We start from the raw sequence: 56648 nt of genomic DNA, 5'->3' as shown, positions 1-56648 counted from the left end.
ATGCCATGTCTGGCAGTTGGCCCAGCGCGCCTTGTAGTCGCCATGCAAGGGACGAAAGTCAAAATCGCGGCCATGCGCGTGCGACCACTCGACCACGAAGTCAACCAGCAAAGCGCCGACCGAGTAAGTGCCGAATGCCTCGTCATAGGTGGTGATGAAATACTCGACCGATTTCGAGCCGACCAGATTCACCGATGCCGCAACCGGAACCCCCTCCATCTTCACAAACGCGACGAACGGCGTCGCCGCCAGGTCCACCCGTTGCGCCAGGGCGATAAAGAAATCGCGCACCTGATTGTCCATCAGGTAGGGCGTAGCGACGCCGCGACTGATGGCCCATTTGCGTTTGTTGGCGAATAGCCATGTCAGCACGGTCTCGGCGTCGCCGGTCGTCTTGCTCCAGCCGCATTCGAGTGTGCCCTTCGCTTCGAGCCGCTTGCGGCTATAGCGCAGACTGGAGCGAAGCGACTTGGGCAGCGTCGCCATGAAATCGTCGTAGCGGGGAAAGTCATGCAGGCGAATCGAGTAGCCATCCAATCCGCGCCATCGTGCCGGTAGCCGCGCCAACACCCACGACTGCGGCATGCCTTCGAGCGATTTGTACAGGAGTCCGTCCTTTTGAACCATCCCCATCTCAAGGACGTCGGCATTCACATGCATCACCGCAGCGGTTGCCACAGCGTAAAGCTCGATGCTCGCGCTTCCCTTGAGAAGCGGACCACCGTATTCTTCGTCGCTGCCGCAGGTCAACGCCTTGGCGACGCGCAGCACACCTTTGCGGACGATCGAAACGGGCCATAAGGCCAGCAGTTCCCCATTGCGCCACACGAGCGCCACATTGACCACGCCACCCGCGACGATGACATGGGTCGCAGCAAGTTCGCAATACGGGAACATCAGACCTGCCGGGCAATTTTCGGCGGTAGCGGCGAGTGCGCTCCACGGCTGACGCAAAGCGCTAAACGCAGCCAGCGTGTCGATCACGATCACTTCTTGCCGAAGCGCAGCGCCCTCACCTGATTCGGACAGATCGCTCCCCGCGCCAGGAGCCCGATCGGTATTGACCTCGTCCATTGCCGCCATATGAGCGCCCTCTTCCGACGAAACACCCTGAACCACGCACTACGACTGCGCCGGCCACCATGCCCATCCGCGAGCCGAGCGCCGTATTTCGACCACCGAGAGCGGCGCGATCTCAATGTGAGCGAACGACACCGCCGGTGCGTTCAACGCATGCAGCAAAGCAGCCCGGATGACCGGGGCATGGGTGATAGCGACCACGCTCGCCGTCTCGTCCAACGCATCGAGCCAGCCGCCTACCCGCACAAGCACCTGCGCAAACGACTCGCCACCCTGCAGCGGCGCATCGGGATTGCGGCTCCACGCTGCAAGTTCGTGCGGCACGTCTTCCGCAAGCTCGGCGAGCCGCCGGCCGCACCACTCACCATAGTTCATGTCCGCCAATTCGGGCGTTACCTGCACCGCAAAACCGAGTGCCTCTGCCGTCTCGCGTGCGCAGGCCGCAGGACTGCTGAGTGCGATCGCAGCACCGAGCGAGGGCATGCGTTCGCGGCAGGCCCTGGCTTGCGCGATGCCGCGCGCGTCCAAAGGATCGTCAGCGGGAAATCGGCCCTGACGCATCGCAGCGGTCGCGGCGTGGCTGACGAGTAAAACACGTGTATCCATTCTGCCCTTTCAGTTGAAAACCCTGCCCACGATGCGTACGGCAACTTGCATTTGCCCAACCATTGAAAGCTTAGCGCGTAGAATACGCCTTAGCGCGGAGCACGGAAGCCGGTGCAAGCCCGGCGCGGTCGCGCCACTGTAAGCGGTTCATCGCTGAACCGAAAGCCAGACCCGAGCTCCGCGCAATTTCAGCCATCCAATTATCGGGGCGCGTAACCCCTGGAGAAAACCCATCATGACTGACGTTGTACTGCATCCGGCCGCCGAGCCAACCCCCATTCCCCTGCGTGAACTGCTGCCATGGATCGTCTTTGGCGGCTTGATCATGCTGCTCGCCATTTACTTCGTCGGCGCCGAAGAGGGTGCAACCTCGCTCGTCCCCGGCATGTACGTCCATGAATTCGTTCACGACGGCCGCCATCTGCTTGGCTTCCCCTGCCACTAACGCGGAGTCCATCATGGTCGGTAAATTGTTGGTACGCGGCATGCTCGCAGGCATCGCCGCAGGACTGCTCACGTTCAGTTTCGCCAAGCTAGTCGGCGAACCCCAGGTAGATCAGGCGATTTCCTTCGAGGAAAAGGCCGACGCGGCAAAGGGCGAAGCCCCTGAGCCGGAAATCGTCAGTCGCCACACGCAGGCAGGCCTGGGTCTGCTGACCGGTGTGGTGACGTTCAGCGCAGCGGTGGGCGGTCTGTTTGCCCTGACGTTCGCCTACGCGTTCGGCCGCGTCGGCAAACTGGGGGCGCGGCCCTTGTCTGCCTGGCTCGCCCTCGCGGCGTTCATCACGCTGGTGATCGTGCCGAACATCAAGTACCCGGCCAATCCCCCCTCGGTGGGTGACCCCGAGACGATCGGCATGCGGACGGGTCTGTTCTTCCTCATGATTGCGATTTCGATCGTCACCATGGTGTTTTCGCTCAAGGTGCGCAAGTACGCCATTGCCCGTCTGGGTCAATGGAATGCGTCGATCGTGGCGGGCGTCGTCTTCGTCGCGATCATCGGCGTCGTGCAGTTGAACCTGCCCGTGATCAACGAAGTGCCGGCGGCTTTCCCGGCGGTTCTGCTGTGGAAATTCCGGGTCGCGGCAATCGGCATGCAGGTGATCCTGTGGACCACCATCGGCCTGCTGTTCGGCGCGCTCGCCGAGCGCGTCCAACGCGCGGCATCGACGGGGCGGATCACCGGCAAGTCGGCTTACCTCTAAGGGGCGGCAACCGCTCGCGCGGTTGCGCCCTTCCACCTGCATCCGCAGACGTGTGCGGCATTCCGGCGAGGCCCGTCCCGTCGCGACAGGGCGCCTCAACAGGCACGCCGGAATGCGCCGTCGAAGCGGCGCGAATGCCTTAAGCGGACGCGCGCAGCTTCTTCGCAGCGGCCACCATGTTGGTCAGCGCCGGAATGACTTCTTCCCACTGGCGCGTCTTCAGGCCGCAGTCCGGATTCACCCACAGGCGTTGCGCCGGGATGCGTTCAGCCGCTTTCTTCATCAGTTGAACGATATGTTCTTCGCTCGGGATGTTCGGCGAATGAATGTCGTACACGCCCGGGCCGATTTCGTTCGGGTAGTTGAAGTTGTCGAATGCGTCGAGCAACTCCATATCCGAGCGCGAGGTCTCGATGGTGATGACGTCGGCGTCCATATCGGCGATGGACGCGATGATGTCGTTGAACTCCGAATAGCACATATGCGTGTGGATCTGCGTTTCGTCATCCACGCCGTTGGCGGTAATGCGGAACGAAGTCACGGCCCAGTCGAGGTATTCCCCCCACTGCGACTTGCGCAGCGGCAGGCCTTCGCGCAGCGCGGCTTCGTCGATCTGGATCACGCGCACGCCGGCCTTTTCGAGGTCCAGCACTTCTTCGCGGATCGCCAGTGCGAGCTGATAGCACGATACCGAACGCGGCTGGTCGTCGCGCACGAAGGACCAGTTCAGGATCGTCACCGGGCCGGTCAGCATGCCCTTCATCGGCTTGCTCGTGAGCGACTGGGCGTACTTGATCCATTCGACCGTCATCGCTTTCGGGCGGCTGATGTCGCCGAACAGAACAGGCGGCTTCACGCACCGCGAACCATACGACTGCACCCAACCAAACTGGCTGAACGCGTAACCATCGAGCTGCTCGCCGAAGTATTCGACCATGTCGTTACGCTCGGCTTCGCCGTGCACCAGCACGTCCAGACCCAGCGCTTCCTGCTCGCACACGCTGCGTTCGATCTCGGCGCGCATCGCGGCCTGATAGCCGGCTTCATCCAGCGCACCGCTCTTGAACTGGCTGCGCGCATGACGGATCGTGCCGGTCTGCGGGAACGATCCGATGGTCGTGGTTGGATACGGCGGCAGCTTCAACAGCGCAGCCTGCTTGTCGGCACGCGCCGGGTAGGGGTTCTTGCGCTGACCAAGGGCCGGGCTGATCTCGGCGAGGGCGGCCTTGACTGCCGGGTTATTGACGCGCGGCGACGCACGACGTGCAGCGATTGCGGCGCTGTTCGCAGCCAGTTCCGCCTTGACGGCGTCGCGGCCCTCGTTCAGCGCGGCGGCTAGCACCTTCAGTTCGTCCAGTTTCTGCAGCGCGAATGCGAGCCACGAGCGGACTTCCGTATCCAGATTCTGTTCGCTTTCGAGGTCCACCGGCACGTGCAGCAGCGAGCACGACGGTGCGATCCACAGACGCTCGCCCAGTTGCTGCGCGACCGGCTCGAGCCAATCGAGTACGCTCGCCAGATCCGTCTTCCAGATGTTGCGGCCGTTGATCACGCCCAGCGACAGCACGCTATCCTTCGGCAATTGCGCAATCACCGCCTCCACTTCGGCGCGGGCGTTGATCGCATCCAGATGCAGGCCCTGCACCGGCAGTTTGCAAGCCAGTGGCAGGTTGCCGAGCAATTGGCCGAAGTACGTCGCCAGCAATAGCTTGACCTTGCCGTTCGACAACGCTTCGTACGCCGTAACATACGCCTGCTGCCATTGTGCGGACAATTCGGTGACGAGGTTCGGCTCGTCGATCTGCACCCATTCCACGCCTTGCGCCGCGAGCGTAGCCAACAGTTCCGCATAGACCGGCAGCAGACGCGGCAGCAGAGCCAGCTTGTCGGAGTCGTCCTTGGTCTTGCCGAGCGCCAGATACGTCACCGGGCCGACAATCACCGGCTTGACCTTGAGGCCTTGCGCCTTGGCCTCAGCCAGTTGTTCGAGCAGGCGCGACGGGTCGAGCTTGAATTCGGTGCCTGCGCTGAATTCGGGGACGATGTAGTGATAGTTGGTATCGAACCACTTGGTCATCTCGCCGGCCGCGACGCCGCCGCAGCATGCGCTATGGTCTTCGGCACCCTTGGCCGAGCGGCCACGGGCGACGCGGAAAGAGTTGTCGAGGGCGTCGCCATGAAAGCCCTGCACGCGCTCCGGCAGATTGCCCAGCGTGAAGCTCATGTCCAGCACCTGGTCGTAGAAGGCGAAATCGCCTACTGCAGCCAGCCCCAGGTCAGCCTGGTGCGCCCAGTGACGCTGGCGCAACTGGGCGCCCAGCGCTTTCAGTTCGCCGAGCGAGGACTCGCCTTTCCAGTAGGACTCGAGTGCGAACTTCAGTTCGCGCTTCGCGCCGATGCGGGGAAAACCCAGATTATGTGTCGTTGCCATCGTGTCGCCTTGGTTCGATCAGGTTGCAGATGCGTGGATCGTAGCGAAGGCGGCATATGAAGTAAAATGGTGATAATTCAACGAACCATTAATTTTGTTCATACATCATCATGCTTGAGAGAATTCATCTGGCCATCGTCCAGGCGGTGGACAAGCACGGCTCGCTCACCGCAGCGGCGGATATCCTGTGCGTGACGCAATCCGCCCTCAGCCACTCCATGAAGAAACTGGAGCAGCAACTGGGCACGGACATCTGGTTGCGCGAGGGGCGCAGCCTGCGCCTGACCCAGGCCGGTCAATATCTGCTGGCCGTAGCGGGCCGCGTGCTGCCGCAACTCGATCTCGCCGAGGAACGCCTGGGCCAATACGCGCAGGGCGAGCGTGGCGCGCTGCGCATCGGCATGGAATGCCATCCCTGCTACCAGTGGTTGCTCAAGGTGGTTTCGCCCTATCTCGCGCGCTGGCCGGACGTGGATGTCGACGTCAAGCAGAAATTCCAGTTCGGCGGCATTGGCGCGCTGTTCGGCTATGAGATCGACCTGCTCGTGACGCCGGATCCGCTCTACAAACCAGGCTTGCGCTTCGAACCCGTGTTCGACTACGAGCAGGTGCTGGTGGTCAACCGCGAGCACCCGCTGGCCGGGGCCGACTATGTGAAGCCCGCGCAATTGACGAGTGAGGTGCTGGTCACGTACCCGGTGGAAATCGACAGGCTCGATATCTACAATCAGTTTCTGATGCCGGCCGGTGTCACGCCCCGGCGCCACAAGGTGATCGAGACCACCGACATCATGCTGCAGATGGTGGCAAGCGGCAGAGGCGTCGCGGCGCTGCCGCGCTGGCTGGTGGAAGAGTATGCCGACAAGATGAACGTGGTGCCGGTACGCCTGGGGCGCAAGGGCATCGCCAAGCAGATCTTCCTCGGCGCCCGCGAAACCGATACTGACGTCGACTACCTCAAGGCCTTCGTCGAACTGGCGCGCATGCCGGCGGCGGCATAGGGCGCCGCGACACGGCGCTATACCGCGACGTAGCGCTCGCGCCTCCCTGTTGTTCCTTGCGGCATTCTATTTCGACGTGGCCCGATGAGCGGACAACGCGCCGCCCAGTTCTTCGTCGGTCAGTGCGGGGGCCGTGGTGAACGAAAACAGATCGCCCCATTGAAGCACCCATGCGGCCAGTCCACTGGCATCCGTTGTTTCGACAATCGCGACGCCGCTCAATTCGCCGATCGCATGCCAGCGTCCTAGCAGTTGCACATTCTCCGGCGGACGGCCACCGGTTGCCATGAAACGCTCGATTGCGGGTTGCTGCGTCGGCGGCAGGCCCTTCCATTGAACAATGAACTTCATTTCAGCCTCCAGAACGGAGATTGAGGACGCCGGCTCGTGGCGGCCCAGCATCACCGCTCACACCGCCGCCTCGTGACGCTTCGACGACTCTTTGCCAGGGGGTGTTGCTTCGTTCACGTGATCGGCATGAGGCTGCGGAGCGCATGAATCATCATAGGTGGCCTCGCGCAACGGGGACTTCCTAAATACAGCCGCGAATAGCCAAGTGTTAAAGCAACGCCGCCATCCTTATCGTCTGAACATAGCTTGGCGTCGCGGAGCGCCAGGATAGTCTGGAGACCGAACATCCTGGCGAGCCGTCGCGTGCAGACAAGTCGTGGACACTGTCCGGGGCACCGGTGCACTGCGTGTACTATTCGATTTGAACGCAGCGGATGATCGCTACCTATGCAGCAACATCCACAGTGTCATTGCAGCTCGTCGCGAAAGCGGTCCAGGGAGACGATGGAATGCGCGTACTGATCGTCGATGATCACGAGCTGTTCAGGGCCGGATTGGCGCTTTTACTAAGAGAGCTGTATCCGGGCATCGAGTTGTTGCACGCGAGTACGCTGTCGCAAGGCTTGCATCACGCGCGCGGCGAACTCCTGAACATCGTTTTTCTCGATCTCGATCTTCCCGATGGTCACGGTTGCGAGGCGCTTGCCGAACTGAAGGAGTCGCGACCGTCGTTACCGGTGATCGTGATATCGGCTGACGAGAGCATGGAAACCATTAGTCGATGCATCGAACTCCGTGCCATGGGATACGTGCCCAAGTCGTCACCTCCTGAAGCGCTTCATGCAGCGATAAGCGCGGTACTTGTCGGAGGTGTGTTCCTGCCCGCCTCCAGCATCGCGAGGTTCAGGCACGACATCGGCACAAGCGAAACGCCGGCAAATGAACCAGGGCACGAGCGGCCCGGCGGCAGTTCGGAAATAAGCAACGCAGCCGGGCTAGGACTCACGCCGAGAGAGTTCGAAACGTTGACGTGGCTGGTGCGCGGACTGCCATCCAAGGCCATTGCCTTGAAGATGGGACTCGAGGACGTCACGGTACGGAAATACGTCAGTCATCTGCTTGCGCACTTCAATCTGCGGCGCCGTACGGAACTCATCGTCATGCTGGCCGATAGAGGGATCAAACTCGGCGTCCCGCCAGTCACGGATCCCGAGCATGATCGAAGCCTGTCGGCTGTTGCGCGGCAACGAACCGACTGACTTCCGCAAGCGTACTCTCCGGCGCGGAAGACTTTCGCAACAGCACGAACGGCTCGGGAAAATCGCGAAGTGCGTGAGGCGACACCAGTTCGCCCGTGATGAACGCAACGGGAAGCACGCCTGCCCAGGCGAAATGCTGCCTGATCCGTTCGGCGACCTCGATGCCGGTCGGCCCGTCGCGCAGTCTGATATCGGTGACGATGATGTCGGGTGCGCGGCCGTCGTCGGCGAGAATCGCTTCGAATCCCGCCATCGACTCGGCGGTATCCACCAGTGCGCCAGCACTGAGGAACAACCGGCGCAGGCCCTCGAGAACGGCCGGTTCGTCGTCGCAAAGCAGGATGTACTTGTCCTTGAGGATCGACGTGAACGCGTCGTTGCTCCGATTGTCTGTCTCGACGACAGGTGTAATTTCCGATATCGGAGCGTACATGGAAAAGCGCGACCCGCGCCCTTCGACCGACCAGAAACGCATGCTGTGCTTCGGCAGAATCCCGACAACCCGATGGACGATAGACAACCCGAGTCCCAGGCCCTTCGAGCGATCGCGACCCGGGTTGCTGATCTGGTAGTACTCGGCGAATATCGCATCCCGATGCTCGGCCGAGATACCGACGCCTGTGTCCCATACGTCGATGCGAAGCCGTTCTCCGATCTCCACCCAGCCGATTACAACGCCTCCCGCAGCGGTGTTCTTGATCGCGTTCGATACAAGATTGGACAATGCCCGCTTGAACAAGGCGCGGTCGCTGTCGATGGGCGGCGGCCGCCGCTGCCGCACGCTGCTTCTGAATTCGATGCCCCGCGACCTCGCCGGTTCAAGGTATTGCTCGAAAACTTCCGTCAGCAGATCCTGCGTATCGACCGGCGCCAGGTGCGGGACGTATGAGCCTAATTCACTGTAGTCCTGGATATCCTTGAACATGTCGAGAATGTCGCGTGCCGTTTCTTCGATGACATCGAGATCATGGCTTGCGGCGTGTTCGTCTTCGAGTTTTATCCGCGCGCTACGGATGAAAAGATTTATCGCGGCGAGGGGCTGCTGGATATCGTGGTAGGCCGATGAAAAGAACCGCTCCTTCTCTTTGACGAGTTCTCTCATGCGTTCGTTTTGTTGCCTGACCACGCGGGACGCGGCGTCGACGCGCGCCTTGGCTGCGTGCAAGGTGCGCCGGAATATAAATTCGCGCCGGGCAGCGCGTTCAAACTGAATGCTGACAACCGTGCCGACGATATACATCATCGGCACCATACGTCCACGGGTAATCCAGTCGTCCCACTGCGTGGCAGCGCTGCCCCGAGGCCAGAGGTAAAGCGTCATGCGGAACGTGACAACGCATAGTCCGACTAGCCACGCCACCGTGATTGCACGGAGTCGGAACGACGTGAATATCACGAAAAGGGTCAAATATAAGAAGGGGAAGACTTCCCGAATGGCCAGGTCAATCGGGTAAGTTACGATCATCCTCATAAGGGCGAGCCAGCAGCTCAGCGTCCAGACGCACATCAATCCGACCGCCCATCGCTCGTCAAAGGCACGCGGCCCCCACGTCAACCATACCGGGATCGCCATACCCACCGCGCCGGCAAGCTGCACGAGGCCAACGTGGTTGATGCCTCCGGGATCGAGCCTGTCCAGCCGCCAATAGTCGTGGATGGAAAACGCTATCCACATCAGCGTGAAGATGGTGCCGGCCAGCCTGCGTTGGCCCGCGTAGCGACGCGCATAGTCCATACGGAAAGCACGCTCCACAGCCTCCGAGCCGAACTTGCGTACTACGAACTGTGACCATCTCATGAGGCTGCTCGATCGGAAAGCCACCGTGGCTGGATGGTGCGCGGTATCAGGCGTAGCCCCCTCGTGCGTAGCCAACGTGCGGCAAAAGCAGCATAACAGGTCGCCATCGGCGCCATCAGCCACAAATGTATCGGCACCGTGGTGTGTAACTGCCCGCGTCGTCCTGGGTCAGGAAGGTGCTCCGGCACGCGAGGTGACGACCGAGCACGTCACCCGGCACGTCACCCGGACCGGACAACAGGAGTGCCTACATCTTTCGCCGGTGGCACGCCTCCGTTGCCTACGCATGTGCGTTGCGACAGTGTCTCGTCTGACGAAGAATAAGTATGACAGCAACGCTGAAAGGGCACGCGTCCGAATGCACCCAGACCGGTTGATCGTCGCAACTAGCCGAATCTGCTTTGGCCCCTGCGAGGACTGCTGTCGATCAACGAATGATGCACGGACCCATCCATCGGACTCCGAAGGAGAATTTTCATGAAATTTTATCGATCGATCCCTATCTGTCTTGTCCTGATAGCGGGAAGCATCGCAGACGGATGTTTCGCCCAGACCGCGATCAACCCGCAAGAGTCCGTGGCGGATAGCAGCGCCCCGACGGTTCCAGCGGTCGCGCTTCCGTCTGTCGCACCGGTCGCCTCTGTTTTCCCTGGAAAGACACGCGAGCAGGTGACGCGCGAGCTGGAAGACTTTCAGCATAGTGGCCAGGCGGCGCAGATGCTGGAGCTTTACAAAGGTGGCAGCTAACGAACCGTCGGACCGTCCCGGGTCAGAAGAAGGGGTTTTCTACCAATAGCCCGCCACCGGATTCGCTCCGGCCCTCACGCCTCAGCCGCGCGATGTATCCGCAGCGGCAGCAAAGTCGCCGCCCCAAAAGCCAATAGATGAAGGCAGGAGAGCATCGCAAACGCCATCAGAAACTGCTGTGGCTGAGCGCTCATATGATCGTGCATGCTCAACGAAATGACCACGGCGAGGAGCGTGGTCACCACCGGCCCGCCTACCCTTTGCGCAATGTTCAATGCCGTATTCGCCACCGCAATCCGTGCTTTCGGAATCGACGCATACGCTGCCGATATCGACGGTATCGCGATCGTTCCTTGACCCACGCCGGCGAGGAAAAGACTGATCACAGCCCATGTCGACGAGAACTGATGCCCTGGCATCCAGAGGAACGCGATCGTGCTCAAAAAAGCCAGCAACGCCCCTCCTGCCGAGACCGCGCGGCAGCCATATCTTTCGGTCAGGAATCCCAGCAGCGGAAACGAGCACATCATGCCGACGCCCGTCGAAGCCACGAGCCAACCCGCTTGCGCCGCGGACAAGCCACAACCTGCGATCAGGTACAAAGGCACCACCAGTTGCCGGCCAAACAGAACACCGTTGGCGAAAAATTGCGTGACCGCGGCGACAGAGAAGGTTCGCTCCGCGAAAACCCGTATGTCGATTAGCGCCGAACTGCCCTTGCGGAAGGCGTGCCGCAAGAACCCCGCAAACAACACCGCGCCGGCGAACAATACCCACCGCCCCTCTGCCCGCGACGCATTTTGCAGCCCGTAAATGAGCGCGACGAGGCCAGGTGAAATCATCGCGAAGCCGAGAAAATCGAACGGACGCTTCTGTACAGATACGGTATCGCGCGCGAGCAGCCACGCAGCCAGTCCGACACCCAGAATGCCGACAGGTACGTTGAGGTAGAACAGCCAGGACCACGCCGCGTGCGCAAGGATCGTCCCCGCCAATACCGGACCGAGAATAGGGCCGAGCAGAATGGGCAGCGCGGCGTAGCCCATCACACGCGCCATGTTTTTTCCCGCTACGCGCGCAATCATCATCTGGGTCATGGGGGCCAGCACGCCGCCCACCAGCCCCTGGAATACGCGCGCACCAATCAGTTCGCCCATCGTGCGGGACGCGCCGCATAAAACCGACGCCAGGGTGAACGTCGAGAAGCAGAGAATGTAGAGCCGCTTCGCGCCGACGCGGTCCACGAGCCAGCCGTTGAGCGGCAACATCAGCGTCATGGCCAGCAGGTAGCCGCTCACGATCCACTGCGCAGTCGCAATCGGTGAGGCCAGCGTGTGACTGATAGTCGACAGCGACACATTGACCACGGTTGAATCGACCTGGGTCATAAACGGCCCAATCACCGCGACGATGGCCACCTTCCAGACAGACGGACTGATCCCGTCGGACACGCTAGCGTGCTTGTCGATATGGGTCATTGCTCGCTCACGTCTCGGCCAGCCGCTTGATGATCCCCGCAGCCCTGAATAGCGTGTCGCGCTCCTCGGCGTCGAGTTCGGCGATCACTTGCGACAACCACATCAGCTTCGCTTCGACATTCTTTTTGCGCAACTGGACACCCTTCGGTGTCAGTTCGATCAGCATCTGACGACCGTCGGTTGCGTGCGGCGTGCGCGTGACGATGCCCATGTCCTCAAGCGAGGTAATGGTCGTGCCCATCGACTGCGGCTTCATCTTTTCGGCACGCGCGAGTGCTGCAGTCGTGGCGGCCCCGTCTTTAGCCAGCCGTGACATGACGAGCGCCTCCGTCATGGAGAGTTCTCCCCCATAGGACTCGTTGCGGGTACGTCGAATCAGCAGGCCTAAGGCCTGCATGAGATCGAGAACGGACTGCTCGAAGGTACTGGTAGGCATGATCTTTCAGCGGCAAGTGAATTGAGCGTGCGGCAATAGTGAGGGTAGACAGCCAAACTTGCAAGTTAACCTTTTAAGTTTGACTGTCTAGTTCGAGTCGCTATGCGTGCTGGCGCATACCATTCATGACGGTTCAGGCGCGCTTCAAATCCTGGCGCTTACGGCGCTCAAGCGGATTGGGTGCGTCTGCATCGATTTTTCTCGCCTTCCATGTTTACATTTTATTTTCATTTGCATTACACTTACTCTCACTTACTCCGACGTAAGTGCACTTGTCAGTGTTTCTCGACCTGCCTCCTTCCCTTGGGTGTGCAGGTCTTTTTTTGTCCACTCGTCTCGGACACACACCCTCCCTCTCCTCAAACTGCGCCCTCACCGTTCGCTCAACGCCCCCGCCCACGGGCTTGACGGCGCGCTGGACGCGGCGATCGCCCGGGCCCTCAGCGCCACTGCGGGCGTGTCGTCGGAGAAAACATGTGGCCTATTCATGTTACGAAAAGCACACACTTTATTTACCTATCTCAAACAAATTTTGACGAAATATTTCTGCCCTGATATGTTTCCGTACACGAAATGAAAGACAGATGCAGCCCTGTTGTTGGGCGGCAAGAGCAGTAGGGGTCGCAAGCGGGCGCAACGCATCGTTGCCGGCATTGCAGAGACACGAGAGGCGCCCGGCAATTCCATTCATTGAGGATAACTAATTCCATACCCTGATAAACGGGGTGAGGTGGGTATTGCTCGTTTGAAAAACATCCAGGGCTTCCTTCCATGGAAGCTGACACGTCTCATGCCAGATCAGGCCTATTAATTAGTATACCTACTCAAATTATCGAGAAACCAGGCAAGGCGGTGGGGTACCGCGAACGAAGGGGCTCGCCAGGCCTCTTCGTATAACAACCGGCGTTAGTGGCAAGAGAGAGAAACATGAGACAGAAGGCTTTAGGTTCGGCCATACGAAAAATACTTTGGGCCGAAGTGGCTATAACGGCTGTGGTGGGCAGTTCCGCCTTCGCCCAGAGTCAGCCATCGGCAGCAGGGGCTGTGGCTGCATCGAGCGCGACGGTCGCGCAGGCGAGTACGCAAGACGGTGCCACGGCGCCTGCTGCTGCAACGGACGCCGCAGGTACGCCGGGTGTCAAGCAGCTCAAGAAATTTGAAGTCACGGGTTCGCTGATCCGCACGTCGGACAAGGTCGGCAATATCGAAGTTCAAACCATTACGGCGAAGGACATCCAGCAAAGCGGCTACACCACCGTCTCCGACTTCCTGCGCGGTACCGCGGCCAATTCCGCGAGTAGCTGGTCGCAGTCCACGATGAACAGCTCGGCGCCGGGCGGAGCCGGCATTGCACTGCGCGGCCTGAGCGAAAAGTACACACTGGTGCTGGTGGACGGACAACGGGTCGCCAACTACGCGCAAGCGGTGAACTTCACCGACACCTTCTTCGACGTCAACTCGATTCCGCTGAACATCGTCGATCATATCGATATCGTCAAGACGGGGGCGGTGTCGATTTACGGCTCCGATGCCATTGCCGGTGTCGTCAACATCATCACCAAGAAGAACTTCCAGGGCCTGCAGCTCGACACCCAACTGGGCAAGGCACAGCACCCGGGCAATGGCCAGGGCAGCTTTAGCGTGCTGGGCGGTTTCGGCGATCTCAACTCCGATCGCTTCAACGTCACGGCCGCGGCCAGCTACTACCGCGACAGCGGCTCGACACTTGCCGATCGCGACATGACGTCGGGTCAGGATTTCACGCAGTACGACGGCGGCCACGCAGCGCCGCTTGGCCCGAACCAGCAATCGTACTGGGCCACTCCCGGCGGCAATGTGGCGTTGAACCCCTGCCCGCCCGGCAGTACCGCGGCGAAGAACGCCGGCCAGTCATGCACGTACAACGTCGCTGCCGGCACCTCGTTGACACCCGCCGTAACGCGCCTGAACGCAAAGGTTCGCGGCACCTTCAAGCTCGACGAAGACACCGAAGCGTACGCCGGCTTCTGGGTGAGCCGCGACGAAAACGTGCAGTTGCAGGGCCCTGCTTCGATCAGCAGCACCACCAACGTGTTCAACCCATCTGCGGGTTCCGTCTCCCCGCTTCCGCGCACGGTGCCGGCCTCGAATCCGTTCAACCCGTTTGGCGTGGCGACGCCGATCAACCTGACGTTCCCGAACAACGTCGGCGTGGCGGATACCGTATCGACGTTCTGGATGGCTTCGACCGGCGTCAAGGGTTCGTTCAACACCGCGAAGCTCGGTAACTGGGACTGGTCCGCTGATTACGGCCACTCGCAAAGCACGGTCGACACGACGTACTCGAACCGCCTGAACGTGGCGGGCCTCGAGAATATGCTGATGAACGGCACGTATAACTTCGCGAATCCATCTTCCACGCCGAACGGCCTGAATGGCGTGTTCACGGACGACAATCAGCAGTCGATTTCGAAAGTGGATAGCCTGACCGCCAAGACCTCGACGGCGAACCTGTTCACGTTGCCGACGGGTAACGTCGGTCTCGGGTTCGGCACGGAATTCCGTCATGAGTCGTCGGTGATCAATCCGCAGACGCTGTCGTCGCAGGGCATCACGGCGCCGGCCAACGTGCAGTCTGTGGATAGCTCGCGCAATGTGGCCGCGGCGTTCTATCAGATCGATATTCCGCTCCTCACCAACCTGACCTTCACGCAAGCCTCGCGCTACGACCACTACAGCGACTTCGGCGGCGCCTTCTCGCCGAGCTTCGCCCTGCGCTTCCAGCCGATACGCATGCTGACCACCTACGCATCGTTCAGCCGCGGCTTCCGCGCGCCGACGGGCGTCGAAAACTCGCAGGCGGTGTATCTCGGTCACCAGAACCTGGTCGATCCGTACGATCCGAGCGGCGTGCCGACGAAGCACTTCACCACGGAGCAGACCACCGGCAATCCGGATCTGCAACCCGAACACACGAAGAACTACAACATCGGCTTCCAGTTGTCGCCCGACGCGCTGACCGATATTGGTGCGGCGTTCTACAAGGTGCACATCGACGGCGTGATCGGCACGGCAGATCCAAACGCGGAGCTTCAGGCGAACGATCCGTCGACCGTGGTGCGCAATCCGGATGGCACGATCCGCTATATCGTGCAGCCGTTCGTCAACCTCGGCTCGCTCGACACCGACGGCTTCGACATGAACTTCCGTAAAGCGCTTCGCACCACTTACGGTACGTTCACGCTGACCGGCGACTGGGCTTACGTATGGCACTACAAGCTGCGTAGCCCGGGCGCGGCGCCGCAGGACTTCGCCGGCAACAACCTCGCGTATCTGCAACCGTTCGGCGCCAGCACGCCGCGCTGGAAAGGCAATACGACGCTGGCCTGGGACTTCCACAACCTGACCACCTCGTTGACCTGGCAATACACAGGCCCTTACACGAACGCGGTGGCGGCGGAGTTCGGCGACGGCGGACCGGGTTCGGTGGCGTCGTACAGCCAGTTCAACTTGATGGCAAGCTATCGCGGCATCAAGCACTGGACGATTTACGGCGGCATCACCAACCTGTTTGACCGCAAGCCGCCGTTTGACGTCGAGTGGCAGGCGACGCCGGACATCACGGGTTACGACCAGTCGCTGTACACGGACCTTGGCCGCTTCTTCCAGGTCGGTGCGACATACCGCTTCTGACGGTCTGACTGAAGTAGTAACGACTGAGTAGTAAGCTGCAAGCTGCGCCGCTTCCTGTGCGATTTAAGCAGGAAGCGGCGCAGCGCCCCGCAGACCTGTCACGTTTGTCCATTGCTCGCCGCCTCGGGCGAGCGCTGCAATTCGCCCTCAACGACGCGCCAGGTCCCGCACCTCTACAACGTGGCCGTAACCCCGCCATCGACATACAGGATGTGACCGTTCACGAAGTTCGAAGCGCCGCTCGCCAGAAACACGGCGGCGCCGACCAGATCTTCGACATCGCCCCAACGCCGCGACGGTGTGCGGCCGATCAGCCACTTGCTGAACGTTTCATCCTTGACGAGGGCCTCGGTCAACTCCGTCTTGAAGTAGCCTGGGCCGAGACCGTTGACCTGAATGCCATGTTGCCCCCAGTCGATGGCCATGCCCTTCGTCAGCATCTTGACCGCGCCTTTGCTTGCCGTGTAAGCCGCGATATTCGGCCGGCCCAGTTCGCTCTGCACGGAGCAGATGTTGATGATCTTGCCGCGTTTGCGCTCGATCATATGCCGCGCCACCGCCTGCCCGACCAGAAACACGCTGTCGACATTGGTCTTCATGAGCTCTTGCCATTGCGCATGAGTGAACTGCTCGAGCGACGCGCGGCGCTGCATGCCGGCGTTGTTGACCAGAATATCGATCGCGCCGATCTCACCTTCGATGCGCTCGATCGCTTCCTCGACGGCGCCTGCGGACGTCACATCGAAGCGCGCCGCGTGCGCGACCGCGCCCTCGGCCTGTAACCGGCTCACCGCCTCCGTGAGCGGCGCTTCGCTGCGGGCATTCAGGATCACCTCGGCCCCTGCGGCAGCAAGCCCTCTTGCCAGCGCATAGCCAATCCCGGCACTCGAACCCGTGATCAACGCACGACGTCCCGATAGATCGAACATCTGCAGAATGTTTTCCAACTTGAATCCTCCTGATTTTCGCTGCCGGCGGCGCGCGTCAAACGTCGTTCATCGCCGTCGACACACCCCGCCTGCGGCACGTCCGCCAGTTTACGCGCAAACGTCGTCTTGCCGCAGCCGGAGACCCATTCGTCCTCAGGACACCGGCGTGAACTTGAGCTGGCCGATCGGCGTCACCTTGTCGGTGCGCACCAGACCATAGGCCGTCTTCGGGCCAAGCCACTTGTCGAAGATGGCGCTCATCTCGCCGCTCTGCTCCATCGCCTGGAGCGCCTTGTTGACCGCATCGAGCGCGGCCGGCTCGTTCTGGCGCAGACCCACGGCGATCGGCTCGATCAGCATCGGCTCCGCGGCAATCGCCACCGCGCCGTCAGTGCCGTCGACCTGCTTCGCGATCTTGGTAGCCGTCATCTGGTTCGTGACAAAGCCTCGCACCTTGTTCTGCTCGAGCGCGAGGAAGGCAGAACTGGTGTCGTGGAAGGTGACAGCCTGGCCGTCCTTGATCGAGAGCGGAATCGACTGTGCGGACGTGGAGCCGTCCGCCGCGCTAATCTTCTGCCCGGTGAAATCGGTCAGCTTTTTGCTCGCATCCGCCTTCTTGACGACCAGCACTTCCTTCGTCGAATAGTAAGCGTCGCTAAAGGCGATCTGGGTCGCACGCGTTTTGGTGTACGCGAGGTTCGCCACCACCAGATCGACCCGCCCCAACTTCAGTTGCGGAATGCGCGCTTCGACGGCGAGCGGTTCGAGCTTCGCCTTCACGCCGATGTGCTTCGCGATGGCGTTGCACAGGTCCACGTCCATGCCTTCGAGCTGACGCGTCTGCGCATTCGGATACGAAAACGGTTCGACGTTCGAATAGACCCCACAGGTCAACTCGCCGTGGCTCTTGATATCGGCCAGTTGATCCGCGTAAGCCGGGGTAAAACACGCGGCGGCGCCACCAAGTACCAGCATCCCCGCCACCATCTTCTTTACGTGCATTGTTTTGCTCCAGAGGTATATGAGTAACGCAATCAAACCGGATCAGTGCGTGCGCAAGTCCGAGAGGAATCGCTGCGCGCGTGCATGCTTCGGCGACGAAAAGAATTCGCCGGGCTCCGCTGTTTCGAGAATCTTGCCGGCGTCCATGAACCAGACCCGATCGGCGACCTCGCGTGCGAAACCCATTTCGTGGGTCACGCACATCATCGTCATGCCGTCCTGAGCGAGGCTTTTCATGACGTTCAACACTTCGCCGACCATCTCCGGGTCCAGCGCGCTGGTGGGTTCGTCGAACAGCATCGCGGGAGGATCCATCGCCAGGGCCCGGGCAATGGCAACGCGCTGCTGCTGGCCGCCGGAGAGTTGCGGCGGATACGCCTTGCCCTTGGCGGACAACCCGACGCGCGACAGCAGATCCGCGGCCTTGCGCTCCGCCTCTGCCCGCTTGAGACCGTTCACACGCATGGGCGCGAGAATGATGTTCTCCGTCACGGAGAGGTGCGGGAACAGGTTGAACTGCTGGAACACGAACCCAATGCGGCTTCGGTAAGCGTTCAGACCGAGCTTGCGGTCGTGGATGTTCTGCCCATCGAACGCAATCTGCCCGCGGTCGATTTCCTCAAGCCGGTTGACCGTCCGAATCAAAGTCGACTTACCCGAACCGGACGGACCGCACACGACGACCACTTCGCCTTTGCGGACCTCCGCGTTGACGTCCACGAGCGCGTGATATTCGCCGTACCATTTGTTGACGCTGGAAAACTTGATCATGGGGATTCCTTCGAAATGCTGAAGCGCCTAGTTCTCGGTGGGCAGCGGGTGGTTCATCGAAGCACTCGCCGTCCTGCTGTTCTTCGCCGCCTTGCCAGCCCGCTTGCGCGTGACGCGGCGCTCCAGATACTGCGCGAATTGCGTCAGCGCATAACACAGGACAAAGTAGCTCAACGCCAGAATCAGATATACGGCGAACGGTTTCGTCAGCAGGCGGTTGTTGATCTGATCCGCTGCGAAGGAGATTTCCTGAACGTTGATGATGTAGCCAAGCGAGGTCTCCTTCACCGTCGAAACGAACTGCGTGACCATGCTAGGTACCACGTTATAGAGCGCCTGCGGCAGGATCACCGCGCGCATGGTCTTCAGGTAACTCATACCCAGCGCACGCGAGGCTTCGGCCTGTCCTTTAGGCAGTGCTTCGATACCCGAACGAATGATCTCGCCCAGATACGCCGAGTCGTAGATCACGAGGGCGCACAGCATCGTCACGAAACCCGTGACGGGGTAGCCCGTCAAGACGGGCACCAGAAAATACACCCAGAAGATCACCATCAGGAGCGGGATGCCCCGCACCATGTAGACGAGTCCGGTAGCCGGCGCGCGCAGGAACGCGAACGGACTGATCCGCGCGAGCGCTACCAGAATGCCGAGCGGGAAGGCGATCACCAGCGCCGATAGCGACAGCAGAATCGTCAGCACAATCCCGCCGATCGGACCATGCGGATACTGCCCGATCAGCAGCAGCGTCCAGTTGTCGCGCAAGATAGCGAACATGATCACTTCACTCCTGGAATGCGGTAGTACGTAGCGAGCTTCGCTCCCAGCAGCATGATGACGAGCGAGATTGTTAGGTAGACCACCGTCGCCACAAAGTACGATTCGAAGGACAGGAAAGTTTCGTTCTCGATCTGCCGCGTCACGTAGGTCAGTTCCGCCGCCCCGATTGCCATGGCCAGGCTCGTGTTCTTGAAGAGCACGACCGCGTGATTGACCATCTGCGGAATTGCATTGCGCAAGGCCTGAGGCAAAATCACAAAGCGCAGACCGTCTAGAAAGTTCAGCCCCAATGCACGCGACGCCTCGTACTGGCCATAGGAAATCGCGCGCAAGCCGCTGCGGATATCTTCGGAGAGGTAAGCACCGCTGCACAAACCGATCGCGACGACGGCAAAGATAAACTGGCCGTTGTAGTCGTTCAGAATCGTCTGCAATCCGGTGGGCAGAATGTACGAGATGCCGAAGTACCAGAACAGGATCTGCACGAGCGTCGGGACGTTGCGATGGTAGGCAACGAAGGCCGCCACGAAAGCGGTCGCGACTCGATTGTGGGTCAGGCGGATCAGCGTGAGCAGAATGCCTACGAACAACGACAGCAGCCACGCTAACGCGGCCATCGCCAGCGTAAGTTCGACCCCGTGCAGAAAGAGCGCGCCGTAGTCACCTTGCAGCACGGTTGCCAGGTCAAAATGAAGTTTCATGTTGCACGCCCCAATGATTCGGATCGGACCGGTGCCGCGCGTTAGACAATCAGCGGCCACACCGTTTTCAATGCGAAGACACCGTTGACTCCTGCATTGATTTCATACTAGCTCGCGAAAATTCAAGGTTGCAGACGCCTTTCTTCTGGTCCAATAAGTTTCGCGAATGATGCGGGTGAGGCCCGTGGGACGGCCCTCTGGGCGAGGTTGTGCATGTCTTTTGTCTCCGTTGGATAGCGCGTTTTGCGCCACCCTTATTTTTAGACGCGCTTTGGCATCGAGGCCAAAGCGCGTACCGAATCGAATCGGATCAAACGCGAGCAAGCGCGCGCAACGCGCTCAGACAGCGGCCGGTGCGCCCGTCAGGACTTGCGGATTGACCGGTGTCGGCGGCTTGCCGGGCGTGGCGCCAAGACCGAGCGCCGCAAGCAGGTTGTCGACGCACAGCGAGGCCATAGCCCGCCGCGTGCTGACCGAGGCGCTGCCGATATGCGGTGTGAGCACCACGTTGCTCAGCGCCAGCAGCGCCGGGTTCACGGCCGGTTCGCCTTCGAACACGTCGAGCCCTGCCGCCGCGATGCTGCCCTCGGCCAACGCCTCCGCCAGCGCGGCATCGTCGACCACGCCGCCGCGCGCGATATTCGTAAGCGTCGCCGAAGACTTCATCTTGCGAAGTTCCTGCAGGCCGATAGCATGGTGGGAACTGGCCGAATACGGTACGACGATAACGAGGTGATCGGCTTCGAGCAGCAACGTATCCTTGTCGACATAACGCGCGCCGCAACTCGCCTCGATATCCGGCGAGAGCTGCGAGCGGTTGTGATAGATCACCCGCATGCCGAAACCGAGCGCCCCGCGCCGCGCAATCGCCTGACCGATGCGGCCCATCCCCAGGATCCCCAAGGTTGAACCGTGCACATCGCTACCGACGAACATGTCGTAGCGCCCGGTCTTCGTCCACTCTTCGCGGCGCAGAAAACGTTCGGACTCCGTGACGCGCCGCGCGGCCGCCATCATCAACGCAAAGCCGAAATCGGCCGTGGTGTCGGTCAGCACGTCCGGCGTGTTGGTGACCAGCACGCCACGGGCCGTGCAGGCTTCGACATCGACGTTGTTATAGCCCACGCCGATATTGCAGACGGCCTTGAGCTGCGGACAGGCGTCGAGCAAAGTTGCGTCGATCCGGTCGCTGCCGGCCGTCAACGCCGCGCTCTTGCCTTGCAGGCGCGCGATGAGTTCGGGCTGGGTCCAGAGGGTGTCGTCGGGATTGTCGGTAACGTCGAAATGAACCCGCAGGCGCGCCACGATATCGGGAAACGACGCGCGGGTAACGAGGACCGATGCTCGCATGAAAAGGCTCCTGGTAATGCTACTCGGATGATGTTCTCGCGGGCGAGCCGCAGCTTGCCCGACTTACTCCGCCGGCTCGCGTTTGATGGTCGTCAGTCCGCCCGGCACCTGCAGCGTGGGCAGAATTTCCATATTGCTAATATTGACAGCGAGCGGTGCGGCGATCGCGAAGGCGATGGCGTCGGCGATATCCGACGGCAGCGGCAATTCGAAACCGTCGATGAATTTCTTGCGCGCCTCTTCAATATCGCCGTGGACGTGGCCGAAGATATCGGTAGCCACGCGCCCCGGGCAGATCTCCGTGACGCGCACGCGCCTGCCGGTCGCATCCACCCGCAACTGCCGCGACAAGGCATGAATCCCGGCCTTGGTCGCGTGATAGATCGAATTGCCGTTGAAGTTGTAGATGGCCGCAATCGAGCTGATGTTGACGATATGCCCGCGATCGCGCGCCACCATGCCCGGCATCGTGAGGCGGACCAGGTGCAGGACCGCCTGCAGATTCACCTCAACCTGCACGTCGATATCTTCAACGCCCGCATCGAGAATCGAGCCCTTGCGCGACACGCCGGCATTGTTCACGACGATATCGAACGGCACGTCCTGAGTCAGCTTCGTCACGGCGTTCAGATCGCAGACGTCGATCGCATGCGGAATGCAACCCGTGCGCTTTGCCAGCTCGCCCAGACGGTCGGCGTTGCGTGCCAGCGCGTGCACCTCGAGTCCTTCGCGGCAGAAGCGCTCGACGATCGCTGCGCCCATTCCCGTCGAAGCGCCAGTCACCAGCGCGGTCTTATAGTCTGAAAACGGCATGAATTACCTCTATCTGGAGTTCTACGAAATGTCGTACCCGCGAAATAACGTCCTTCGGGGTAGACGACTGCCTTACTGATCAATGTATACGGCGGGGAAAACCGCCGCCAAGACGAGTTGGGTTTGAAGGGATAAGCCGGGCTTATGACGAACCGCCATGGCCTTGCAGAACCGAACGAAGCCCATTGAAGCCGCTCACCGCACCAGCTTCGATATCGGCACCACCCGTCCGCCCGCGGCTTCGATTCCGCCCCGCACCGTGCGTGCGAGCTCGACTGCGCCAGGCGTATCGCCGTGCAGCAGAATCGACTGCACGGTGACCTTGAGCTTGTTACCCGCAATCGTGGTGATCGTGCCGTCCTCGAGCAGCTCCTTGACGCGCGCGAGCACGGCGGCGCGGTCCTTGATCACCGCCCCTTCCAGCTTGCGCGAGACCAGCGCGCCCTGATCGTCGTAGGCGCGGTCGGCGAGGAAGGTATTGGCCGTGCGAATGCCGATGCGCTCGGCGGCCCGTTCGATTTCCGTATTGGTCGACACGCTGATGATGAGGTCGCGGTCGAACTCGGCGACCGCCCGCACGAGCGGCTCGGCCAGTTCATACGACGCCGCCGCCATATTGCCGAGCGCCCCATGGAAACTCATGTGTGTGACGCGGTGTCCCGCAGCCTTCGCAATACCGGCCAGCGCGCCCATCTGATAGAGCACGTACTTGGCCAGCTCCAGCGGGTCCGCCTGCATCTGCCGTCTGCCGAAACCCAGCAGGTCGGGAAAGCCGACATGCGCGCCAATCTCGATCTGCCGCGCCAGGGCCATGCGCACCGTCTTGTCCATGATGACCGGGTCGCCCGCGTGATAGCCGCACGCGACATTGGCCGACGAGACGATATCGAGCATCGCTTCGTCTTCGCCCATGGTGTAAGGCCCGAAGCCTTCGCCGAGGTCGGCGTTCAGATCGATTTCCATCGTCCACTCTCCGTTTGTCTGATCAATCGATGTCCGGTGAAGCACCGCCGCGCGTCATCAGCCGCAGCGGCATGCGCGTATGAAGCCGTTTCCTAGGTCGACGATGCTGACGATGCAGCAAGCTCCAGCAATGGCGTGCCATAGCCGACGTGGCCGGCGTGCGGCGCGAGCCATCGGATCACCTTGCCGTCCACGGGGGCGACGACCGGGACACACAACTCCGCGATCCGCAGCAGACCTACGACATCGCCCCGCCTGACGTGAACGCCGACGGCTGCAAGCGGAACGGAGGAGCGCGCGGGGTGTGTAGTGAGAAAGACCCCGACCGAGGATGCGTTCACCTGTGTCGTCTGCTTCCGCGAATCCTGTGCATCCTGCGCGCGAGACGCACCATGCGCAGCGGGCACCGGGCACACGCGCTCCTCGTCATCAACTTCCCGCTCCATCGACAACCGCACCACCGTCCCGGGCCGGCTGATTTCGATGAATTCGATATCCACCGCCGCCAGCCACGAAGTGATTTGCCGAAGTTCGCTGAGTTCCACTTCGATGTTCTGTGTCATGTGTCAATGTCTGGAACTGCGAAAAAGGCCAACGAGGTTGCGGACCTTGAGCAGGTAGCGCTCCACTTCTTCGAGGGCCGCCACCGCCTCCGGATAGGTCGTCTGCACGAAACGCAGCTTCGTGCCGATCCGTGCCTGCGCGAGTCGCCACAGGTCCGCTTCGATCACCGTGCCGATCTTCGGATAACCGCCGGACGGCTGCGCGTCGCGCAACTGGATGATGGGTTGGCCGCTATGCGGCACCTGAATCACGCCGGGGACGATGCCGTGCGAACGCTTTTCGATCGTGTGCGTCGCACTCAATACCGGCCCCGCCAGACGATAACCGTAACGATCGCTCTGCGGCGTCACCTTCCATCCTTCGCGCCAAAAGGCATCGAGCGATTCCGGCCGGTAGCAATCGTATTCCGCCGCCGGCAGCACGCGCACCACCGTTTCCGCCGCATCGGCCACAGGCGTAGCAAGCGGGCCCGGCAGCGAGTACTCGGGCGGCACGGCGCCAAAACCCACCTCGGGCAACGCCGCACAGCCGTCGCGGCCGAGCGCCTGCACCACGTCCCCTTTCTGAAGCTGGCGACCGTCGTAGCCGCCGAACTGCCCCCGCAACTGCGTGCTGCGCGAGCCGAGCACCACCGGCACGTCCACGCCGCCCGCGAGCGACAGATAGCAGCGCGTGCCGCTGGCCGGCACGCCGATCGTCAGCACGTCGCCCTTCTTCGCCTGCGCGGTCCACCAGGGGAGAATGGGACGGTCGCCGAGCCGCACGGAACAATCGGCTCCCGTAATGGCGAACGCCTGGTCGTCAAGGAAGCGCACGCGAAACGGGAACATCGGAATCTCGATCCCCGCCGCGTCATCAGGATTGCCAAGCAACAGGTTACCCACCGACAGCGCCAGCCGGTCCATCGCCCCGGCCGTGCCGACGCCGTAACGCAGGTAGCCCTCGCGCCCCTGGTCCTGCACGGTGGCGAGCGCCGATGAAGACAGAATCTCGATCATGGGACGATCCTCTCGACGCGAAAGCGAATCATGTCGCCGGGCGCCAGCGTGGCCGGGTTGTCGCGGGTCGGGTCGAAGAACGACATCGAGGTGTGGCCGATGGTGTTCCAGCCGCTCGGCCCCGCCGATGCCGACACGCCCGTCTGCACGCCGCCTATCGACACCGCCCCGCCCGGCAAGCCGAGTACCGGCACCTTGCGGCGCGGCGTGGCGATACGCGGATCCATGCCGCCCAGATAGCAGTAGCCGGGATGGCTGCCGAGCGCATAGACCGTATAGAGCGGCGCGCAGTGCATCCGCACGACTTCGGCGACGGACAGGCCGGTGTGCGCCACTACGTCGTGCAGATGCGGCCCGAACTCGCCGCCATAGGCCACCGGCAGCTCCACCACTTTCCCTTCGACCTGCAACTCGGCGGCCGCATCCCATGCCTCGCGCAACGCGGCGCCGAGCGCATCGGGGTCGGCAGGCGGCGTGGAAAACGTCAGCATCAGATTGGTCACGCCCGGTACTGCCTCGCGCACGCCGGGCCACGCCTCGACCTCGCGGGCAAGCGTCCAGATACGGCGTTGCACACGCAGATCGAGCGCGCCGGGCGCCTCGAACAGCATGGCCGTCGTGCCCAGCATGCTGATACACAGTTTGGCGTCCGAATCGTCCTGTTTCATTACGGTGGCGGTCCTGTTTGAATCCGGTCGCATCCATCCGGTGATGTCGGCGTGCGTGATCGACGCCTGCTCAATGGTGGGCGTCATGCCTGTTTCCTCTTTGCCAGCCAGCGTTCCAGATGATGAATGTCGACGCCGCCCGCACAGAATCCCTCGTCCTCCAGCACCGCCCGATGCAACGGCACATTGGTATGGATGCCTTCCACGCGCATTTCCGCCAGCGCGAGCCGCATACGCACGACGGCCTCGTCGCGAGTGGCCCCATGCGTGATGACCTTGGCGATCAACGAATCGTAGTACGGCGGCACCACCACCCCGCTGCTGACATGCGAATCCACCCGCACACCGTTGCCACCCGGCAATTCCCACGCCGTCACCTTGCCGGGGCAAGGCGCAAACGTAAACGGGTCTTCAGCGTTGATGCGGCATTCGAGCGAATGTCCCACTGCGCGAATCTCCGGCTGCCGCACGGTCAACGCGTGGCCTTGAGCAATGCGAATCTGTTCCCGCACGATGTCGATGCCGGAGGTCATCTCCGTCACCGGATGCTCGACCTGCAGGCGCGTGTTCATTTCGATGAAGTAGAACTCGCCGTCTTCAAACAGGAATTCAAACGTGCCGGCGCCGCGATAGTTCGTCTGCCGGCAGGCCTCCACGCAGCGCTCGCCGACCTGGCGGATGAGCGCCGGGTCGATGCCCGGCGCGGGCGCCTCTTCCAGCACCTTCTGATGACGCCGTTGCATCGAGCAGTCCCGCGAGCCGAGCCACAGCGCATTGCCGTGGGTATCGCAGAGCACCTGGATTTCGACGTGGCGCGGATGCTCGAGGAATTTCTCGACGTACAGTTCCGGCTTGCCGAATGCGCGGCGCGCTTCCTCACGGGTCACGGATACCGCTTCCAGCAGTTGCGCGACACCGTGCACGACCCGCATGCCGCGGCCTCCGCCACCGCCCGCCGCCTTGACGATGACCGGATAACCGATCTCTTCCGCGACCCGCAGGATCGCTTCAGGGTCATCGGGCAAGCTGCCATCCGGACCCGGCACGCACGGCACACCAGCGGCCCGCATGGCGCGTTTGGCCGCCACCTTGTCGCCCATGGTACGGATGGATTCGGGTCGCGGGCCGATGAAGCTCAACCCTGCGGCTTCGACCTGTGCTGCGAAATCGGCGTTCTCCGAGAGGAAACCGTAACCGGGATGCACGGCCTGCGCGCCGCTGACATGGGCCGCAAACAGGATCGCGGCGATGTTCAGATAGCTCTGGCCCGGCGCAGCGGGACCAATGCACAGCGCCTCGTCCGCGAGGCGCACGTAGCGCGCCTGCGCGTCCGCCTGCGAGTGGACCGCCACTGTCTTCAGACCGAGTTCGCGGCAGGCACGCTGGATGCGAAGCGCAATCTCACCGCGGTTAGCAATCAATACCTTGTCGAACATCGTCATTCAACCGAGAAAATAGCCACGTCGTCACATTCGAATGGCGATAGGCGATTCAGCTCACGCATCGTCTTCACGCCCCCACGCGGAACAACGGCTGGCCGAGGTCCACTTCGTCGCCCGGCTTGACGAGAATCTCGACCACCGTGCCGCCGAATTCGGCTTCGAGCGCGTTGAACATCTTCATGGCTTCGATCGTGCACAGCACCTGGCCTTCTGCGACCGTGTCGCCGATGTTCACGAACGGCGCTTCGCCCGGCGCCGGCGTCAGATGGACGATGCCCGACATGGGTGAGCCCACCAGCCGCGATTCGCTCACGGCCGCAACCGGATGAGGCATGGTTCCTTCAAGCGGAGACGGCGATACCGTGCCTGTCAGCGGCACCGCTATACCCTCATCCTCCACCGGATCTGGACCAATCGCGGCAGCCCGATCGCGACCATCGCCGGAGCGCGCCACCCTGTCGCGCCGCAGCGCTTTGACAAGCCGGATCTTTTCCTCGCCCTCGATCAGTTCGAGTTCGGCGAGCGGCGAGTCGGCCAGCAGGTCTATAAGGCCCTTAATCTTCTGAAGATCCATCTTTGAGTCCATGCCCCGTTAGACGCATGTCGCGCCCACCCATCTGGAGCCGGCGCGACTGACGATGGACTCAATGTATCCGGCGCATAAAAAATGCGCCAAGACGGTTTGGGTTTGTAGCGATAAGGCGCGCTTATGTATCGGCGCCGGACTCCGAGCGCACGTCGAGCGCGAGGTCTCCCGCCAGCTCCAGCAGGATGTCCTTGACGGCCGCGGCGGGCTCGGAAAGAGGAAGGTGGTCGGACAGGCAGACCGACAGCGGGATCTTGATCACGGGGGACACGATGCGGCACTGCACGACGTCGCCGGCCGCCGCCACCACGCGAGCGGTGGAGTCCGGCAGGATGGTCGCGCCGATGCCCGCACTCACGGCCGCCGACAGCGTCGATGCCGATTCGATCTCGGCGACCACGTTCGGGATCATCTGCACGCGGGCGAATCCCTCGTCCACATACTTGCGCAGGTAGTTGTAGGGGCGCGGCAGCAGCAAGGGCACGTCGCGCAAGTCGGTCACGTTGATCTGATCCTGCGCGATTCCCATGCTGCGCGGCGCAACGAGGAACAGTTCCTCGTTCATCAGCAACTGGAACGACAACCCATGGACCGGCTTGTCGCCGTAGAGGACCGCCATGTCCATGCGACCGTTCATGATCAGCTCGCTCAACGTGGTGCCGAAGTTCTCGTTGATGTAGAGAAGAATGTCCGGATGACGGGCACGCACCGTGCGCAACAGAGGCAGTGACAGCGCAGACGCACCCGTGCCCGGCGCCAGGCCAACCGACACCTGGCCCGATAAGGTCTGCCCCGCGCTCTTCACGTCGGCCTGCGCCTGCTCATACTGACGCAGGATCAATTGCGCGTGGCGATACAAGGTGGCACCCGCCTCCGTGGGCGTCACGCCGCGTTTCGTGCGGACCAGCAACTGCTGCTGAAACTCGTCCTCGAGCGTGATCAACTGCTGACTCAATGCGGGCTGGGCGATATGCAACACTTCGGAAGCCTGGGTCAGGCTGCCGATATCGACGATCTTCACAAAGTACTTCAAACGCCGCAGGTTCACGCTGGTCGCATCCATCACTGTGTACGGGATGCAACAATCATAAGGCAAGCGCTACGTCGCGCACAGCCCGAAAAAAACCCCTACACCGACGTTTCGCCGAGGCGAGCATGCTGCACCGCTGCGCAACGGCATCAACGACAAGGCGTGCGATCTGGGTGCACTGCGGCTAGAGCACGCACGTCATCGCGTCATAAGTGGATGTTATTACCCCAGCGGAAAGACGTCTTAGCGTCAACTTTTTCGCACGCTTACTGTTAGGGCTCGTTAAACGCCGTCGAAGGAGTCCAGTGTGAGTGCATCGCGTATCGCCGCCCGTGTCCAGCGCATCAAACCTTCGCCTAGCAGTGCCGCGGCCGACCGTGCCGCCGAACTGCGGCGCCAGGGCAAGACCATTGTGAATCTGGTGGTGGGCGAGCCCGACTTCGATACGCCCGAGCACATCCGCCGCGCCGCCTTCGAAGCCATGGAGCGCGGTGAAACACGCTATACGCAAACCGCCGGCACGCCTGCACTGCGCGCCGCGATCGCCGACAAGCTCAAGCGTGAAAACGGGCTTTCGTATGATCCGAAGCACATCATCGTGACGTGCGGCGCCAAGCACGCCATCTTCAATGCTCTGGCCATTACCGTCGAAGCCGGCGACGAAGTGCTGATTCCCGCTCCCTACTGGGTCTCCTACCCGGACATGACGCTGGCCTGCGACGGCGTGCCGGTGGTCGTGCCCTGCACCGAGAAAGACGGCTTCAAACTGACACCCGCGCTGCTCGAAGCCGCCATTACGCCGCGCACGCGCTGGCTGGTGATCAATTCGCCCACCAATCCGACCGGCGCAACCTATACGTCCGCTGAACTGCGCGCACTGGCCGACGTCCTGCTGCGCTATCCGCGCGTGCTGGTGATGATGGACGATATCTACGAGCATATTCGCTTCGATGGCGACGCCCCTCAACACCTGCTGTCCGTCGAACCTGCGCTGGCGAACCGGACCCTCGTCGTCAACGGCGTGTCGAAGACCTATGCGATGACCGGCTGGCGTATCGGCTACGCGGCCGGCCCGGCCGATCTGATCGCGGCTATGGATACGCTGCAATCGCAGTCGACCAGTAACGCCAGCTCCATCAGCCAGGCCGCGGCACTCGCCGCGCTCGCCGGCGACCAGAGCTTCGTCGCTCAATCCGTGCGGACCTATCGCGAGCGGCGCGACCACGCACTGGAAGCGCTCAACGCCATTCCGGGCATCAGTTGCCGGACGCCGGGCGGCGCGTTCTATCTGTATGTGAATTGCAGCGGCATGATCGGCCGCACCACGCCGCAAGGAAAACTTCTCGAGGGCGACGCCGACGTCGTGCTTTACCTGCTCGAACAGGTCGGCGTAGCCCTCGTCGCAGGCTCAGCCTATGGGGTATCCCCCTACTTCCGCATGTCGATTGCCACCCGCGTGGAGATCATCGACGACGGCTGCCGAAAAATCGCAGCCGCGGTGGCCGCACTGAACTGAGAGAACAAGATAGGACGCGGCAGCTCGCGTCACATCTTCGAATAAAAACACGCCGCGCCCTTCCGACGCGGCGGTTGACCTGAAATTTTCCATTCTTTCTCAAACGGCAAGGGGATCTTCTCGTGAAAAATAATACATTAGGTGTACTGACTGCATTGGGATTTGCATTGTCGGGGTCGGCCTATGCGCAGTCGAGCGTCACGCTGTACGGCATCATCGACGAGGCCGTGCGCTACGACAACCATCAGACCAAGACGGGCAGCGGCTCGCTCTTTACGATGGGCAGCGGCGGCGAAATTCAGGGCAGCCGTTGGGGCTTGCAGGGTAACGAGGATCTCGGCGGCGGCATGGCGGCGATCTTCCAGTTGGAGGGCGGCTTCACACCCAACACCGGCGCGACCCAGCAATCCATGCCGTCCGGCACGGCACGGCTGTTCGGCCGCACGGCTTTGGTTGGCCTCACCACCTCGTACGGCACGGTGACGTTGGGACGCCAATACACCCTGGTGCACGAAATGGGCTGGACGCATGACATCTATGCGTTTGCCAATTACACCGGCACGGTGGGCTTCCAGGGCGCCGGCGAAACCGGCGGTGGACGTCTCGACAATACGGTTCGCTACACCTCACCGACCCTGGCCGGCTTTACCGCCAAGACCGCCTATACGTTCGGCCAGACCGCCGGCAATTTCCACCAGTACTCGTCGCCGGCCGTCAGCCTCTCGTATGACCACGGCCCCTTGAGCGTGGGCGCGGCCTATCAGGTCATCAACGATATTGGCGGCCTGACGCCGGCCACGACCGAGTATGGCAGCACCTACTTCGGTCTGACGATTCCGGACAGCTCGCAAAAGGTCTTCACCGCGGGTGCAACCTATACGTTCGGCGCGGCAAAGGTTTACGGCTCCTATATCTTCAGCCACGTGTATCCGGCGGACTACCGCAACGACTCGTTCTCCACGGCCCTGATGTACTACATCACGCCTGCGGCCGTGCTCGATCTGCCCGTCTATGTGGACTTCGTTCATCACGCCGGACAGAGCGGCACGCGCATCACCGGCGGCCCGACGTTCGACTACTTCCTGAGCAAGACCACGGATGTCTATATCGGTGCCGATTACAACCATCTGACCGGCGCATGGATTCCGCTGGCCGCCGCCTCCGGTTCCAATCAACCGTTCTATGGCCATAACTCGCTGTTCGAAGCGGATATCGGCCTGCGTCACAAGTTCTAACGTTCATCCGAGCCACGCTCTGCTTCGCATCGCAGGAGGTGAAGCAGATCTTGCAGCGGGACTCGACCGATTTCATCGATTCACCGACAAGGCCTTTGCCATGCACGCACTCGTCATTCACGCACCGCTGGATTTGCGGATTGAAGACCTTCCGACGCCCGAGCCGGAAGCCAACCAGTTGCTCATCCGCGTGCGGGCCGGCGGGATTTGCGGCTCCGATCTGCACTACTTCAATCACGGCGGCTTCGGCACCGTGCGCATCAAGGAACCCATGGTCCTTGGGCATGAGGTATCGGGTGTCGTGGCGGGCATCGGCTCAGGGGTGACCGATATGCCGGTCGGCACCCGGATCTCGATCAGCCCGAGCCGGGCATGCGGTCTCTGCCAGTACTGCCAGCAAGGCTTGCAGAATCATTGCCTGGATATGCGCTATTACGGCAGCGCGATGCGCACGCCCCACGTTCAAGGTGCCTTTCGCCAGGAGATCGTCATCGACCGTAGCCAGGCACATGTCGTTTCGGATGCGCTCAGCGATGCCGAAGCCGCCATGGCCGAGCCGCTTTCCGTTGCCCTGCACGCGGTGCGACGCGCGGGCCCGCTGCTCGGCAAGAAAGTGCTGGTGACAGGATGTGGTCCGATTGGCGCCTTGATCGTCGCGGCCGCACGTCGTGCGGGTGCGGCGACGATCGTCGCCACCGATGTCAACGCGCTGCCGCTCGAAAGCGCGCGACGGGTCGGCGCCGATCTCGCCTTCAATGTCGCGGAACAACCCGATGCGCTCGCTCCCTTCGCCGTCGACAAGGGCACCTTCGACGTGCTGTTCGAGGCGAGCGGCAATGCTGCCGCCTTGCGTGGCGCATTCGACGTGCTGCGTCCCCGCGCGGTGATCGTTCAGGTGGGTCTTGGCGGCGACATCACGTTGCCGATCAACGTCGTGGTCGCAAAGGAGTTCGATCTGCGCGGCGCATTCCGCTTTCACGAAGAGTTCGCGGTGGCGGTCGAATTGCTGAACAAAGGCCTGATCGACGTCAAGCCGCTGATATCCCGCGTGTTTCCGTATCAGGATTCGGTGGCGGCGTTTCAAGCTGCCGGGGACCGGAGCAAGTCGATGAAGGTGGTCGTCAGTTTCGAGTAGTGCGCATCGGTCTGCCGTCGCCCGCGGGCGACGGCGGAAACGCTGGCGGAAAGCAAAAAGGCGCCGCCTTACGCCCGACCCGTACCACAAAGGTGTTGGTTTTTGAGCTAATTAACGCTGAGACCCGCGTCCCAAAGGGGATTGCGGGTCTTTTTCATGCGAACTCCGATGCCCTATAGTGAAGCAGAACAGTATTTTTTGCTTCACTATAATGAAGCAAAACTTGTCTTTTGCTAGCCTATAGGCTATCATTTATTGTGTTTTTGATAGCCTATAGGCCAGCAAAATGAACTCCAGAATGAGGCAACTCCGGCTTGAGCAGGTCCAGGCGTCGGTCGCAGCGTACTCGGATTTGACCGACCTTCGGCCCCCGCCGCGTGGATGGCTGAAGGCCATCCGAGAATCGTTAGGGCTCACCGAGCGACAGCAAGCCGACAGATTAGGCATTGCCGGTTCGACCCTGCACAAATCGGAGTTGGCGGAAGCTGAGGAGCGAATCACGCTCGGACAACTGCGCAAGCTGGCTGCCGGGCTGGACTGCGAGCTGGTCTACGCTCTGGCGCCCAGAAAGCCACTGACTCAAGTGGTCGAAGACCAGGCGCGCTCAATCGCCCTGCAGGAGGTGAGCGGAGTTGCGCACACCATGAGTCTGGAAGACCAACGTCCGGCAACCGAGCGACTTCGCAAACAGGTTGAGCAGAGAACGGCGGAACTGCTCCGGGGTCGCTGGTCCGACCTATGGCGATAGATTTAGACGAGCAGGACGGCCAGACACCGCTCGACCCTGACGAGCTTGCAGGTCTGATACCGACGCACCTGACCACCAAGGGCGACCTGAATGACTGGGAGCAGGAGAACATCCTGCAAGCCGTGCAATGGGCTCGCCGTCAACGCAAGGCCGATGTCCTCAGTGAAGTGTTCTGTCGCAACCTTCACAAGAAAATGTTCGGCCACACCTGGTCGTGGGCAGGCACGTTCCGCAAGTCCGACAAGAACATCGGATGCGACTGGACGCAGGTCAGCGTCAAACTCAGAGATCTTTTCGGTAACACGCGGTGGTGGGTCGACAACGACACATTCCCGCCCGATGAGATTGCCGCACGATTTCACCGCGAGCTGGTGTGGATTCATCCCTTTCCAAACGGCAACGGTCGACACTCGCGAATGATGGCTGATGCGCTCTTGCGCAGCATGAAACAAGAGGCGTTTTCATGGGGTGGCGGCGGAACATTGGTTAAAGCGGATAACGCCCGGTCGGATTACCTAACCGCCTTGCGTGCAGCGGATAAAGGCGACTACGATTTGCTCCTGGTCTTCGTGCGAAGCACTGCTTAGCCGTCGTCGCGCCACGCCACGCCACGCCACGCCGCGATCGCGAGCGCAGCAGCGCTCGACAACTCAGTTATTGCATCGCGCTTCGAGTGCATCGATAAAGGCGCGATTCCAGCGCCCTTCCTTCATCGCACGCATGGTTTCAGCCTCCGCCTCCAGAACGGCGCGCGCCTTTTCGATGACCTGCTCCACCTCGTCTTGCGGAATGGCAAGCAGACCATCCTGATCGCCGACGATGATGTCCCCCGGATTGACGACCATGCCGCCGACCGACACCGGCACGTTGATCTCACCCGGGCCATCCTTATACGGGCCGCGATGGGTGACGCCGCGCGCATACACCGGAAAATCGCGCTCGCGGATCTCGGCGACATCGCGAATCGCACCGTCAATCACGAGGCCCGCCATACCCGCAGTGGCCGCGTAGAACGACAGAATGCCGCCGACGACCGCGTTGTTCAGATCGCCGCCGGCATCGAGCACCAGCACGTCGCCGGCACGGCAAAACTCCAGCGCCCGCAGATAGGTGAGATTGTCGCCGCCGCGCGACCTGACCGTAACGGCGGTGCCCGCCATCGTTGCCTTGCCGGGCCGTTGATACGGCTGCAAACCGGTCGTGCCGATATTGCGGTGCATGTTGTCGCTCAGCGCCGACACCGGAATGTCGCGCAAGGCGCTCAGTATCTTCGGGTCGGCTTGAGCAGCAGAAGGATTTTTTCGAATGGCTTTGTACATGATCGGATTTCGTTTCGGGAGGAATTTTACCGTCATAACGGTATGCCCCCGACGCCGTGCGCGCAAAGATGAAATCGATCTGTGGCGATACAAAACACTTATGGGCACCCGGTCTGCGCAGCGGGTGCCCTTGTTACATCCCCTCGCTTATTCGAGTCCGCCCTGGCAGAGATACTTGATGGACAGATAATCGTCGAGGCCATACTTCGATCCCTCGCGGCCATAGCCCGATTCTTTCACGCCGCCAAACGGCGCGGCCTCACTCGCCAGCGCGCCCTCGTTGATGCCGACGATACCCGCCTCCAACTGCCTTGCGACGCGGTCGATGCGACGCACGTCCTGGCTGTAGAAATACGCGGCAAGACCGAACGGTGTGTCGTTCGCCGCGTGGATGGCCTGCGCTTCGTCGTCGAAGCGGAACAGCGGCACGACCGGGCCAAAGGTCTCCTCGCAGCTCAACTGCATCGCGCCGGTGGCATCGGCGAGGACCGTCGGCGCATAGTAGTTGGGACCGAGCGCCGTAAGCCGCTTTCCGCCGGCGAGGACACGCGCACCCTTCGACACGGCATCGTCGACGTGCCGTGCGATCTTTTCGACGGCGCGCGCGTTGATCATCGGGCCGATCTGAGCGTTGGGGTCAGTGGCCGGCGCGACCTTCAGCGCTGCGACGCGTCGGGCCAGCATGTCGCCGAATCTCTCGTACACCGACGACTGCACGTAGACGCGATTCGGGCACACGCAGGTCTGCCCGCCGTTGCGGAACTTCGACACCAGCAGACCGCTGACGGCCGCTTCGAGATCCGCGTCGTCGAACACGATGAACGGTGCGTTGCCGCCCAGTTCGAGCGAGAGCTTCTTGAGCGTATCCGCCGACTCGCGCGCCAGATACTTGCCGACCGGCGTCGAACCGGTGAAGGTGATCTTGCGCACACGGCTGTCGTGCAGCCACGCGGCCACCGCCGACACCGCACTCTCGCGCGACGCCGCAATCAGGTTCAGCACGCCGGGCGGCACACCCGCTTCATGCGCGAGCATCACGAGCGCAAGCGCCGTGAGCGGCGTATCCTCGGCGGGCTTGCCCACCACCGTACATCCTGCGGCGAGCGCCGGCGCGATCTTGCGCGCAATCATCGCCAGCGGGAAATTCCACGGCGTGATGGCCGCGACAATGCCGATAGGCTCCTTCACCGCGCTCATGCGCTTGCCACGCTGCTGCTGCGGAATCAGATCGCCATAGATGCGCGTCGCTTCATCCGCGAACCACGCGACATACGATGCGCCATACAGCACTTCGCCGCGCCCTTCCGCGAAAGGCTTGCCCTGTTCGAGCGAGATCAGGTGCCCAAGCGCGTCGGCGTTCTCGAGCATCAGCGCGTGCCAGCGGTGCAGCACGGCGGCGCGCTCCTTGGGCAGCGCATCGCGCCAGGCGGGGAAAGCGCGCGCGGCGGCATCGGTCGCGGCGCGGGCATCGGCCTCGCCGCCGTCCGCGATGGTGGCGATCACTTCACCCGTGGCCGGATTCGTCACGTCGAAGCGCTTGCCGTTTGCAGAGGCCACCCACTGACCGTCGATAAAGTGCCCGGTGCGGATCAGCTCGCTCAATTCGAATTTCGTTGCCATGGAAAACTCCTTGTTCAGGCGAGCCGCTCGGCGATCGCCTTGCCGACTTCCGTGGTGTTCGCCCGGCCGCCGAGATCGCCGGTATGCGGGCCTTCCTTCAGCACCGCCTCGATCGCGGCCAGCATGGCGTCGTGTGCCTCGCGCTCGACGCCCTGGCCGTTGCCGAGGAAGTCGAGCATCATCGCCGCCGACCAGACCATCGCAATCGGATTGGCGATGTTCTTGCCGTAGATATCCGGCGCCGAACCGTGAACCGGTTCGAACAACGAAGGAAACTTGCGATCCGGATTCATGTTCGCCGAGGGCGCAAGACCGATCGTGCCGGTGCAGGCGGGACCGAGATCGGAAAGGATGTCGCCGAACAGGTTGGTGGCCACGACCACATCGAAGCGGTCCGGATTCAGCACGAAACGTGCGCACAGGATGTCGATATGCTGCTTGTCCCACGTCACATCCGGATACTGCGCCGCGATGCCGGCCGCGCATTTGTCCCACCACGGCATGCTGATGGCGATGCCGTTGCTCTTGGTCGCAACGGTGATCTTCTTGCGCTCGCGCCGCTGCGCAAGGTCGAAGGCGAACTTCAGCACGCGCTCGCTGCCGTGCCGCGTGAACACGGATTCCTGCAGGACGAATTCGCGCTCCGTGCCTTCGAACATCACACCGCCTACCGACGAGTACTCGCCTTCGGTGTTCTCGCGCACGATCCAGAAATCGATGTCGCCTGCCTTGCGCCCTGCGAGCGGCGACGGCACGCCGGCAAAGAGACGCGCCGGGCGCAAGTTGATGTACTGGTCGAACTCGCGGCGAAACTTCAGCAGCGAACCCCACAAGGAAACATGATCGGGTACCGTGTCCGGCCAGCCGACCGCGCCGAACAGGATCGCATCCATGGGTTGCAATTGCGCTTTCCAGTCGTCCGGCATCATCTGACCGTGCTTCGCGTAGTAGTCGCAGCTTGCCCATTCGATATGCCTGAATTCCAGCGCGATGCCGAATCGCTTGCTGACGGCTTCGAGTGCGCGCAGGCCCTCGGGCATCACCTCCTTGCCGATGCCGTCCCCAGGAATGACGGCAATGCGGTACGGCTTGTTCATGTGACTCTCCTCTACAGATAACGAATGGTTCGTGCGGCGGCCCGGCGAGCTTTGCGGAGATCGGCTTCAAGGGATGGGGAAGCACCGAGAGCTATTGTCGCTCCAATACGCGCTTCGTGCCGGCCGATGCCACCTGTCGGCCCACGGCGTCGGGGGGGCGTAGTTCGCCCCTGCTTCACTGCTCGATAAACTCGCGGGCCAGCTTGCGGGCCGCGTTCGCGAACATAAGGATATCCACGCCGGTCGCAACGAACGTGCAGCCAAGCTCGAGATAGCGACGCGCCAGCGCCGGGTCCGAGGTCAAGGTGCCGGCCGCCTTGCCGGACGCAATGATGGTGCGCATCGCCGTCTCGATTGCCTGCTGCACCTCCGGATGACCCGGCTTGCGGCGATGCCCCATCGACGCAGCCAGATCCGCCGGTCCAATGAAAACACCATCGACACCGTCCACCGCGCAAATCGCCTCGAGATGGTCGAGCGCCGTGACGGTCTCCGCCTGCACGAGCAGGCAGATTTCGCTGTCCGCGATATCCAGATAGTCGGTGCGCGAGCTCCAGCGCGACGCACGTCCCACTGCGCTGCCCACACCGCGAATGCCATGCGGCGGATAGCGCACGGCGGCCACGCACGCACGGGCCTGCTCCGCGGTATCGATCATCGGCACCAGCAGATTGCGCGCGCCGATATCGAGCAGGCGCTTGAGCAACGCGGGGTCGCCGTTCACCGGCCGCACAACCGCCTCGGCGCGATACGGCGCCACCGCCTGCAGTTGCGCGAGGATACTGCGCACGTCATTGGGGGCGTGCTCTGCGTCGATCAATAGCCATTCGAAACCGGCCGTTGCACTGACTTCGGCCAGATAGGCATCGGCCATCGAAAGCCAGAAGCCAATCTGCTTTTGGCCGCTGGCAAGCGCCGCCTTGAATGGATTAAGCGCGGACGTCGACGTTGCGTTCATCACGATTTCTAGCCTCCATGGGGATGGGATTGAACTGGATGGGTTCCACCCTGCCGAGCAGGAACAGATAATTGAGCATGGCAATCACAATCAGTGCCGACGAGAACAGCAGCGCGGGAACGAACGATCCGGTTGCGCCCACAATCGCACCGGTAACGACGGGACCAACCACGCCCCCCATGTTCGAGACGGTGTTCTGGATGCCCGCGACCCGCGAGACCATATTCCGTGGTGCGACGTCGCCTGGCAATGCCCAGACCTGCGACGCGGCGACGGTGGTGCCCGACTTCGCCACGCACAGCAAGGCCACGGCCACCAGCGGCGAAGCGGCGAACGCCGCAAGGCCGATGCTTGACGCCATCAACAGGCCGACGATGAGAAACAGTTTGCGGGTCGCGGTGAGCGACAGCCGTCCGGAGGCATACACACGATCCGAGGCCCAGCCCGCCAATATCTCGACGACCATCGAAAGAATGAGCGGCAACGAAGCCATGAAACCCATCTCTATCATGCTCATGCCGCGCGCCTTGACGAGATAGGTCGGCAGCCATGTGATGAAGAAGTACGAGTTGTAGTTGATCATGAAGAAGCCGATGCACATGGCCCAGATGTTTCGGTATCCGAACAGCCTGTACCAGGGTACTTCTGCCAGCGCATTGTCGCGACGCGGCGCCTCTGCGCCGTCGCGGATATACGCGAGCTCGGCCGCGTTGACGCGCCGGTGATCGGCCGGCGAGTTTCTGAACGCCACGACCCAGACGACGCACCAGACAAGCCCCAGCGCGCCGGTGATCGCAAAAGTCACTTTCCAGTCGAAGGTGGCCAGCAACCAGGCGATCAGCGGAAGCGCCACCGCCCCACCCAGTTTCGACCCGCTATCGAAGATGCCCGCCACGGTGGCGCGCTCCTTGCGCGGAAACCATCGCGTGGCGATGCCCGCGTTGCTGGGATAGGAACCCGCCTCGCCGACACCCAGCATCACCCGCAGGGCCACGAGCGATTTGAAGCCGGTAGCAAGTCCCGTGACGGCCGTCGCGAGCGACCACCAGAACACGGCCATGCCCAGTACAAGCTTCTGCCCGAAACGGTCGGCCAGCATCCCGGCCGGCAGTTGCAGCAGCGAGTACGACCAGAAGAACGCCGACATCACGATCCCCATCTCCATGGCGCCGAGATGGAACTCGGACTGCAGATGCGGGGCCGCGGCGGACAGCACAGTACGGTCGATATAGTTGATGGCAATGGCCGACCACATCAGGCCGGCCACCAGCCAGCGCACTTTGCTGCGAGGCGCCTGTTGCAAGGCTTGATTCAATCTCTGTCTCCGGTTTTTTTGTAGTGATGGCGGCGGCTCAGCTCACGATGCCCATATGCCAGGGCACGAATTCGTGGTCGCCCAGCCCGAGCAGTTCGCTACGGGTACGCTCGCCCGAAGCGGCGCGCAGGATGTGCTCGAAGATGTCCTGCCCCATCTCTTCGACAGAGCGTTCGCCATCGAGGATCAGGCCGCAATTGATATCCATGTCGTCGCGCAGCCGCTTGAACATCGGCGTGTTGCTCGCAAGCTTAAGGGTCGGCGCAGGCTTTGAGCCGAACATCGAGCCACGGCCGGTCGTGAAGCAGATCAGGTTTGCGCCGCTGGCAATCTGTCCGGTTACCGCGACGGGGTCGTAGCCGGGCGAATCCATAAAGACGAAGCCGGCGCGGTCGATCGGTTCGGCATACTCATAGACGGCCTGCAGCGGCGTGGTCCCGCCTTTCATCGCCGAGCCGAGCGATTTTTCGAAGATGTTGGCGAGTCCGCCCTGCTGATTGCCGGGTCCCACGACACCGTTGAACTGGCCGTTGTGGCCGCGCGTGTACTGCTCCCACCACGCCAGCCGGTCGAGCAGTTTCTGGCCCACCGCCGGCGTCACCGCGCGGCGCGTCAGCATGTATTCGACGCCGTGAATCTCGGGCGTTTCGGAAAGGATCGCCGTGCCGCCATGGCGCACCAGAATGTCCATGGCCGCGCCGAGGGCAGGATTCGCGGTGATGCCCGAGAAGCCATCGGAGCCGCCGCATTCCAGACCGATCTTCAGATGACTCGCCGATACGGAACGGCGCTCGATGTCGTTGGCCGCCGGCAGCATCTGCTGGATGGCGGCGATGCCCGCCTCGATCGTCGCACGGGTGCCGCCTTCGTCCTGCATCACCAGCGCGTGAACAGCGGCGCCGGTGTGCAGACCTTGTGAATCGAGCAAGGCGCCGACCTGATTGCGTTCGCACCCCAGCCCGACAATCAGCACGCCGCCGAGATTAGGATGACGCGCATAGCCCGCGAGCGTCCGGCGCAACACATCGAAGTGCTCGCTCGGCGAGGACATGCCGCAGCCGCTGGTCTGCGCGAACGCCACCACGCCGTCGACATTCGGATAAGGCGCCAGCCGTTCCGGCGTAAACCACGCGGCAATATTCTTGATGACGGTCGATGAACAGTTGACCGAGGCGAGGATGCCGATGAAGTTGCGTGTCGCGACGCGCCCATCGGGTCGAACGATGCCCTTGAAGGTGGCGCGTTCAGCTTGCGCAACGTACTCGACCGGGCGCACATCGAGGCAGAAGCCCGGATCGCGTTCGAAGTCGATCAGTTCGACGTTATGGGTATGGACGTGGTCCCCCGCCTCGATGTCGCGCGCGGCCCGGCCAATGATGGTGTCGTATTTGCGGATCGCCGCGCCGCGCGGAATACGTTGCGCGGCCACTTTGTGCCCTGCGGCAACCTGGGCACGCATGCGGATGGTCGCATCGCCCAAGCCGAGTAACTGCCCGATAGAAAGCGCCTCGCGCGCAATCAGCACATTGTCCGCGGCGTTAAGCCGGATGAGCGGTTCGTTGACCACCGCGCTCGCCTGCGACATACCTGTCTCCTAACTTATGCACGACCTGCTCTTCGCCTGTTTGATGTTACCGGTTTATGTAACCGGTAACATAGAGCGCATGCTAATATGCTTTTGCGCTAATTACCAGCAACTTTTTTTGGGCTCGAGTGATCCACGTCGTGAGCAAACCGCCTACCTCCCTGCTTGCCCCTGTCGAACGAAGCGCCCCTCGCCGCGCCCGCAAAAACTCTGGCCGCGTCACGCTGAGCGACCTCGCGGCGCTCGTCGGCGTGACGAAGGTGACCGTTTCTCGCGCGCTGAATACGCCGGAACTGGTCTCGGTAGAAACGCTGGAACGTATCCAGGCCGCCGTGCGGCAAACCGGGTATACCCCGGACCTGATCGCAGGGTCGCTGGCGTCGACTCGCAGCGATCTGATCGTCGCCTTGATCCCCGCCATGGCCGGCAGTGTGTTTCAGGAAACCGTCGAGGCTCTGACCACCCAGCTTGCCGCGTCGGGCTATCAGTTGCTGATTGGGCAAAGCGGATACGACGAGTCGCGTGAGGACGCCCTGCTCGATGCGGTGATCGGTCGCCGGCCCGCCGGCATCGTGTTGACTGGCGTCGTCCACTCGCAGAGCGCGAGACAAAAACTGCAGGCAAGCGGCATCCCTGTGGTCGAGACATGGGACCTGACCAGTGAACCGATCGACATGCTAGTCGGCTTCTCGCATGAACAGGTTGGCAAGGCCGCGGCGAAGTTCCTGAAGAAGCGCGGCGTGCGGCGCCCCGCTGTCGTCACGCCGAGCGACCGGCGCGCGCAGGCTCGTACCAAGGCGTTCCTCGAAGCGTTCGGCGGCGCGAAAACCAGCGCTGCGATTCCCGTGGTGACGGTCGAGTCGCCCGCGAATCTGGGCGACGGTCGACGTGCGTTGAGGGGCCTGCTAGAGACGAATGCCGATATCGACGCCGTATTTTGCGGCGCGGATAGTCTGGCGCTGGGCGTGTTGATGGAAGCGGATTGCCAGGGCGTAGCGGTGCCTGGCCGCTTGCGCGTGATCGGCTACGGCGATCTGAACTTTGCGAAGGACACGACGCCGCCACTGTCCACCATGCGAATCGACGGCACCCGTATCGGCTCGCTCGCGGCGACGATGCTCGTCGAGCGCATTGAAAACCGTGCCGGCAACGAGCAAATGGTCGACGTGGGGTTCAGCCTGATCGAGCGGGACAGCGCCTGACGCACAGCACAGAGACGGGTTTGCGCACCAGCCTCAAGCAGGCGTTTTCTTCAGATCGGCCATTTCGTCGCGAATAATCGGCCGTGCGATCTTTGCGAACGCGTCGACCAGACGCGTCTGCGCCTGATACGGCGGGTACAGCAACGCCACTTCAGTGGGAATCTCCACGCTGAACGGACGCAACTCGATCCCTCCATTCAGTTGCTCGTCGCGCGCGGCCAGCATGTTCACCAGACTCACGCCGATTCCCGCCCGCACCATTGCACACACCGAAGAACCCAGGCTGGCCTCGGCCACGATCTGCCGCTTGACGTGCTCGGCGGCGAACACGTCGTCAATCGTCGAGCGCAGCAGGCTCTCGCCGGTCGGCGAGATGAAGGGCTGATTGTCGAAGTGCGACGGCTTCAGCTTGCGAAACCGGCACAGCGGATGTCCGGCCGGCAGCACGGCGACGCATTGCAGCGTGGAGATCCGTTCGACGCGAATCCCCGGCGCATCCCCCGTCAGCAATGCCAGCCCGGTGTCGCAAAAGCCGGAGCGGATCCAGTCTTTGACGTTCACTGCGTTACCCGAATGAATCGACACCAGCACGTCCGGATGGGCCGCGTGAAATTGCGCCACGATCTTGACCAGCAGATCGCCCGCAAGCCGCGGCATCGCCGCCACGCCAAGACGCGCGGCGCTGAACGAGCGGATATTCTCGGCCACTGATTCGAGCTCGGCAAGACCGGCAAAGGTCTTCTCGACTTCGCGGTAAAAGCGCAAGCCGTCCTGGGTCGGACTCAGGCGGCTGCCGTTGCGCTCGAACAGCGAGAACTGGGTGATGGCCTCCAACTGCGAGATCAACCGGCTGATCTGCGGCTGCGAGGTATGCATGGCCCGCGCCGCGACGGTCATCGAACTCGTCGACATCACAGCGCGAAACGCTTCCACATGGCGCACGCCCAGCTTCAATTTTGGCATATCAATTCTGTATTGAAGGATGCTAGACAGGTATTGGACTTTAGCATAATGGCGACTCATATTGAGGCCGTCGGCATGCAGCGATGCCACTCCATTCACGTTTGCAATGCGGCCCGCGAGGCGGGTGCGCCCTTGATCCAGGAACACCACGGATATGAAACCCCTCTCGTTGTTGACGACGGCTGCCTTGATTGCCGGGTTCGGTCTGGTAGCCGGCGCGCACGCGGACACGTCGAGCCGGCTCGACCGGATCAAACAGAGCGGCACCATCTCGCTCGGCTATCCGACGTCGTCGCTGCCGTTCGCCTACCTCGACAACGAGCAGAAACCCGTGGGTTATTCAGTCGAAATCTGCCAGCACATTGCCGACCACCTCAAAACGGCCCTCGGCATGCCGACGCTGAACATCCGCTATGTGCCGGTGACCTCGGCCACGCGCTTGCCGTTGCTGACGAACGGCACCATCGATCTGGAATGCGGCAACACAACCAATACGATCGAGCGGCACAAGTTCGTCTCCTTCTCGCCGACCACCTTCGTCGCGAAGGTGGTGTTGCTGGCGCGCAAGGACAGCGGACTGAATGCCAACGACCCGGCCGCATTCAGCGGCAAGACCATCTCGAGCCTGGCGGGCGGACTCGACTTTCAGGTGATCCAGCAGATCAGCAACCAGCAGCACCTGAATATCGCCGTGCTGCCGGTGAACGACGCCGCGTCTTCGTTCCTCTCGGTGAAGACCGGACGCGCGGCAGCGGTGTCCACCGACGACGGCATCGCCTATGGCCTCGTCGCCACCTCGGGCCAGGCGCAGGACTACGTGATCGGCACCAAGCCGATGATGGTCGCGCCGTACGGCATCGTCGAGCCGAAGGACGATCCGCGCTTCAAGCAGGCCGTGGACGGCGCGGTGCTCGACCTCATCAAGAGCAAGCAGATCTACGCGATCTACGACAAGTGGTTCAACTCGCCGGTGCCGCCGGCCAACATCAACCTCAAGTACCCGATGAGCGCGGAACTGAAGCACGCATTCGAGCATCCGTCCGACTCGGGCGACCCCACCGTCTATCAGTGACCCTCGCTGCGCCGGCACGCCCTATCCACCGATTCCGACCATGCGACGACCATGAAATACCAATGGAGCTGGGCCAGTTTCAACGATCTGTCGCCCGACGGCGTGCACACGTATCTGCAAACGCTGCTGATCGGCGCGGGATGGACGATTGCGTTGTCGTTGTGCGCCTACGCGTTCTCGCTGCTGCTGGGTTCGGTGGTCGGCGTGTTTCGTACGGTCGAGTCGAAGCCCGCCCGTCTCGCAGCCACCACCTACGTCGAACTGTTCCGCAACGTGCCGCTGCTCGTGCAGATGTTCCTGTGGTACTACGTGCTGCCTGAACTGCTGCCGAAAAGTCTCGGCACCGCCATCAAGCAGATGCAGCAACCGTGGGGGCAATTCTTCCCCGCGCTGCTGTGCCTCGGCTTCTACGGCACCGCGCGCATCGCCGAGACGCTGCGTTCCGGCATCCGTTCGCTGCGCACAGGCCAGCGGCAGGCCGCGGTCGCGCTGGGCCTCACCACGTTTCAGGCGTATCGCTTCGTGATCCTGCCGCAAGCGTTCCGGATTGTCGTGCCGCCGCTGACGTCGGAATTCATGGCGACGATCAAGTACTCGTCGGTGGCCATGACGATCGGCCTCGTCGAACTCACCGGTGCGGCCCGCTCCATGCAGGAGTTCAGTTTCCATATCTTCGAAGCGTTCAGCGCCGCCACGATCGTCTACTTCGCGATCAATACCGTCGTGGTGTATAGCCTCGCGCGGCTCGAGCGCAAATCCGCCGTGCCGATCTCCGGTTCGAGTGCGGCGCCCGGTGCGCTGGCGATCGCCGAAGCCGAACAACCCTGAGGGCCGCTACGATGACCGCTTCAGGCATCCATCAACTCGTGACGTCGTTACCGTACCTGTTCAAGGTCGGCATGACGTTCTCGCTGACGCTGACCGCACTCTCCGCCGTCCTCGGTCTTGTGCTCGGCACCCTGCTCGCGCTGTGCCGCATGTCGCCCTCGCGGCTGCTGTCGGTGCCGGCCACGCTCTACGTGAACGGCATGCGTTCGGTGCCGCTGCTGCTGGTGATCTTCTGGTTCTACTTTCTTGCGCCCTACGTCGGCGCGTGGCTGACCGGTGCGAATTCACCCATCGAAGTCGGCCCCTACCGTTCCGCCGTGATCACCTTCACGCTATTCGAGTCCGCGTATTTCTGCGAGATCATGCGGGCCGGCATCGCGTCGGTGCCCACGGGGCAGATGAACGCAGGCGCCGCGCTCGGACTCACCTACGCGCAGACCATGGTCAGCATCGTGTTGCCGCAGGCGCTACGCAACATGACACCCGCACTGCTCACCCGCGTGATCACGCTCTTCCAGGACACCTCGCTCGTCTACGTGCTCTCCATGACCGATTTCTTCGGCGCCGCCTCCGACGTCGCCAACCGCGACGGCAGCACCGTGCCGATGTACGTGTTCGCGGCCGCCGTCTACTTCGTCATCTGCTTCGGTGCATCGCGTCTCGTCAAACGCTTCGACGGCGCACTGCAGGCCCATTAACGCCCCCTCTCTCCTCTTATGATCCAGATCGACAACGTCAGCAAGTGGTATGGCGCCTTCCAGGTACTCACCGAGTGCAACACGCGGGTCGCCAAGGGCGAGGTCGTGGTGGTGTGTGGGCCATCCGGTTCCGGGAAGTCAACGCTCATCAAAACCGTGAACGGCCTCGAAGCCGTTCAGCAAGGCGAGATCCGGATCGACAACATGGACGTCACCGGCGCACGGGCCAATCTCGGCAAGATCCGCTCAAGGGCGGGCATGGTCTTTCAGGGCTTCGAACTGTTTCCGCATCTGAGCGTGCTCGACAATCTGTGCCTTGGGCAGATAAAGGTGCTCAAGCGCAATCGCGACACGGCCCAGGAACGCGCGATGCAATTGCTGCAGCGTGTCGGCCTCGCGGCGCACAAGCATAAGTTCCCGGCTGCCTTGTCCGGCGGTCAGCAACAGCGCGTCGCGATTGCGCGCGCGTTGTCGATGGATCCGATCGTGATGCTGTTCGACGAGCCCACTTCCGCGCTCGATCCCGAGATGGTCAACGAAGTGCTCGACGTCATGACCGATCTCGCGCGCGACGGCATGACGATGATGGTCGTGACGCACGAAATGGGTTTCGCGCAACGCGTCGCCGACCGGGTGATCTTCATGGACGGCGGCCGCATCCTCGAGGACTGCGACAAAGCGGACTTTTTCGGCAACACGGCCGGACGCACCGAGCGGTCCCGCCATTTCCTGTCGAAGATTCTTCACCACTAACTCTTTCAGAGCCAACATGCAGGACTTCCCCCTTTCCGAATCCAGTCACGCGCACCTGATCGATCTGCGCAGCGACACGGTGACCCGCCCTACCCGCGCGATGTACGAGCGCATGCAGAACGCGCCGATTGGCGACGACGGCCTCGACGGCGATCCCTCGGTGCGCGAGCTCGAAGAAGCCGTTGCGGCGCGGCTCGGCAAGGAAGCCGGGCTGTATGTGCCGACCTGTACGATGGCAAACCTGCTGGCCGTGCTGTCGCATGCACAACGGCATGAACAGGTGGTGCTCGAAGCCAACTCGCACATGTACACCACCGAACGCGGCGGCTCCTTGCTCGCCGGTCTCGCCTACACCCCGGTCGAAGGCCAGTCGGGAGCCATGGATCTGGACCGGCTCGCCGCCGCCATCCGTCCCGGTGCGTACCGGCTCGGTGTCGGCCTGATCGCGATGGAGACCTCGCACAACAACGCCGGCGGCGCCATCCTGCCGCCTTCGCACATGCGCGACGTGCATGCGCTCGCCATGCAGGCCGGCGTGCCGGTCCATATCGACGGCGCGCGTCTGATGAATGCCGCCGTGGCGCTCGGCGTGCCGGCCACGACACTCGCCGGACATGCGGAGTCGGTGTCGTTATGCCTGTCCAAGGGACTGAGCGCGCCGGTCGGCGCGGTCCTCGCGGCCAGTCGCAGCGTCATCGCGACGGCCCGTTCGTACCGCAAGATGCTGGGCGGCACCCAGCGTCAGGCAGGGATCGTCGCAGCAGCCGGTCTCGAAGCATTGCAGACGATGAGCGCGCGTCTTACCGAAGACCATGCCCGGGCGCGCAAGCTGAGCGAAAGTCTGAACGGCCTCGGCGCCTCGCTGCAGGCCAGCGAGCCGCAAACCAATATCGTCCAGGTGAAGATCGGCGAGACGGGGATGACGAGCCATCAGTGGGTCGATGCCCTGAGCGCGCTAGGCGTGCTGACGCGGCCGTGGGGCGAGCGGATGCTGCGCTGCGTGATGCATCGTCATATCGACGACTCGGACATCGAGCATGCGGTAGCAGCATTCGCAAGCGTACTCGAGCGCTGCGGGCGTACTTAAGCGCACGTAAGCGCACCATTGAAACCGCCTGCGCGGCGGTCCTGCGACAAGTCGAGATGCGCTGAAGCCGCGGATTCTCGCGACCCGTCCAGCCGTGCTCTACGGCTTCTGAGGCGACGGCCGCTCATTCGGCCGTCTGCCGGTTCTCCGCCGGCTCGAACAGCCAATCATCTCCATAGCGGGTCCCTATCTGCCGCCGCGGCAGAAAACGCCGTGCGCCTGGCAGTGTTGCACGGTCCCTCGTCGTTGCCCGTCAAGGGGCGTTGGCCAATACTGGTCTCTAACAACACGCGCCTGGATGGACGCCATGAAGCAGCCTGTCGACGCACGGCTGCGGCGCTCGCCCATGACTGTTTCGTCTCTTACCCTCAAGGAATATCGTATGACTACCACCATCGCCGGCATCAAGATTCCCGATAGCATCATGGCGCGTGCCGCCACTGAACTGGTACGCGACACCGAACCGGACCTGCTCTACAACCATTCGCGCCGCGTGTTCCTGTTCGGTGCGCTGGCCGGCGAGCGCAAACAGCTCAAGTTCGATCCGGAACTGCTCTATGTGGGCGCCATGTTCCATGACATGGGTCTGATCGAGGCGTACAGCAGCAAGACCGACCGCTTCGAGGTGGATGGTGCGAACGCCGCGCGCGACTTCCTCAAGCAGTACGGCGCGAACGAATACGACATCGAACAGGTCTGGGCCTCCATTGCGCTGCATACGACGCCAGGTGTGCCCGAACACATGAAGCCGGTGGTCGCACTGGTGACCGCGGGCGTCGAGATGGACGTGCTGGGCCTCACGTATCACGAGTTCAGCGAAGAACAACGGATCCAGGTCGTGGCCGCCCATCCGCGCGAGCAGACCTTCAAAAACGACATCATCGACGCCTTCGCACAGGGCACGATCCGGAAGCCCGAAACGACCTTCGGCAACGTCAAGGCCGACGTGCTCGAGCTTCGCGACCCGACGTACAAGCGCCTGAATTTCTGCCAGATCATCCTGGGTTCGGCATGGGACGACAGCAACGCCGGCCATGCGCATCACGCCGGCTGCGGTTGCGCGGACACCGGCAAGGCATAGTTGATTCGCAGCCCGGTTCCCAGTATCTGGTCACCTCAGGACCCCTAAAGTAACTTCGGTGTGCCGACCCAAAGGGCGAGCGCCTCCATGCGCTGGTTATTGTTCCATTGATGCGGCAGCGTAGCCGGGTAATGTGCACTGTCTCCGGCTTGCAAGACAAAGGTCTCGCGCTCCAACGTCAGCGACACCTCGCCGGATATCACGTACAGAAACTCTTCTGCGGCACTCGTGGGCATGTCGGTCGGCTGCCTTTGCCCGGGCGGGAACCTGACGAGAATCACCTCGAGTTGTTGGTGCGGCGATGCCCGCGTGAGTTGCGCAAACAGGTTCTCCGACTCCGCAAACCTGAAGAACTTCAACTGATCGCTGCGACATACCGGCTGCCGATCACGCGGCGTATCCACGAAGTACTGCGCGGCGACCCCGAGCGCGCGGGCGATCCCGTTCAGCGACGCGATCGACGGTTTGGCCAGCCCTCGCTCAACCTGCGAGAGAAAGGGCTTCGAAATCCCCGCGGCGGCCGCCGTGTAGTCGAGCGTGCGTTTTAACCTCTGCCGTAACGCACGAATCTTTCCGCCAAGCACGATCGCCGGCGTCGTTTCTTCAAGTTCGGAGAGCATAGAGTCAAGGCGATGAGTCGATAGTCGTACCCGAATCCGGCAAGGGTTCTCGCGCGCCGCGCACTAGCGCCAGAGGTGCCGTATCAGGCGCTGCAATCGGGCCGCCTGCTCGAGGCGCTCCTGAATCGAAGCCTTCTGTCGTGCATCATCCCGGTTTGCCGGCGATTGCCATTGACTCCGCCAGAGATGCCCTATCCGTTGCCAGAATGGGGGCGCCGGATAAGAACGCACTGTGGCCGGATGCTCCACTACGACATGACCCCGGTTTGAACATAATTGCGGCTGGTTCATGGTGAATATCCCTGGAAGGTAGCGTGGGATCATTTTGCGCATGGGCAACGCCGCGCGATAGAACCAGGCATCGCAATCTGAATCGGGACACTGCATCCGTTTTGCAATCTGTATCCCTCGGTGGATCGATACAGGGGCGATGCCCGACCTCACAGGCCCAGGGCGCACTGTTAGAATTGCTTATATTGTGGCGTTTCGAAAACAGGTGGATCGCGGATGTGGGACCGGACGACTCGTTACGGCGAACTTGCCAGCCAATTGCACGAAGAGATCTGCTCCGGTGCGTTTCGCCCCGGCGACAAGTTGCCGTCGATCCGCGCCTTGTGTTCGCGCTTCAAGGGAAGTAGCGCCACCATCACCCACGCGCTGTACCTGCTCGAAGACGCGGGGCTGATCGCGGCACGCCCGCGTTCCGGCTTCTATGTTCGAGAACGCCAGGCAAGCATCGGTCAGCCGCAGCAACCTCGGCCGGAAGCCGTCGCGCAGCCCGCGCTGCCGGCGCAACGCGCCTTGCTGCGCGAACTGGACCGGCTGGAGGTTCACGAGCAGCCCATGCTGTTTGCCGTGATCGATCCGGATCTGTATCCGGTCCTGGCCCTGCAACGCATCATGACGGCCCAGGCTCGTCGCAATCCCTCGTTTTTTACCTTGGGGGACATGTGCGCTCAATCGCCGCTCGCGGGACAGTTGGCGCGCCGGGGACGATTGATGGGCTGCAACTGGCGCGCCGAAGACGTCACCGTTACGCCGGGCGGCAAATTCACCCACCGCGCGCTACTGCGAGTGCTAACCAAACCGGGCGATACGGTTGCCATTGCGTCCCCGGCCTCGATGAGGCTGTTAAGGGACCTGGATGCAATGGGACTGAAAGCGCTCGAGATACCCGCGCACCCAGAGCACGGCCTGTCCACCGACACGCTCGATTTCGTCCTGAAGCGGGAGAGCGTGGCGGCATGTGTATTCTCGGCCAACTTCTCGCATCCGACCGGAGGGCTGATGAGCGACAACGCCAAGCGCCGTACAGTCGGCTTGCTCGCGAAGCATGGCGTGCCGCTGATTGAAGACGACCAGAACGGCGAACTGTATTTCGGCAAGAGCCGTCCGTTGCCTTTCAAGGCATTCGATCAAGCCGGACTGGTGCACTACATCACGAACCTGAGCGACCTGATCAGTCCCGGCATGTCGATAGGCTTCGCGGTGACAGACCTGCGGAAGGAACTGGATTTTTTCCCGGAGCCAGCGCCGCTGTTTCAGCACACGTTAGCCGCGTTTATGGCTAGCGGACTATTCGAGCCGCACTTGCGACGGCTGCGCCAGACGCTGGCGGGCTATGCCAAGGTGCACCGGGCAGCCGTGCAACGTCACTTCCCGCCGGAAGCCTGTAGCCATGAAGTCTCGGGCGGGCATTGGCTGTGGGTCGAACTGCCGCGCGGTTTCGATACCGTGGCTTTACTGCACAAAGCGCTCGCGCTGGGCATCGCGTTTGCGCCGGGCCAGTTGTTCTGCACCGACGGCAGCCTGAATCATTGCTTGCGGCTCAATATGGGCATGCCCCTGACCGATCGGACCGAACGCGATATTGCGGCCCTGGGTCAATTGATATCCGAAGAGCTGGTGCAACTGCGCACCGCGTCCGCCTGATCTGTACCGGACCCCACCCGCCAATCTGTACAGTTACTGTACCGGCTCCTGTCGATAAACTGCGTTAAAACGCATTGTCACCGGAGCCACCGATGTCCTTCGAATCCCTCAGCGCGCTGCCTGCCGGCATCCTGTTCGCGCTCGTCACCAGCATCACGCCGGGGCCGAACAACACCATGTTGCTCACCTCGGGCGTCAATTTCGGTTTTCGCCGCACGCTCCCGCACCTGTTCGGCATTAGCTCGGGCGTGGTGGTGCTGATGCTGGCGGTCGGCTTCGGTCTTGGCGAGGCGTTTCAGCGCTTTCCGGTGCTGTACACGGTGCTGGAAATCGCCAGCGTCGCGTATCTGCTGTATCTGGCGTGGAAGATCGGCACCTCGGGTCAGGTCAAACTGCGCAACGGTGAGCGCCGGCCCATGAAGTTTTACGAAGCGGCCGCTTTCCAGTGGGTCAATCCGAAGGCGTGGATGATGGTGCTGACCGCTGCCACGACCATTCACGTCAGCGAGAACTTCAACAGCAATGTCCTGTTGATGGCGGTGGTGTTCTACGTGGTCGGCTTTCCGTGCATCTCGCTGTGGGCCGGCTTCGGCACGGCAATGCGGCAAGTGCTCGCGGACCCCAGGCGGCTGCACATCTTCAACGTGGCAATGGCGCTGCTGCTCGTGATGACGCTGTATCCGATTGCAGCGCGGCTGTTGAGCTAAACGTCGAGCCGCGAATCGTGGTCCGTAGGGTTGCCGCGCGATTGCGCCGCTACGGACCACCTCGTTTAGTCAGCCGACACTATCAGCCAATCGCCCAGTTGAGGATGGCAACGCAGTCGTTGTAGTCGCCGTCGCCGCCGTCCTCTGATGCCAGCAGTGCAAAGTTCGCTTTACCGCCCAGGACGACCTGGGTCGATACCAGATCAGACGCACTGCCGTGCGCGCTAACGGTCACCTGAATCGCACCCTTGCCGGAATTGAAAACCTTATGACCGAGTGACACCTCATTGGCCCCGGTTCCCGAGAAGGTTCCTTTCGACACACCATCGACCAGGACGGTCAACGTCTCCGTATACTGGGAATTTGCATACGCCGTCACACCGAAACTAATATTCGCAGGAAGAGTAAAAACACCTTGCTTGGCCATAATAAATCCCTAAAAGTCGTTTTTTAAATCAATCAGATCTGATAATTGAGTGATCAACGCAACGGCCAGTTGAGCTCGATTATGCTGTCATTGAAATCTCCATCACTCCCTTCGTCTGCCGCAACCATTCCGAAATTAACGCGATTGGCTAAAATTGCACGCCCCGAAATCAGGCTGGATGGAGTCGCGCCACCAGAACCGGTACCCACGGTTACCTGAACGGCACCTTTTCCGGAATTCAATACCTGGCTTCCAATGAGGTTATTCGACATGCCATGCCCCGTAAACGTGGCCTTGACCTGCCCATCGATGAGAACTTTGACGGTCTGATCGAACGTCGAATTGGTAAATGCCGACACGCCAAAATTCGTATTTGCGGGAAGTGTGAATTTGCCTTGCTGATCCATGATTAAACCTTCAGAGAGATTTGTTTCTGCAGACCATCGAAGCCAACCAGCATTCATCCGACTTCTGGACGACACCTCGCAGGTATCGGTGCCGTCGCAGCGGACTCGAGTGGAATCGCGCCGCCGGTGAACCCAATTTAAGTCATGCGAACATGCCCATCTAGCTGTCATCGGTTACAGGGTCGGGCATCGTGATCGCTCCAGGCGTTTGCGGCCAATGCGTCGAAACGATGCCACGTTATTCATATCAATAATAAGGAAAATGACAAACCTGCCGACAACTGCTAACACCCTCACAAAGCAGGAAAATTCGCACAAAATACCATTTCACTCCTCCAAACCCCTTTCATCTGCACGTAACCACTATCTCTATAATCAACGTCTCAAAAAATAAAATTAATCCCCCATTTACTTCGCACAGCTCTCCGACCAGAATAGTTATGCCGGGATGCGTAATCAGGTATGGAGATATCGCAATGGAACCTGCCTTTCTGGATATTTACGAGACATTCTCCTCCGCAGGAGACGAATATCAGATTTTCGAGCGAATCACATCATGCGCGAAAAAACTCGGATTTGAATATTGTTGCTACGGCATACGCACGCCAATTCCCGTTTCGAATCCTTCTATCGCAATCTTCGAGACTTACCCAGAAGGCTGGATGAAGCATTATCAGGAAAGCAACTATTTAGGCATTGATCCAACGGTGAAGACCGGCGCTCGACATTCGCGCCTGATGGTTTGGTCCGAATTGATCGCGGCCGAGACGCGTCCGTTTTGGGCCGATGCGCATGACTTCGGCCTCAGGGTAGGTGTCGCCCAATCGAACTGGTCGGCCAATGGTGTGTTTGGGTTGTTGACCATGTCCCGGCACGCGGACACATTGAGCAGAACTGAAATCAATCGGCTACCGCAACCGATTAACTGGCTAGCCAATCTGTCGCACGTCACGATGAGTAATTTCCTTCTACCCAAACTGATACCCGAATCACAGGTCCAGTTGACCGCACGGGAGCGCGAGGTGTTGTGCTGGTCGGGAGAAGGAAAGACCGCCTATGAGGTCGGAAAAATTCTAGGTATCTCCGAACGTACCGTTAATTTCCATATTGGCAACCTGCTGTCAAAACTGGAAGCCACTAACAAGATTCAGGCCGCAGTCAAAGCGAGCGCGATGGGACTGATTCAGTTGGGTTGACGCATGGCCGTAGGGTTGCTGTGCGATGGCTCCGGCATGAGTGTCATCGTCCGCCGGCTTCCCCCACCCGCTCGATAAACCGCCACAACGCATCGTCAGTCGAATACGGCGCGTTGAAGCGGAACCAGGCGCTGGCCGCATCGTCGGGCCTGAAGTACGACCCCGGTGCGAGCCAGATGCCATGCGCGAGCGCCGCCGTCGCCACCTCACCGGCCCGCTCGGGCTCGATGGGCAAGCGCGCCCACAGAAACAGCCCCGCACGCGGCCGGTGAAACAGCTCCAGCCCCAACACATCGAGCCGCTCTTCCACCACCGCATGCGCGGCCTTGAGCCGCTCGTTCACATCCTCCACGTGACGCGCATAGCGCCCTTCGAGCAGCACCTTGTCGACGATCCGCTCGATCGTCTCCGACGAAGTCAGCCCCACCGCCATCTTGGTGCGCGCCAGTTCGCGCAGCACGTCACGCTCGGCCACCACATAGCCGCAGCGCAGTCCGGGTGTGACCGTCTTCGAGAAGCCGCCCACGTAAAGCACGCGCTGCAGGCCCTCCAGCGCGGCAAACAGCGGCGCGCCCGGCGGCGCGAGTTCGCGGCTCACGTCGTCCTCGATCACCCACATGCGCGCCCGTTCCGCGATCTGCAGCAGACGGAAGGCGGCGGCCATGCCGAAGGTGGCGCCGGTCGGATTCTGCAGCGTGGTGTTGACGAACATCGCCTTCGGCCGATGCGTCGCCACCAGCGTCTCCAGCACATCCGTATCGACGCCGGCCGGCGTGCGCGGCACGCCGTACACCACCAGCCCCGCCAGCTTGAGAATCTGCAGCAGGTTGCAGTAGCCGGGATCTTCGACGAGCACCACATCCCCGGCGCGCAACAGCGTGCGTACGATCAGATCGAGCCCCTGGGTCGCGCCCTGCGTGAGCAGCACGTTCGACACCTCGACCGGCAAGCCGTACCGGTCGAGCTGGCCGGCAATCCGCTCGCGCAGCGGCGCAAAACCATACGGATGACCGTAATCGCCCATGCGCGGCCCCGGCACCCGGCTCATCGCCCGCAGCGCATGCTGCAGACCGCTTTCGTTGATCCATTCGTTCGGCAGCCAGCCGCCGCCCGCCTTGATCGGCACCGAATGGTCGGCGAACACGTCGGACAGCAGCCAGGTGGCGGTCAGGCTGGGCGGCTGCCAGTCGGTGGCGCTCGCGCGCGCGGCCTGGGCGCGCGCCGCCACCCGGTATCCCGACCCGCGCCGGGCCACCACCAGCCCCATCGAAACCAGACGGTTGTAGGCCTCCGTCACGGTGAACGTGCTCAGATCCTGGCTCGACGCCAGTTGCCGGACCGACGGCAGCAGCGCGCCGGCCCGCAGCGACTGCGCCTCGATAGCGCGCGCAAAGCCCTGCACGAGCTGTTCGACGAGGGTGGGCGCGGTGCGGCGGTCGCGTTCCAGTTCAAGTTCAATCATGGCGAGGGACGCAAGGTTGCGATGGGAGCCCCATGGGGCAAGGTGCCGGACACTCAAACGACCAACACAGTTGCAGCAACTTCGCCTGCACAGTTAGCAGCGCAGTGCATCAACTGTTTATGTGCGCCATTTAACCGCGGACGCTACAGTTTCGCAACGCCCCGTCCCACAGGGACTTCCTCCGTTGGAAGGAAGTCTCCTTGGGGGATCACTTCAAGGAGAACACCATGACTTCGCGCCCTGTCATCGACGATCTGTCGTCTTTCTGGATGCCCTTCACCGCCAACCGCCAGTTCAAGGCCGCGCCGCGCCTGCTGGAATCGGCCAAGGGCATGTACTACCGCACGACGGACGGGCGCGAGGTGCTCGACGCCTGTGCCGGTCTCTGGTGCGTGAACGCGGGCCATAGCCGCGACGAGATCGTCGCCGCGATCACCCAGCAGCTTTCCACGCTCGACTTCGCGCCGACCTTCCAGATGGGCCACCCGCTCGCGTTCGAAGCGGCATCGAAGGTGGCCGAGCTGATGCCGGCCGGCCTCGACCGGATTTTCTTCACGAACTCGGGTTCGGAATCGGTGGATACGGCGCTGAAAATCGCGCTGGCTTATCACCGTGCGCGCGGCGAAGGGCAGCGTACCCGTCTGATCGGTCGCGAACGCGGCTATCACGGTGTGGGCTTCGGCGGCATCTCGGTCGGCGGCATTGCGCCGAATCGCAAGACCTTCTCCGGCGCGCTGCTGCCGGCGGTCGATCATCTGCCGCACACGCATAACCTCGAACACAACGCGTTCTCGAAGGGCCAACCCGCCTGGGGCGCGCATCTGGCCGACGAGCTCGAGCGTATTGTCACGCTGCACGACGCGTCGACGATCGCCGCGGTGATCGTCGAACCGGTCGCCGGCTCGACCGGCGTGCTGGTCCCGCCGCAGGGGTATCTGCAGAAGCTGCGCGACATCTGCACCAGGCACGGCATCCTGCTGATTTTCGACGAAGTGATTACCGGCTTTGGGCGTCTGGGCAAGGCCACGGCCAGCGAGTACTTCGGCGTCACGCCGGATCTGCTGACCATGGCGAAGGCCATCAA

Annotated in this window: 54 protein-coding genes and 1 riboswitch (2 of these 55 running past the window's edge); of the genes, 22 read left to right on the top strand and 32 right to left on the bottom strand. The window is 61.9% G+C overall.

Going from position 1 to position 56648, the window contains the following annotated elements:
* A protein-coding gene (locus tag P3T42_RS18485; protein ID WP_429306846.1) for a GNAT family N-acetyltransferase crosses the window boundary here: on the bottom strand, positions 1-1074 show its 5' portion. Its footprint begins 231 nt before the window's first position; 1074 of the gene's 1305 nt are visible here — the first part of the coding sequence; the start codon lies at positions 1072-1074; the stop codon falls past the left edge of the window.
* Positions 1075-1122: 48 nt separating this feature from the next.
* Entirely contained in the window at positions 1123-1686 is a 564-nt protein-coding gene (locus P3T42_RS18480) for a histidine phosphatase family protein (RefSeq protein ID WP_429306845.1), read from the bottom strand.
* 63 nt (positions 1687-1749) lie between these two features.
* Positions 1750-1881: riboswitch (cobalamin riboswitch) on the top strand.
* 40 nt (positions 1882-1921) lie between these two features.
* On the opposite strand from P3T42_RS18480, the gene P3T42_RS18475 reads away from it, so the two are divergent.
* On the top strand, positions 1922-2131 hold the full coding sequence (locus P3T42_RS18475; protein ID WP_074296238.1) for a CbtB domain-containing protein: 210 nt from the start codon (positions 1922-1924) through the stop codon (positions 2129-2131).
* Between the two features lie 13 nt (positions 2132-2144).
* Positions 2145-2891, top strand: coding sequence for a CbtA family protein (locus tag P3T42_RS18470; protein WP_074296239.1), 747 nt, complete (start codon positions 2145-2147; stop codon positions 2889-2891).
* 139 nt (positions 2892-3030) lie between these two features.
* Here the strand turns inward: P3T42_RS18470 and metE are convergent, their stop codons facing one another.
* Positions 3031-5322: a 5-methyltetrahydropteroyltriglutamate--homocysteine S-methyltransferase gene (gene metE, locus P3T42_RS18465; protein ID WP_429306844.1), complete on the bottom strand. Its 2292-nt coding sequence runs from the start codon at positions 5320-5322 to the stop codon at positions 3031-3033.
* Between the two features lie 110 nt (positions 5323-5432).
* Here metE and P3T42_RS18460 point away from each other — a divergent pair, with 110 nt between their 5' ends.
* The gene (locus P3T42_RS18460; RefSeq protein ID WP_074296241.1) at positions 5433-6323 is read left to right on the top strand and encodes a LysR family transcriptional regulator; all 891 of its coding nucleotides are present in this window, start codon (positions 5433-5435) and stop codon (positions 6321-6323) included.
* Positions 6324-6389: 66 nt separating this feature from the next.
* Here P3T42_RS18460 and P3T42_RS18455 read toward each other — a convergent pair whose 3' ends face one another.
* Positions 6390-6674 (bottom strand): DUF3303 domain-containing protein, encoded by a 285-nt coding sequence (locus tag P3T42_RS18455; protein ID WP_074296242.1) that lies wholly within the window; start codon positions 6672-6674, stop codon positions 6390-6392.
* Between the two features lie 449 nt (positions 6675-7123).
* Between P3T42_RS18455 and P3T42_RS18450 the strand changes: the two genes are divergently transcribed.
* On the top strand, positions 7124-7873 hold the full coding sequence (locus tag P3T42_RS18450; RefSeq protein ID WP_429306843.1) for a response regulator transcription factor: 750 nt from the start codon (positions 7124-7126) through the stop codon (positions 7871-7873).
* On the opposite strand, the gene P3T42_RS18445 is transcribed toward P3T42_RS18450, so the two are convergent.
* Positions 7815-9671 (bottom strand): hybrid sensor histidine kinase/response regulator, encoded by a 1857-nt coding sequence (locus P3T42_RS18445; protein WP_074296244.1) that lies wholly within the window; start codon positions 9669-9671, stop codon positions 7815-7817. The genes P3T42_RS18450 and P3T42_RS18445 overlap by 59 nt on opposite strands.
* A gap of 477 nt (positions 9672-10148) precedes the next feature.
* Here P3T42_RS18445 and P3T42_RS18440 point away from each other — a divergent pair, with 477 nt between their 5' ends.
* Complete coding sequence (locus P3T42_RS18440) at positions 10149-10418, top strand: hypothetical protein (RefSeq protein WP_429306842.1); 270 nt, start codon at positions 10149-10151, stop codon at positions 10416-10418.
* Positions 10419-10492: 74 nt separating this feature from the next.
* On the opposite strand, the gene P3T42_RS18435 is transcribed toward P3T42_RS18440, so the two are convergent.
* Together P3T42_RS18435 and P3T42_RS18430 are read right to left on the bottom strand one after the other, a co-directional pair.
* The gene (locus tag P3T42_RS18435; protein WP_429306841.1) at positions 10493-11896 is read right to left on the bottom strand and encodes a DHA2 family efflux MFS transporter permease subunit; all 1404 of its coding nucleotides are present in this window, start codon (positions 11894-11896) and stop codon (positions 10493-10495) included.
* Between the two features lie 7 nt (positions 11897-11903).
* Positions 11904-12332: a MarR family winged helix-turn-helix transcriptional regulator gene (locus tag P3T42_RS18430; RefSeq protein ID WP_074296247.1), complete on the bottom strand. Its 429-nt coding sequence runs from the start codon at positions 12330-12332 to the stop codon at positions 11904-11906.
* A 927-nt stretch (positions 12333-13259) separates the two neighbouring features.
* Here P3T42_RS18430 and P3T42_RS18425 point away from each other — a divergent pair.
* On the top strand, positions 13260-16004 hold the full coding sequence (locus P3T42_RS18425; RefSeq protein ID WP_429306840.1) for a TonB-dependent receptor: 2745 nt from the start codon (positions 13260-13262) through the stop codon (positions 16002-16004).
* Between the two features lie 173 nt (positions 16005-16177).
* On the opposite strand, the gene P3T42_RS18420 is transcribed toward P3T42_RS18425, so the two are convergent.
* From P3T42_RS18420 to nac, 14 genes are all read right to left on the bottom strand, one after another.
* Positions 16178-16933: a glucose 1-dehydrogenase gene (locus P3T42_RS18420; RefSeq protein WP_429306972.1), complete on the bottom strand. Its 756-nt coding sequence runs from the start codon at positions 16931-16933 to the stop codon at positions 16178-16180.
* A gap of 153 nt (positions 16934-17086) precedes the next feature.
* Positions 17087-17935 carry a transporter substrate-binding domain-containing protein gene (locus P3T42_RS18415; RefSeq protein WP_429306839.1) on the bottom strand — a complete coding sequence of 283 codons (849 nt, stop codon included), beginning with the start codon at positions 17933-17935 and terminating at the stop codon, positions 17087-17089.
* 42 nt (positions 17936-17977) lie between these two features.
* Positions 17978-18706, bottom strand: coding sequence for an amino acid ABC transporter ATP-binding protein (locus tag P3T42_RS18410; protein WP_074296250.1), 729 nt, complete (start codon positions 18704-18706; stop codon positions 17978-17980).
* Between the two features lie 27 nt (positions 18707-18733).
* Complete coding sequence (locus P3T42_RS18405; RefSeq protein ID WP_074296251.1) at positions 18734-19483, bottom strand: amino acid ABC transporter permease; 750 nt, start codon at positions 19481-19483, stop codon at positions 18734-18736.
* A gap of 2 nt (positions 19484-19485) precedes the next feature.
* Positions 19486-20187, bottom strand: a complete 702-nt coding sequence (locus tag P3T42_RS18400; protein ID WP_074297519.1) for an amino acid ABC transporter permease — start codon at positions 20185-20187, stop codon at positions 19486-19488.
* Positions 20188-20526: 339 nt separating this feature from the next.
* On the bottom strand, positions 20527-21537 hold the full coding sequence (locus tag P3T42_RS18395) for a 2-hydroxyacid dehydrogenase (protein WP_429306838.1): 1011 nt from the start codon (positions 21535-21537) through the stop codon (positions 20527-20529).
* A gap of 63 nt (positions 21538-21600) precedes the next feature.
* Positions 21601-22350 carry an SDR family oxidoreductase gene (locus P3T42_RS18390; protein WP_074296253.1) on the bottom strand — a complete coding sequence of 250 codons (750 nt, stop codon included), beginning with the start codon at positions 22348-22350 and terminating at the stop codon, positions 21601-21603.
* Between the two features lie 195 nt (positions 22351-22545).
* Positions 22546-23313, bottom strand: a complete 768-nt coding sequence (locus P3T42_RS18385) for a LamB/YcsF family protein (protein ID WP_429306837.1) — start codon at positions 23311-23313, stop codon at positions 22546-22548.
* A gap of 92 nt (positions 23314-23405) precedes the next feature.
* Positions 23406-23876 (bottom strand): acetyl-CoA carboxylase, encoded by a 471-nt coding sequence (locus tag P3T42_RS18380; protein ID WP_429306836.1) that lies wholly within the window; start codon positions 23874-23876, stop codon positions 23406-23408.
* Between the two features lie 3 nt (positions 23877-23879).
* Positions 23880-24875: a biotin-dependent carboxyltransferase family protein gene (locus tag P3T42_RS18375; protein ID WP_429306835.1), complete on the bottom strand. Its 996-nt coding sequence runs from the start codon at positions 24873-24875 to the stop codon at positions 23880-23882.
* Positions 24872-25543: a 5-oxoprolinase subunit PxpB gene (gene pxpB, locus P3T42_RS18370; RefSeq protein WP_074297524.1), complete on the bottom strand. Its 672-nt coding sequence runs from the start codon at positions 25541-25543 to the stop codon at positions 24872-24874. Before pxpB ends, P3T42_RS18375 begins: the two co-directional genes overlap by 4 nt.
* 83 nt (positions 25544-25626) lie before the next feature.
* Positions 25627-26979 carry an acetyl-CoA carboxylase biotin carboxylase subunit gene (gene accC / locus P3T42_RS18365; protein ID WP_429306834.1) on the bottom strand — a complete coding sequence of 451 codons (1353 nt, stop codon included), beginning with the start codon at positions 26977-26979 and terminating at the stop codon, positions 25627-25629.
* A gap of 73 nt (positions 26980-27052) precedes the next feature.
* Positions 27053-27559, bottom strand: coding sequence for an acetyl-CoA carboxylase biotin carboxyl carrier protein (locus tag P3T42_RS18360; RefSeq protein ID WP_429306833.1), 507 nt, complete (start codon positions 27557-27559; stop codon positions 27053-27055).
* A 133-nt stretch (positions 27560-27692) separates the two neighbouring features.
* Complete coding sequence (gene nac, locus P3T42_RS18355) at positions 27693-28619, bottom strand: nitrogen assimilation transcriptional regulator NAC (protein ID WP_074297526.1); 927 nt, start codon at positions 28617-28619, stop codon at positions 27693-27695.
* Positions 28620-28908: 289 nt separating this feature from the next.
* Here nac and P3T42_RS18350 point away from each other — a divergent pair, with 289 nt between their 5' ends.
* From P3T42_RS18350 to P3T42_RS18330, 5 genes are all read left to right on the top strand, one after another.
* Positions 28909-30117 carry an aspartate transaminase gene (locus P3T42_RS18350; protein WP_429306832.1) on the top strand — a complete coding sequence of 403 codons (1209 nt, stop codon included), beginning with the start codon at positions 28909-28911 and terminating at the stop codon, positions 30115-30117.
* 122 nt (positions 30118-30239) lie between these two features.
* The gene (locus P3T42_RS18345) at positions 30240-31352 is read left to right on the top strand and encodes a porin (protein ID WP_074296258.1); all 1113 of its coding nucleotides are present in this window, start codon (positions 30240-30242) and stop codon (positions 31350-31352) included.
* Positions 31353-31452: 100 nt separating this feature from the next.
* Complete coding sequence (locus tag P3T42_RS18340) at positions 31453-32487, top strand: L-idonate 5-dehydrogenase (protein WP_074296259.1); 1035 nt, start codon at positions 31453-31455, stop codon at positions 32485-32487.
* Between the two features lie 286 nt (positions 32488-32773).
* Positions 32774-33235, top strand: coding sequence for a mobile mystery protein A (locus tag P3T42_RS18335; RefSeq protein ID WP_429306831.1), 462 nt, complete (start codon positions 32774-32776; stop codon positions 33233-33235).
* The gene (locus P3T42_RS18330; RefSeq protein WP_429306830.1) at positions 33226-33822 is read left to right on the top strand and encodes a mobile mystery protein B; all 597 of its coding nucleotides are present in this window, start codon (positions 33226-33228) and stop codon (positions 33820-33822) included. Before P3T42_RS18335 ends, P3T42_RS18330 begins: the two co-directional genes overlap by 10 nt.
* Before the next feature lie 63 nt (positions 33823-33885).
* Here the strand turns inward: P3T42_RS18330 and P3T42_RS18325 are convergent, their stop codons facing one another.
* The 6 genes from P3T42_RS18325 to P3T42_RS18300 all read right to left on the bottom strand — a co-directional run bounded on the left by P3T42_RS18325 (position 33886) and on the right by P3T42_RS18300 (position 41129).
* On the bottom strand, positions 33886-34554 hold the full coding sequence (locus tag P3T42_RS18325) for an RraA family protein (RefSeq protein ID WP_429306829.1): 669 nt from the start codon (positions 34552-34554) through the stop codon (positions 33886-33888).
* Positions 34555-34701: 147 nt separating this feature from the next.
* A complete protein-coding gene (locus P3T42_RS18320) occupies positions 34702-36174 on the bottom strand; it encodes an NAD-dependent succinate-semialdehyde dehydrogenase (RefSeq protein WP_429306828.1) in 1473 nt (490 codons plus the stop codon).
* A gap of 14 nt (positions 36175-36188) precedes the next feature.
* Positions 36189-37271, bottom strand: a complete 1083-nt coding sequence (locus tag P3T42_RS18315; protein WP_074296263.1) for a tartrate dehydrogenase — start codon at positions 37269-37271, stop codon at positions 36189-36191.
* 175 nt (positions 37272-37446) lie between these two features.
* Positions 37447-38229 (bottom strand): 4-hydroxy-2-oxoheptanedioate aldolase, encoded by a 783-nt coding sequence (gene hpaI / locus P3T42_RS18310; protein ID WP_429306971.1) that lies wholly within the window; start codon positions 38227-38229, stop codon positions 37447-37449.
* Positions 38201-39484, bottom strand: a complete 1284-nt coding sequence (locus tag P3T42_RS18305; protein WP_429306970.1) for an MFS transporter — start codon at positions 39482-39484, stop codon at positions 38201-38203. The genes hpaI and P3T42_RS18305 overlap by 29 nt, the downstream gene beginning before the upstream one ends.
* 97 nt (positions 39485-39581) lie before the next feature.
* Positions 39582-41129 carry a UxaA family hydrolase gene (locus P3T42_RS18300; RefSeq protein ID WP_429306827.1) on the bottom strand — a complete coding sequence of 516 codons (1548 nt, stop codon included), beginning with the start codon at positions 41127-41129 and terminating at the stop codon, positions 39582-39584.
* A gap of 224 nt (positions 41130-41353) precedes the next feature.
* Here P3T42_RS18300 and P3T42_RS18295 point away from each other — a divergent pair, with 224 nt between their 5' ends.
* Positions 41354-42331 (top strand): LacI family DNA-binding transcriptional regulator, encoded by a 978-nt coding sequence (locus P3T42_RS18295; protein WP_429306969.1) that lies wholly within the window; start codon positions 41354-41356, stop codon positions 42329-42331.
* Positions 42332-42364: 33 nt separating this feature from the next.
* Here P3T42_RS18295 and P3T42_RS18290 read toward each other — a convergent pair whose 3' ends face one another.
* Positions 42365-43294: a LysR substrate-binding domain-containing protein gene (locus P3T42_RS18290; RefSeq protein WP_083640480.1), complete on the bottom strand. Its 930-nt coding sequence runs from the start codon at positions 43292-43294 to the stop codon at positions 42365-42367.
* Positions 43295-43448: 154 nt separating this feature from the next.
* Here P3T42_RS18290 and P3T42_RS18285 point away from each other — a divergent pair, with 154 nt between their 5' ends.
* The 6 genes from P3T42_RS18285 (at position 43449) to P3T42_RS18260 (ending at position 48813) form a co-directional block, all read left to right on the top strand.
* On the top strand, positions 43449-44366 hold the full coding sequence (locus P3T42_RS18285; RefSeq protein WP_074296266.1) for an amino acid ABC transporter substrate-binding protein: 918 nt from the start codon (positions 43449-43451) through the stop codon (positions 44364-44366).
* A gap of 51 nt (positions 44367-44417) precedes the next feature.
* A complete protein-coding gene (locus P3T42_RS18280; protein ID WP_429306826.1) occupies positions 44418-45194 on the top strand; it encodes an amino acid ABC transporter permease in 777 nt (258 codons plus the stop codon).
* An 11-nt stretch (positions 45195-45205) separates the two neighbouring features.
* Complete coding sequence (locus tag P3T42_RS18275) at positions 45206-45892, top strand: amino acid ABC transporter permease (RefSeq protein WP_429306825.1); 687 nt, start codon at positions 45206-45208, stop codon at positions 45890-45892.
* An 18-nt stretch (positions 45893-45910) separates the two neighbouring features.
* Positions 45911-46645, top strand: coding sequence for an amino acid ABC transporter ATP-binding protein (locus P3T42_RS18270; RefSeq protein WP_429306824.1), 735 nt, complete (start codon positions 45911-45913; stop codon positions 46643-46645).
* A 16-nt stretch (positions 46646-46661) separates the two neighbouring features.
* Entirely contained in the window at positions 46662-47732 is a 1071-nt protein-coding gene (locus P3T42_RS18265) for a threonine aldolase family protein (protein WP_429306823.1), read from the top strand.
* A gap of 382 nt (positions 47733-48114) precedes the next feature.
* A complete protein-coding gene (locus tag P3T42_RS18260; protein ID WP_074296271.1) occupies positions 48115-48813 on the top strand; it encodes an HD domain-containing protein in 699 nt (232 codons plus the stop codon).
* A 44-nt stretch (positions 48814-48857) separates the two neighbouring features.
* On the opposite strand, the gene P3T42_RS18255 is transcribed toward P3T42_RS18260, so the two are convergent.
* Positions 48858-49433 (bottom strand): helix-turn-helix domain-containing protein, encoded by a 576-nt coding sequence (locus P3T42_RS18255; protein ID WP_429306822.1) that lies wholly within the window; start codon positions 49431-49433, stop codon positions 48858-48860.
* A 507-nt stretch (positions 49434-49940) separates the two neighbouring features.
* Between P3T42_RS18255 and P3T42_RS18250 the strand changes: the two genes are divergently transcribed.
* Together P3T42_RS18250 and P3T42_RS18245 are read left to right on the top strand one after the other, a co-directional pair.
* Positions 49941-51365, top strand: a complete 1425-nt coding sequence (locus P3T42_RS18250; protein ID WP_429306821.1) for a PLP-dependent aminotransferase family protein — start codon at positions 49941-49943, stop codon at positions 51363-51365.
* 92 nt (positions 51366-51457) lie between these two features.
* Complete coding sequence (locus P3T42_RS18245; protein ID WP_429306820.1) at positions 51458-52072, top strand: LysE family translocator; 615 nt, start codon at positions 51458-51460, stop codon at positions 52070-52072.
* A gap of 82 nt (positions 52073-52154) precedes the next feature.
* Here P3T42_RS18245 and P3T42_RS18240 read toward each other — a convergent pair whose 3' ends face one another.
* Complete coding sequence (locus tag P3T42_RS18240; protein ID WP_074296275.1) at positions 52155-52499, bottom strand: fucose-binding lectin II; 345 nt, start codon at positions 52497-52499, stop codon at positions 52155-52157.
* 53 nt (positions 52500-52552) lie between these two features.
* A complete protein-coding gene (locus P3T42_RS18235) occupies positions 52553-52906 on the bottom strand; it encodes a fucose-binding lectin II (protein ID WP_429306819.1) in 354 nt (117 codons plus the stop codon).
* 476 nt (positions 52907-53382) lie between these two features.
* On the opposite strand from P3T42_RS18235, the gene P3T42_RS18230 reads away from it, so the two are divergent.
* Positions 53383-54102, top strand: coding sequence for an autoinducer binding domain-containing protein (locus P3T42_RS18230; protein ID WP_429306818.1), 720 nt, complete (start codon positions 53383-53385; stop codon positions 54100-54102).
* Positions 54103-54145: 43 nt separating this feature from the next.
* Here the strand turns inward: P3T42_RS18230 and P3T42_RS18225 are convergent, their stop codons facing one another.
* Positions 54146-55564 carry a PLP-dependent aminotransferase family protein gene (locus P3T42_RS18225; RefSeq protein WP_429306817.1) on the bottom strand — a complete coding sequence of 473 codons (1419 nt, stop codon included), beginning with the start codon at positions 55562-55564 and terminating at the stop codon, positions 54146-54148.
* A gap of 227 nt (positions 55565-55791) precedes the next feature.
* Here P3T42_RS18225 and P3T42_RS18220 point away from each other — a divergent pair, with 227 nt between their 5' ends.
* On the top strand, positions 55792-56648 hold the 5' portion of the coding sequence (locus tag P3T42_RS18220; protein WP_429306816.1) for an aspartate aminotransferase family protein. Its footprint extends 472 nt past the window's final position; only the first 857 of its 1329 coding nucleotides appear in the window; the start codon lies at positions 55792-55794; the stop codon falls past the right edge of the window.

Origin of the sequence: Paraburkholderia sp. GAS38, assembly GCF_050434965.1 — a bacterium.
GTDB lineage: Bacteria > Pseudomonadota > Gammaproteobacteria > Burkholderiales > Burkholderiaceae > Paraburkholderia > Paraburkholderia phenazinium_A.
Note: the sequence above shows the minus strand (reverse complement) of the source record. Positions and strands in the feature narration are given on the sequence as shown.

Bases quoted from the DNA above. Each gene is read 5' to 3' on its own strand.
- P3T42_RS18455 (WP_074296242.1), bottom strand. From the start codon at position 6,674: ATGAAGTTCATTGTTCAATGGAAGGGCCTGCCGCCGACGCAGCAACCC.
- P3T42_RS18225 (WP_429306817.1), bottom strand. From the start codon at position 55,564: ATGATTGAACTTGAACTGGAACGCGACCGCCGCACCGCGCCCACCCTC.
- P3T42_RS18445 (WP_074296244.1), bottom strand. From the start codon at position 9,671: ATGAGATGGTCACAGTTCGTAGTACGCAAGTTCGGCTCGGAGGCTGTG.
- P3T42_RS18460 (WP_074296241.1), top strand. From the start codon at position 5,433: ATGCTTGAGAGAATTCATCTGGCCATCGTCCAGGCGGTGGACAAGCAC.
- P3T42_RS18395 (WP_429306838.1), bottom strand. From the start codon at position 21,537: ATGCGAGCATCGGTCCTCGTTACCCGCGCGTCGTTTCCCGATATCGTG.
- P3T42_RS18305 (WP_429306970.1), bottom strand. From the start codon at position 39,484: ATGTGGTCGGCCATTGCCATCAACTATATCGACCGTACTGTGCTGTCC.
- P3T42_RS18470 (WP_074296239.1), top strand. From the start codon at position 2,145: ATGGTCGGTAAATTGTTGGTACGCGGCATGCTCGCAGGCATCGCCGCA.
- P3T42_RS18375 (WP_429306835.1), bottom strand. From the start codon at position 24,875: ATGATCGAGATTCTGTCTTCATCGGCGCTCGCCACCGTGCAGGACCAG.
- P3T42_RS18255 (WP_429306822.1), bottom strand. From the start codon at position 49,433: ATGCTCTCCGAACTTGAAGAAACGACGCCGGCGATCGTGCTTGGCGGA.
- P3T42_RS18335 (WP_429306831.1), top strand. From the start codon at position 32,774: ATGAACTCCAGAATGAGGCAACTCCGGCTTGAGCAGGTCCAGGCGTCG.
- P3T42_RS18480 (WP_429306845.1), bottom strand. From the start codon at position 1,686: ATGGATACACGTGTTTTACTCGTCAGCCACGCCGCGACCGCTGCGATG.
- P3T42_RS18325 (WP_429306829.1), bottom strand. From the start codon at position 34,554: ATGTACAAAGCCATTCGAAAAAATCCTTCTGCTGCTCAAGCCGACCCG.
- P3T42_RS18410 (WP_074296250.1), bottom strand. From the start codon at position 18,706: ATGATCAAGTTTTCCAGCGTCAACAAATGGTACGGCGAATATCACGCG.
- P3T42_RS18265 (WP_429306823.1), top strand. From the start codon at position 46,662: ATGCAGGACTTCCCCCTTTCCGAATCCAGTCACGCGCACCTGATCGAT.
- P3T42_RS18330 (WP_429306830.1), top strand. From the start codon at position 33,226: ATGGCGATAGATTTAGACGAGCAGGACGGCCAGACACCGCTCGACCCT.
- P3T42_RS18360 (WP_429306833.1), bottom strand. From the start codon at position 27,559: ATGGATCTTCAGAAGATTAAGGGCCTTATAGACCTGCTGGCCGACTCG.
- P3T42_RS18280 (WP_429306826.1), top strand. From the start codon at position 44,418: ATGAAATACCAATGGAGCTGGGCCAGTTTCAACGATCTGTCGCCCGAC.
- P3T42_RS18435 (WP_429306841.1), bottom strand. From the start codon at position 11,896: ATGACCCATATCGACAAGCACGCTAGCGTGTCCGACGGGATCAGTCCG.
- metE (WP_429306844.1), bottom strand. From the start codon at position 5,322: ATGGCAACGACACATAATCTGGGTTTTCCCCGCATCGGCGCGAAGCGC.
- P3T42_RS18260 (WP_074296271.1), top strand. From the start codon at position 48,115: ATGACTACCACCATCGCCGGCATCAAGATTCCCGATAGCATCATGGCG.
- accC (WP_429306834.1), bottom strand. From the start codon at position 26,979: ATGTTCGACAAGGTATTGATTGCTAACCGCGGTGAGATTGCGCTTCGC.
- P3T42_RS18275 (WP_429306825.1), top strand. From the start codon at position 45,206: ATGACCGCTTCAGGCATCCATCAACTCGTGACGTCGTTACCGTACCTG.
- P3T42_RS18420 (WP_429306972.1), bottom strand. From the start codon at position 16,933: ATGTTCGATCTATCGGGACGTCGTGCGTTGATCACGGGTTCGAGTGCC.
- P3T42_RS18320 (WP_429306828.1), bottom strand. From the start codon at position 36,174: ATGGCAACGAAATTCGAATTGAGCGAGCTGATCCGCACCGGGCACTTT.
- P3T42_RS18230 (WP_429306818.1), top strand. From the start codon at position 53,383: ATGGAACCTGCCTTTCTGGATATTTACGAGACATTCTCCTCCGCAGGA.
- P3T42_RS18390 (WP_074296253.1), bottom strand. From the start codon at position 22,350: ATGCCGTTTTCAGACTATAAGACCGCGCTGGTGACTGGCGCTTCGACG.
- P3T42_RS18245 (WP_429306820.1), top strand. From the start codon at position 51,458: ATGTCCTTCGAATCCCTCAGCGCGCTGCCTGCCGGCATCCTGTTCGCG.
- pxpB (WP_074297524.1), bottom strand. From the start codon at position 25,543: ATGAAACAGGACGATTCGGACGCCAAACTGTGTATCAGCATGCTGGGC.
- P3T42_RS18450 (WP_429306843.1), top strand. From the start codon at position 7,124: ATGCGCGTACTGATCGTCGATGATCACGAGCTGTTCAGGGCCGGATTG.
- P3T42_RS18425 (WP_429306840.1), top strand. From the start codon at position 13,260: ATGAGACAGAAGGCTTTAGGTTCGGCCATACGAAAAATACTTTGGGCC.
- P3T42_RS18380 (WP_429306836.1), bottom strand. From the start codon at position 23,876: ATGACACAGAACATCGAAGTGGAACTCAGCGAACTTCGGCAAATCACT.
- P3T42_RS18250 (WP_429306821.1), top strand. From the start codon at position 49,941: ATGTGGGACCGGACGACTCGTTACGGCGAACTTGCCAGCCAATTGCAC.
- P3T42_RS18300 (WP_429306827.1), bottom strand. From the start codon at position 41,129: ATGTCGCAGGCGAGCGCGGTGGTCAACGAACCGCTCATCCGGCTTAAC.
- P3T42_RS18340 (WP_074296259.1), top strand. From the start codon at position 31,453: ATGCACGCACTCGTCATTCACGCACCGCTGGATTTGCGGATTGAAGAC.
- P3T42_RS18440 (WP_429306842.1), top strand. From the start codon at position 10,149: ATGAAATTTTATCGATCGATCCCTATCTGTCTTGTCCTGATAGCGGGA.
- P3T42_RS18385 (WP_429306837.1), bottom strand. From the start codon at position 23,313: ATGGAAATCGATCTGAACGCCGACCTCGGCGAAGGCTTCGGGCCTTAC.
- P3T42_RS18415 (WP_429306839.1), bottom strand. From the start codon at position 17,935: ATGCACGTAAAGAAGATGGTGGCGGGGATGCTGGTACTTGGTGGCGCC.
- P3T42_RS18430 (WP_074296247.1), bottom strand. From the start codon at position 12,332: ATGCCTACCAGTACCTTCGAGCAGTCCGTTCTCGATCTCATGCAGGCC.
- P3T42_RS18475 (WP_074296238.1), top strand. From the start codon at position 1,922: ATGACTGACGTTGTACTGCATCCGGCCGCCGAGCCAACCCCCATTCCC.
- P3T42_RS18270 (WP_429306824.1), top strand. From the start codon at position 45,911: ATGATCCAGATCGACAACGTCAGCAAGTGGTATGGCGCCTTCCAGGTA.
- P3T42_RS18315 (WP_074296263.1), bottom strand. From the start codon at position 37,271: ATGAACAAGCCGTACCGCATTGCCGTCATTCCTGGGGACGGCATCGGC.
- P3T42_RS18405 (WP_074296251.1), bottom strand. From the start codon at position 19,483: ATGTTCGCTATCTTGCGCGACAACTGGACGCTGCTGCTGATCGGGCAG.
- P3T42_RS18290 (WP_083640480.1), bottom strand. From the start codon at position 43,294: ATGCCAAAATTGAAGCTGGGCGTGCGCCATGTGGAAGCGTTTCGCGCT.
- P3T42_RS18400 (WP_074297519.1), bottom strand. From the start codon at position 20,187: ATGAAACTTCATTTTGACCTGGCAACCGTGCTGCAAGGTGACTACGGC.
- P3T42_RS18285 (WP_074296266.1), top strand. From the start codon at position 43,449: ATGAAACCCCTCTCGTTGTTGACGACGGCTGCCTTGATTGCCGGGTTC.
- P3T42_RS18240 (WP_074296275.1), bottom strand. From the start codon at position 52,499: ATGGCCAAGCAAGGTGTTTTTACTCTTCCTGCGAATATTAGTTTCGGT.
- P3T42_RS18235 (WP_429306819.1), bottom strand. From the start codon at position 52,906: ATGGATCAGCAAGGCAAATTCACACTTCCCGCAAATACGAATTTTGGC.
- hpaI (WP_429306971.1), bottom strand. From the start codon at position 38,229: ATGAACGCAACGTCGACGTCCGCGCTTAATCCATTCAAGGCGGCGCTT.